This window comes from Runella zeae DSM 19591, assembly GCF_000423565.1.
GTDB lineage: Bacteria > Bacteroidota > Bacteroidia > Cytophagales > Spirosomataceae > Runella > Runella zeae.
Genome location: NZ_AUIF01000034.1, coordinates 57,672 through 115,342, shown reverse-complemented (window position 1 = coordinate 115,342; position 57,671 = coordinate 57,672). Strand labels below are relative to the sequence as shown.

Here is a 57,671-nt window from a genome sequence, read left to right as displayed (position 1 = left end):
CTTCTTCTACTTGAGCACCTACTGGAAAGACAAACTGCTGTTCAATTTGTTTGGCAAATCGTCCTTGCAACAACCAATTGGCAGTTTTTACAAGTACACTACGGGTATTGAGATCATAGTCAACATTTTTGAGTGACAAGAGCTTCGTTGAGGCATCATAAAAAGGCGTACCTTTCAGATAAATCACCCCACTGATACTTCCTTTCAGTCCTGCTTTGATAATCAACTTTTCATTTTGACCATAAATGTCGACGCTGGTCACTTCAATTTTGTATTTTCCTTCTTTAAAATCAAAAGTTTTTCCTACAAACTGCGATGCGGCAAGTTTAGAAGCCTCTTCGTAAGGCAAAGTCCCTATCAACCCTATCTGAAATCCTTGCGGGATATCATTCGTGACAATCAACGGTGGAATATTGAGTGCTGGCTTAGTCACTGGTTTTTCGCCCGTATAAGTTTGAGTAAACCCTTTAATCCCCACGGTAGCACTGATTTTACCATTCTGAATTTTAAAAGGACTCATCAAAATATCAGTAGGCGTGATGAGTAGCCAAGTGCGATACTCTTCCGACAAAAGCCGAGGCTCACGTATCAGATTCCATGCCTGAAGTACATATGGCTTGATAGAAATATTTTGGCGGATATTGTCGTCAATGGCCTGTGAAATTTTTGCGAGGTTTTCATTAATCAATCTACTCACAATACCTGTTATAGGCACCTCAACCCCTGCCACTTTAATACTAGGTTTGCTTACCCAATCAAATCCCGCCGACGCCGTTTGCGTATTGACTTTCCAATCCGCATCTACCCCAAAACGTGTAATAAACTTAAGGTTTATCTGAAATTCGGTGGCTTGTGAGCCACCTATCCCGAGTACCTTGTACCCTTTTTCAGCCCAAATTTTTAGGGGTACAGTATAAAACAATAGTGAATCGCGCGCATCGGCCACTATAGGCCCTCTTTTCCAGACTTTTGCTTTGAAATTATCTTGATTTCCATCTTCAAAACTATTGTCTTCATAGATAAGTCCTTGAACTTGAGCATTCAAATGTTTTGTCACGTCGGCAATTGATATTTCAACGGGTACCTGCACGACAGACCTATGTTTTTCGTTTTGAATTTGCATATTTGTATATTTATATGCCTCTACAGGCGCTTTTGGCTGGGTAGTGACGGAAGATCCCCCACAAGAAATCATCCAAAAACCACCTATCACTATTCCAATTGCACTAGGGAAACCAGACCATTTGGTCTTCAAAAAACCACGGGAGCCCAAAATTTTATTCAGATGCATGGATATTTCATAATAACAAATGAAGGACTCGCAAAGTTATTAAAACAACTCCACAAGTCCTTCTTAAATATTAACGTACAAGTACGATTGCTATTTTTTCAAAGGCCAACGGTACGTAAATTTATTGTTGATAGGAGCACCAAAATAATTTACATTGAGATAGTCAAGGCGTTGTTTGTGTACTTCTAAGCGCTGTTTAAAATCATCGAAGTTTTTGAGGTTTTTAGGGGTCCAGCCTACTTCTGCTAAGGCGATTCCCCTGGGATAGGTCATATATTCTACGTATTCGGCGGTTGGCATATATTCGGTCCATACATTGCCTTGTACTCCCAAAATATGTTTTGCTTCTTGAGCATTAAAGCCCTCAGGGGTAGGGTCATACGAATAAGTTTTGTCAAGGGGCAAAAATCCTCCAATCGCGATAGGCTGGGTTTTGGGATCAGTCTGATAATGATCCAAATAACAAAACTGTGTAGGCGTCATGATAGCATCATGATTTTGTTTGACAGCATCGATTCCTCCTTGGGTGCCGCGCCAGCTCATGATGGTAGCGTTGGGCGAAATTCCTCCTTCCAAAATCTCATCCCATCCAATCATTTTACGACCCTTTGCAGTAATAAACTTATCGATACGACGGATAAAATAGCTTTGTAACTCATGCTCGTCTTTGAGCCCTTCTTTTTTGATTAAATCTTGACAAAAACGACTTTCCTGCCATTGTATCTTTGGACATTCATCCCCACCGATATGGATATAAGGGCTGGGAAACAAATCAATTACTTCGGTCAGAATATCTTCCAAAAAGCGAAATGTTTCTTCTCTAGGAGCAAACACATTTTCGTGCACACCCCACGTAGTGGCCACTTGGTAGATTTTATCGGGATTGTTGCCGTATTGAGGATATGCCGCCAACGCCGCTAAGGCATGACCCGGCATTTCTATTTCAGGAACCACCGTCACAAAACGCTCCTGTGCATATTTGATTACTTCTTTGATTTCTTCTTGCGTATAAAAACCACCGTAAGGTTTTGCATCGTATTTGTGATCATTATAATGTCCAAGCATTGTTTCTTTTCGCTTCGAACCTACCTCTGTCAACTTAGGATATTTTTTGATTTCGATGCGCCATCCTTGATCATCAGTGAGATGCCAGTGAAACGTGTTCATCTTATGAAGTGCCAACAAATCAATGTACTTTTTGATAAAACTCACTGGATAATAATGCCGCGCTACATCTAGCATCAACCCCCGATAAGCATAGCGAGGCTGGTCTTCTATGTAGCAACAAGGTACAGTCCAAGTGACATTGTCGGCCTTTGACGAACCAAAAATAGCCGCAGGCATTAGTTGTTTGAGGGTTTGTAGGCCATAAAAAAAGCCTTTGGGGTTTTCAGCTGTGATGACAATCCGTTTGGGAGATACTTCTAAGAAATAACCTTCTTCTCCTAGCTTGATGTCTTTGCTAACGACAAAATTGATACCGTCTTTAACCCTAAAATTTCCAGCAAATACCTTGGTGTCACGCCCACTGACAAGACCTATCTGCCCCGCTAGACTTTCGGCCATCCGCCGAAGTGCTGGATCGGTACTCGCTACTGCTATAATGGGCTTGGCTCCTAATATAAAAACGCCCGGTTTTGCCTCTAATCGGACGGGTTTGGGCAAAATTGAATAGCTATTTTGTCCCAAAAGGGGTAGAAAACTTGTGAGTAGTAAAAATAAGGAAAGGATTTTTTTCATAAAATTATTCATTAATAAACACAAATATAATAAAATAATTTATTATAAAATTCAAAAGTTAATTAATACTAAACAAAATTATAAATCATGCTAATCGCGTTCCATTGGGTACGGGGCGGTCGGGCTGAGCCAATACCACCTCACCTTCTGGCAAAACAAAGCCTGTCACTAAAACTTCCGATATAAAATCAGCTACTTGTTTGGGGGGAAAGTTAGTGACACAAAGCACCTGTTTTCCCAAAAGTTCTTCTTTTGAATATAGCTTTGTTACTTGTGCTGAAGTTTTTTTGATGCCAAGATGCGTCCCCAAATCTACCCAGATTTTATAGGCGGGTTTTCGCGCTTTCGGAAACTCTTCCACTTGCACGATAGTACCTGCATAAAGTTCTACTTTTTCAAAATCTTGCCAAGTGATAGTGCTCTCAGTCATAGAGTTATTGTTTTAAGTAAAGGAAAAGTCTCAATACGAGGCACTTTTGAGTCTTCTAAGTCTGTTGCTTTTATTAGAAGCCTCAAAATAACACCTTAAGAATCTATGTTTGTCTTCTTTTTCCAGTATTTTTAGGATAGACTGCTTACTTTTTTTATTCTCAGACAACTATCAAACGGCTAACTAATAATTTAAGCTATGAGTAATGTATTTTCTTGGAAAAACCTTATGAAAGACACCCTTTTAGTAACAGCCGGCGTGTTAAGTGCTGGAATGGGGCTCAAAGGATTTTTACTATCAAGTCATTTTATCGATGGTGGCGTGACGGGAATATCAATGCTAATTTCTAGCCTGTTCAACATTCCTTTGGCTATTTTGATTCCTATCATCAATCTCCCCTTCATTGTATTAGGATATCGTCAAATCAGCCTCCTTTTTGCCATAAAAAGCACGATTGCCATTGCAGCCTTAGCGATTTGTTTATCGGTAATTCATTATCCAGATGTCACTCCCGACCCTCTTCTAACCGCTATCTTTGGTGGATTTTTTATTGGGGCTGGTATAGGTCTAGCTATGCGAGGCGGGGCTGTACTGGATGGCACCGAAATTACCGCCGTACTTATTACAAGACGCGTTTCATCATTAAGGGTAGGAGATGTAATCTTACTTTTCAACATCGTTATTTTTACCGCTGCCGCTTATTTTCTAGGCGTCAATGTAGCACTCTATTCTATCCTGACTTACTTTGCTGCCGCCAAAACGATTGATTTTATCATCCATGGATTAGAGGAATATACTGCGGTGATTATTGTCTCAGAACAACATGAGGAGATTCATACAATGATTACCGAAAAGCTCAAGAGAGGAGTCACTGTACTCAACAGCGAAAAAGGCTATGGAAAGCGTGGTTCGACCCAAAAGCAAAACGTGTTGTATTCGGTCGTTACGAGACTTGAGGTAAGTAGGCTAAGAGACGAAATTGCTCATATTGACCCTCAGGCTTTTATTGTACAACATGGAGTAGATGATACCCGAGGAGGAATAGTAAAGCAACGGGCATTTCATTGAAAACCACCATGGCAAGGTGTGAAGCCTTGCCATGGTGACTGACTGGATTGTCTTAGGCATTACGTACATAACTGCCAAGCCACTTGATATAGCTTTTATGTTTTTTGAAAACTTTTTGTACGTTTTCGTTTTTAAAATACCCTTCTAATTCAATAAAAAACCAAAAGTTGAAATCTTCACTTCCTTTGTAAGGTCGGCTTTCGATTTTGGTAAGGTTGATATTAGCTCGTTTAAAATCTTGCAAAAAGCTTGCCAATATTCCTGGTTTGTCGGTGTCAGGAAGGCGGGCGATGATCGTGGTTTTGTCATCTTCACTGGGCTGATTTACAAAGTCTTTTGCCAAAATAAAGAAGCGAGTACGATTGTTACCATTGTCTTCGATATTGTCAAAAAGCGTAGGAAGGCTAAACAAACGAGCAGCAATCACCGAACAAATAGCAGCACTCTCAGGATCTTCGGAGGCCAATTTAGCCGCCTTTGAAGTAGATTCTACTTGAATCTCTTCGGGCTGTGTTTGTTCAAAGTATTTATTCAAAAAACCACGGCATTGTCTAAATGCAATATCTTTTGAGTAAATCCGCTTGATTTTAGAGGGGTTTTCGCACTCAGTCGCAAGCGCAAAGTGTACAGGAATTTTGAGTTCAGCAGCGATATTGACGGAAGTTTCGTTGAGCAAGTCCACCGTTTCATACACGATTCCCTCTTGGTTGTTTTCGATCGGAATCACCCCAAACTTGGCTCGCCCCGTGGCCACTGCCTCAAAAACAGATTTTATGGTGGGAAGCGTCATGTATTCGCTCATCGCCCCAAAACGGCTTTCTGCTGCTTGGTGCGTAAAACTTCCTTCGGGGCCTAAGTAAGCAATACGTTCAGGAAGCTCGATATTGCGCGCTGCGGCAAATATCTCTAAATAGATAGCTTCAATCGCTTCCGAAGAAAGAGGACCTTTGTTGAGTTTTTTGACGCGATCCAGAATAAACTTCTCCCTTTCAGGACGGTAGATGACCGTTTTGGTAGCACGTTTGAGTTCTCCTACTTTATGAACCCATTCCATTCGGCGATTAAGTAAGAGCAACAATTGGTCGTCGAGGGTGTCGATTTCGCGTCTAATATCTTCTAAATTCATGTTTTTTAATAAATGATTGTGCAGCAAAGCCGACGCTCCACTGCACAATATAAGCTACTAATTTTCTTCTTCGGGAGCGGGAGGAATGGTAATTCCCGCAAAGAGCGCGTCCATTTTGGCGGCATACTCAGCAGTATCATCAAGGTAAAAATGCAGCTCTGGCACAATTCTCAACTGATGACGAATACGCTGACCGAGTAATTGACGAATTTGTTTATTGCGTTCTTGGATTTGTTCGAGAAGAAGCCCTTTGTTTTTTGTTACTAAAAAACTCAGGTACACACGTGCAATGGCTAAGTCAGGAGACATCCTGACAATGGTGACAGTAATAAAAGCATTGTCAAACCAAGTTCGCCCTTCTTTTTGAAAAATATCACTCAGGTCTTTTTGGATTTGCCGAGCGACTTTTTGTTGTCTTTTAGATTCCATAGTGAATTCCCATTTTATAGTACACACCCAAAATATCTTGGCTCCCAATATTTTTATGTACTCTTTTATTGGACACAAAGGTACAAAATTCTATTCATCTAATTTGGTACGGTTTTTGGATACAGCATGAAAAGCATTAAATAAGCATAATCTTCTACCATGTACAAAGCCTATCTCTCAACGTTTATGGGTATTTTGGGTAGTGTAAGTGTTGCCATCCAAACCCAAGCCCAGACCTTTGAATCTTCGAATTTGCCCATTGTTGTTATCAATACCCAAGGACAAACTATCATTGATGAATCCAAAGTTAATGTGCATATGGGGGTGATTGACAATGGCCCCGGCAATCGCAACTACTATCGCAACCCTCAAAACAACAACCAACCTGATCCTTTTAATAACTATGACGGCACCGTAGGTATTGAATTTCGAGGCTCTGCTTCCCAATTTTTCCCTAAAAAGCCATATGGTTTTGAAACAAAAGAAAACGCGAGCTCTACCAAAAGTGTCAAGGCGCCTATCCTGGGGATGCCCCCTGAGAGCGATTGGATACTAAACGCTAGCTACACCGACAAGTCGCTCATGCGGGATGTGCTTACGTACCATTTGTCCAACCAAATCGGTATGTATGCCACTCGTACCCGCTACGTAGAATTGGTGGTAGATGACGACTACAAGGGGGTGTATATTGTCATGGAAAAAATCAAACGCGATGCTAACCGTATCAATATCGCCTCTCTCAAAGAAACGGACAATAGCGGCGACGCTGTGACGGGAGGATATATTCTTAAAATCGATAAAAATACTGGCACTGGCAACGCTTCTTGGAAATCACCTTATCCAGGTAATCACAACACGGAAATCAACGTGATGATTGAATATCCCAAACAAACCAATATTACTGAGGCACAGTACAACTATATCAAAAATCATTTCACCGAATTTGAAAATACCCTCAAATCGTCTCAATTTAAAGACCCTGTCAACGGCTATGCCAAATACATTGATGTCAACTCATTTGTTGACTACTTTCTCTTGACCGAACTTACCTACAATATCGACGCCTTCAGGCTCAGTATTTTTATGCATAAAGACCGTGATAGCCGCAATCCCAAAATCAAAATGGGAGCTCCCTGGGATTATGACCACAGTTATGGTAATGCTAATTTTTGTCAAGGTTGGGAAACCAACCACTGGGCCTATGATTTTGTCAGGGAGTTTTGCCCCAACGACGACAAGCAAGTACCTTTTTGGTGGGCTAGGCTGCTAGAAGATAGGGATTTTTGTATCAAAGTAAGAGACCGCTGGAAACAACTCCGTACCAACTATTGGACCAATGACTATATCAATACCTTTATCAGGTACAACGAAGAGCTACTGGCCGAATCACAGGTACGTAATTTTCAGCGTTGGCCCATTTTGGGTGAGTGGGTTTGGCCTAATTATTTTGTCGGCAAGACGTTTGAAGAGGAAGTAGATTGGTTTAAAAACTGGACCGAACAACGCCTCCAATGGCTAGACACCAACATCGACAAAGTCGGGGCTTTAGGTATAGATTGCTCTAACGTCTCAGCTCCTACCATTGCTAATGTCAGCTACTGCCAAGGTCAAAACAGTAATCCACTTACTGCCGTAGGAACTAACCTTAAATGGTACACCTCTGCCGATACCACCCAAGGAAGTACCCTCGCTCCTACTCCTTCTACTGATACTTTGGGGACAACTTCATACTACGTCACCCAAACAACGCCTCAAGGATGTGAAAGCCCAAAAGCAAAATTGGACGTCATCATCAATCCAGTACCTCAAGCACCCACAGTTGCTCATATCGAATACTGCCAAGAACAATCCCCTAATGCTTTAAGTGCCGAAGGGCTTCAACTTAAATGGTATAGTTCGCTTACAAGTAGTAGCGCAGAGACCACCGCCCCTATCCCTGCTACCACTACTGCGGGTGTAGTTTCGTATTTTGTATCACAAACTATAGACGGCTGCGAAAGCAACAAAGCCGAAATCCAAGTCACTATTAAAGAAAAATCTACCCTTCCAACCATTGCTAATATGGCGTATTGTGAAGGAAATACGGCGACACCTCTCACCGCTTCTGGCCAAAACTTACGATGGTATACCTCCATGCTGAGTGAAGACAGTACCACCACTCCACCTGTACCATCCACCGACAAAGCCCAATTGCTTTCTTTTTTTGTAACTCAAAACACCAATGGTTGCGAGAGTAATCGCGCAGAAATATTCGTTAATATAAAAGCCAAGCCTACCCGTCCTGAGGTTTCTGACGTTGGCTATTGCGAAGGTCAAAACCCTAATCCTCTCACAGCTCAAGGCACTGACCTAAAATGGTATGCCCTCGAAACGGGGGGAACGGGTGAAAGTACTACTCCTACTTTTGTGACCTCCTCTAGTACTAAGCTCTCTTATTTTGTAACACAAACTATCGAAGGTTGTGAAAGCGATAGGTCCAAAATCGAGGTTACGATAAGTCCTAAGCCTACTCCACCACAGGTAGAAAATGTGGCGTATTGTCAGCAGCAAAAACCAAGCAGCCTTAGCGCCCAAGGTACCCGATTACGGTGGTATACTTCCGACATTGGTAGTATTGGTGATACTTTAGCTCCTTTGCCTACGACCAATGAAGCTACGACCTTGACCTATTTTGTATCTCAGACAATGGGTGGATGCGAAAGTGAAAAAGCTAAGATAGAAGTTGTTATCAAAGCAAAACCCGACAGACCTACCCTCATTTCTACGATTAGCTATACCAAAGGTGACAACGCAGAACCGATTTCTGCACAAGGAGAAAATCTAAAATGGTATGCTACGGCCAATGCTACCACTAGCAGTCTTATAGCCCCCGTACCTTCTACCTCTACTACTGGCGATGTGTATTATTATGTAACTCAAACCGTCAACGATTGCGAGAGCGATAAAGCTGAGGTAGTCATTAGCGTATTTGAGCCACTTGCCTCTAGTGTATGTTTAGAAATAAAGGCATTTTTGGAAGGTGCCATGAATGGCTCAAGCATGACCAATATACTCAATAAGCAAGGGCTGCTTCCTGGGCAAACCCCTAGCAGCGCTTTTGCCGCTAAAACTCCTACTGGACAACCTTATTCCAAAGGTCTATGGCTATACAATGGTTCCGAAAAAGTAGAATCATATGCCAATGATGTGGTCGATTGGGTACTGGTATCACTCCGCACATCGCCTTTAGATGAGGTTACTACAGTGTTTAAAACAGCCGCTCTCATCCACCAAAATGGTACTATCCGTCCCCAATCTGGCTGCCCTTCTTTTGATGCAAGCCATAAGTTTTATGTAGTGGTAGAGCATCGCAATCACATTGGTGCAGTATCGCACGAAGCTGTGGGTATCACAGGCGGCAAAATATCCTATGATTTTACAAGTCAGCAGTCCTTCATCCCTCCCAATGCCCCCTCATCAGGACAAACCAAGGTGGGAAACTTCTACTGCTTGCTTGCAGGGGATGTGCAAAAAGGAGCTTTTTCTGAAATCAACGCCCGAGACAGTGCCATTTGGCTTGGAGAAAACGGGAAATTTGGGGTATACTCCGCCGCCGACATGAACCTAGACGGTGAAGTCAACGCTAAAGATTATTCGCTATGGCGCCGCAACAATGGTAAGTTTTCGGGCATTGGGTTCTAGCCAGGTTACATCAAACTACCCACGCGCATTTGTTCGACAACCTCTTTGATATGTTGAAGTGCAAAGGTGATTTCTTCGTCGGTCGTAAATCGCCCCAAACTCAAACGCAATGAAGCATAAGCTTGATCGTCGGTAAGGCCAAGTACCTTTAGCACATAAGAAGGTAAAACCGAAGCCGACGTACAAGCTGAGCCGGTCGATACCGCCACATCCTTGAGGCTCAAAAGTAAATTTTCGCCGTCTATATGTTCAAAACAAATATTGGTCAAATGAGGTAAACGAGCCGCTGTATTACCATTGACAAACGTATGCGGGACTTGAGTCAAAACCCCTTGTTCGAGGCGGTCGCGTAAAAGCTTCAATCGCTCCGATTCAGATTTCATCTCCTTTTGTGCTATTTCACAAGCTTTTCCCAAACCTACTATCCCGGGCACATTGAGCGTACCAGAGCGACGCCCCCGCTCGTGTCCACCACCATCTAGCTGCTGACTAAGCTCAATACCCTGTTTTACGATTAGTGCTCCTACGCCTTTGGGGCCGTATAGTTTGTGGGCTGATAAACTCAATAAATCAATTCCATCTGAATGCATATCAATCGCCACTTTGCCCACGGCCTGTGTGGCATCGCTATGAAACACCGCTCCCACCGAATGCGCTAATGCAGCCATCTCACAAATAGGCTGAATCACGCCAATTTCGTTGTTGGCATACATTACAGATACCAATATTGTATCTTTTCGGAGAGCATTAGCCAGTTGCTGAAGACTAACAAGACCGTCAGAAGACGGAACAAGATAAGTGACTTCTGCCCCCCACTCTTCCAAATGATGACAAGTATCGAGTATAGCCTTATGCTCCGTAGCAACGGTGATGATGTGTTTTCCTTGAACCGACTTTTTTTCAAATAAACCTTTGATAGCCAGGTTATTAGCCTCGGTAGCGCCGCTCGTAAAAACCACTTCTTTGGGATTTACATTCAAAAGCTTGGCGACTTGTTTGCGGGCATTTGTTACTGCCTCTTCGGCAGTCCATCCATAGAGATGCGTTCGACTTGCAGCATTTCCAAAATGCTCACTAAACCACGGAAGCATCGTCTCCAACACTCGGCTATCTACCGGAGTAGTAGCGTTGTAATCCAAATACACAGGTAACCGCATAAAAAAGTCGTTATTTTTGAACGAAAATAACGACTCAATTCTACATGTACAAATTCAATTAATTACTTAGTGTTAGTTGATGTAGGTGGAGGTAACTTTGCAAAACTAGACTGAAACCACTTTACATTCATTCCTATCATACCTGCATTGGAAGAAGTCCAAGCAAAATCCAAAGCTTCGTTTTTTCCGTCTTCGTATAGTGCCAGTTTTAGGACTTCAAGGTCTTTACCAAAAATCACTTTAGACAATTCAACCGTGTATTTCGTAGGTTTCTTTTCTGCGTCAATCAACCGCAAACGACCACCTTGGTCGTGTAAATAAACCTGCCGATTGAGGTCAAACTTATCTTCAGTTCCTTCTTTTTTGAGGCGCCACCATCCGACATATACCTCGCAACGTTTGAGTTGATGATACACTTTATCAGTAGGGCCAAACAAACGTTTTCCGGCTTCGTCAAATCCTTCTTCACGAAACCAAAAATCATTTTTAGATAAGAGGAGGCTATCGGTCATGTAGAATTTTTTCTTATCTTTCTTTGACTCCATCAGACAGGCTTTATCTTTCATATACCCCACAAACCTATCACCATTGCGACGCCAATATACCGCACATCCTTTTGTATTTTCGAGTTTGTCAAATGTCAATGTTTTGATTTTATCGGGCTTCTGGTTCAAATTAACATATGCAGAATCAACCTTGAAAGTATACTTATCTAAACGTATTGCTTTTTCAGTAGGATCTTCTTTGAAAATATAAATCCACTGATAAATCTGATTGGGGTTATTGTCATAATAATGCTTTACATAAAATACATTTTCACCAAGTGTAGGGGCTTGAATTGGCGCAAAAACAATATGTGTACGACGATGCCGATTTGGTGCTTTGGTATCAATTTCCCTAACAAATTGTTGAAAATTATCAAATTCGCCTTTAAGCAAAGCGGTCATTGATTTTAAATCATCTTTGAGAGATGCGGCTGCCTGCCCAAAACTTTGAAAACTTAACAACAGTAATAGGACATTAACAAAGGCGTGTTTTTTTGAGTCTTTCATGAGCGTTTTGTAGGATTTAAAGGGTGCAATATTACGCAAAAAGTTCTTTTAATAGTCCAAGGATTTATCAAACGGATTCGTCCATGCAAAAAAACAATGTTTTATATATTTCTTTTCAATCCATAATTTGGGACAATCATTGCTATCTTATCTAAAATCTCCATGATTATTATTGCCGTCTTAATTTATCTTTTTTTACCTATATGCATATTCTGGTGGGGGTGGTTCGAGTGGTGGATAGCGCTACCTTGTACTGCTGTCTTGGGAGGCTTATTGGCCACAACTCTTTCCCCTTTCAAGTTTCCTCGGTCTTGTAGTATCTCCTATTTTAAAAGTCCACAAGGTATATTATTTGTTAAGTCGGTGCTGGTATGTTTGGTACTATCTTTTGGTTGGACATACCTGAGTGGTGTAGGAGGATTCAGGCCCCAACATTTCGATTATTTCAAACACAATTTACTGATAAACAATCTAATCCGCCACTCATGGCCGGTTGTTTATCATGACAAAACATATTTAGCATACTATCATGCCTACTATTTAGTGCCCACACTTCTAGCCAAATGGACGGGTGGTATATCTTGGGCTTCTTATTATTTTTTTGTTTGGACTTGGCTAGGTTTATTTCTTGTTTTCAGGCTTTTACAACAGTTGGGTGGTACGCGTCTGTTACTTTTGTTTTTATTTTTCAATAGTCCTGAAGGGGTTTTGTGGCTAGTAGAAATTTTCAAATCATCGGCTTCCCTTAAATCATCGATTGTAGACTTATGGCGCAATGACCACACCATAGAGCTCATCCAAACGCCAGGGGGGCTGATGTTTCCAAGTCATATAGAATCATTCATAGCCGCACCTCAGCACTCTCTGTTCTCATGGCTTGGTATGGGATTATCATTAAAAATCATACTTTCGGCAGGCCAAAAGATCGCTTCAAACACCGCTTTTTTGATAGCCTGCTTACTACTTATAAGTGGCCTGCATTGGTCTCCTCTAGCCACTTTAGGACTTGTTCCGTTTGTGGGTTTTATGGTAATTTCCTCCAATACATTCTCCCTCAAAACAACCAAACGCTCAGCTTTTGCCCTCCTAAGTATCGCTCTGATGGCGTTGCCGATATTGATTTTTTATGCGGGTCATTTTTCTATTTTCACTCAGCAAGGTTGGTGGTGGAATTTTCTAAAATCCTCTCATGACTATCTTTTACTTTTCGTTTTTTTAGCCTTAGAAGTAGGAGTTTGGGGCTTGATAGGATTTTACCTTTTTAAGAAAAATTTGGTTTCTAAATTAGATACAAAACTTCTATCACTGGCGCTAGTTGTGCTTACTATCTTGGCTTTTTATCGTTACGGTTTTTTCAATGATTTGGCTCGACGTGCTTGCTTAGCTCCTACGTTAGTTATATGCTGGCTCACAGCTAAACACCTCATTCCAAGAGCCTTAAACGGTCTAACATGGGAGCGTCTGTTTTCGATAGGAGTTTTATGTTTTTGTGTACTTATCCCTCTCAAACAACACTTGCGCTGGCTCACCTCACAACCCTACACTACCATTGTCGATAAAAAAATTAGTGATTTTACCCCTTATACCATCCATTATCTCGACCGATACCACAGCGGGCAGTTTGACGTAGTAGCCCAATACTTGGGGCGTCCCCAATCTATCTATATGCACTCCTTTGCCCCGTCCCAACCTACTACGCCTAAAGTACTCTCGAAGGCGTTTTATTACTGGAAATCTACTTTTAAATTATCACCTTTTGAAAAACAAGCATTGTTAAAGCACAAAATCGAGAAACTTTACGTCAAGTTTTTTGATGTGGATTGGGATGGTGTTAGCAAACAAGCCATTCCAAAAGCGGTTATTTCTTTTGCGCAAAGCCCACCAGTTCCAATCGTACCTACGGTGTTTATTACTAATCGTAGCCTCGAAAATCTAACTTGGGGAGGCATCGATGAATTAGGAGAAAACATAGCTACTAAAATCTCCCAAATATGCCATGCTCAAAGGCAAAGCTTTGAGGTGGACGAAATACAAATCGACTGTGACTGGTCGCTTACTACTAGGTCTAAATATTTTAAACTTCTCTTGGTATTGAAGACAAAACTTACTCAATCTGGGCTTTCCACAAAACCTCTTACCTTGTCGGCAACGATTCGTCTACACCAAATTAAGTTTTATCGCACTACAGGTATACCTCCCATTGCAAAAGGCATGTTGATGTACTACAATATGGGCAACTGGAAAACTCCCAATGCTCCCAATTCCATTTTGGACCTCGATGTAGCTCACCGATATGCTGATTATATCTCCGACTATCCATTGCCTTTAGATGTAGTACTTCCTATTTTTCGTTGGGGAATAGTATATCGAAACGGCAAGTTTGTTTCATTCATCAACCATCTCACTACCAAAGAATTAGACAATACTGTTTTCTTAAAAAAATCGCCCTATCCTCACCAGTACATTGCTCTCAAAAACACCCATGCCTGGGGAATGACCATTCGTCAGGGGGATATTGTACGAATTGAAGAATGTCGCCCTGAAGACCTCATAATAAGTAGTAGATTACTTGCGGAAGAAATACAAAATTCTAAAGTTACTTTTGCGTTATACCATTTAGATTCTTTGAACCTTTCTTTTTATGAAAAACAATCGCTTTTTCAAGTTTTTCGAGCCTTCCGCTAAAATCATCGCTATTCTAATCTTACTTGCTTGTGCAGGTGGACCAGCTGATTTAAATGAATTTACGAGCTACTTCATGCCCGAAAGTGCCCAGAGTCCAGCGGGTGATAACCGCTATAATTATACGCAACAGTTCTTGTATTTGTCAGAATACGAAGACACTTTAGAGGTGGCGGCGACGCTCAATTCGCAAGCATGGGCCAAATACGCCAATGTATCGGAAGCCATAGCCTACCAATTTTTTTATGGAGAAAACAAAACCGATGCTTTATCGCAGCGTTTGCTCCTCAGAGGCAACAAGGCCGCCGTCAATTATCTTCAATTGGCCCGAAAAATTGACCAAGCATATACGCCCGCCATCTATTCGTGGGATGAGACCCAGCGGGATTCCCTGGCTTTAGAGCAAGCATATGTGCAAGTCCAAGCGCAAGCTCAAAACGCTCCCGATGATTTTTTAAAAGAAAGGTACGGGTTTCAGGCCGTCAAACTCGCGATGATTTTACAAAAGCCAGAAGAATGCCTCAAGCTCTACGACCGTTTTATAAAACCACTCAAAACCAAAACTTTCATTAGCGATTGGGCTTACAGTCGCAAGGCTGGAGCAAGCTTGGCTTTAGGCGACACAGCTAGAGCGATTTACGAATTTGCGCAGGTGTTTGAGCGCTGTCCTTCACGCCGTAAAGAAGCAGATTTGAGCCTTCGTATCAAAGGGATTACTTTCCAAGAAAAAGCCCTTAGTTATTGTCAAAACGATGCCGAAAAAGCAGCTGTATATGCTCTCTGTGCTATTCAACCCTTAGAAGATGGACTACCATTTTTGAAAAAAATTGTTGAGCTTAATCCTAAAAATAAATTACTAGAACTTATTACAGCGCGTGAAATCAACAAAAACGAATACTATGCCCTCAATTCTATCCCTTATGTAGAAGATACGGCAGCGTACCAAGAACGTCAAAAAGAGAGTAAAACCTATTTTGAACAACTAGGCGATTTTACAGCCCAATGTGCCCAAAATCCAGCTCTTTCATCTTCCGCTTTTTGGAACACTGCCAATTCGTACATTTCCTATATCAATAAGGATTATGACCAAGCCTCCAAAGCTTTGGAAAAAGCCAAATCAATGCAAACTTCCAATGCTATTTTGAAGCAACAAATCGAAGTGCAAACGATGTTGTTGTTGATTGCAAAACAAGACAAAATTACGCCTGAGTTTGAAAATCAAGCCATTGGAATGCTTGAAGGATTTACGAAATCAAATAATTTTAGGGTGGTCAATGCCTACACACGTGCTTGTGATTTACTTGCCAAAATGTACCGAGGGCAACCCCTTGATTCTGAAAAAAAAGCAGGTTGGCTTTCTGGTTGTAGTAGCAAATCAAGCGATATTCCCAAAACATATCTCGCCAAAGCATTTTTGTTTGAGATAGCAGCAAGCTGGCAGGCACGTCCCACAACGCCCGAGGGGTACTCTGTGAGCTTTGCGACAAATACCGACCGCTATGCTATCGAAGATAGTACCTCTATTGAACTGCTTCAAGAAGTGTTGAAGTACATTCAAGCACCCAATTTGACTGATTTTGACAAAAAACTGCTTCAGCTATCGGCGGTGCATCAAGATCAAATCAATCTTCTGATGGGCCGTAAACATTTGGTTTTGCACGAATATACCTTAGCGGCTAGTGCATTTGCAAACATACCTGCTCAAACTTGGCAACAAGAACCTTTTGCAACTTATCTAGACCAAAATCCTTTTTATCTGACTCCTGACAATGGTCAAAAGGCCAATCCTTCAATGACGCCTTACCAATTTGCAAAACGTATGGCTGAACTAGAAGCTCAAATGAAACAAGGAGACGCCCAAGCAGCTTATCTTTTGGGCTGCGGTGCGTATAATATGGGATATTGGGGCAATAGCTGGATTCTGACCAATCGGCAACGCAGCAGTAGTGAGTATCAATACATGTATCCTAAGAGAGATTTGTCACAAGACGATTATTATGTTGCTAGCAAAGCCAAATCTTATTTCGACAAAGCTATAGCCTTATCAAAGTCCTCCGAACTTTCGGCTAAAGCGGCTTATGGTGGAGCCCTTTGCCAACGCAATGCCTTTGCCGTTTATGAAGCAGCAGCAAGCGAAAACATAGGCTACTCTGCCTCAGAACAAGCTGCCTTTACCAAAAAAATGAACCAAGAACTCAGACAGCGTTTGAACAACTACTTCCTAGTTCTCAAACAACAATATCCCGATGCTCAATACACCCGTGAAGTTTTGGAAGAATGTGCCACGTATCGATATTATGCCGGTCGCAAATAAAGTTTTGAGGTTTCTAGTTGATTACTTTAACAAATGACAAAAAAACATAAAAATTAAACCACTGTCTTACAGTGCGATATGCCATTGCAGGTTCTTTCAGCAAATATTTTTTTAAGTTTTTTTGATAAAAAATTTGCGTTTTAAAAAACTAACCTACATTTTTGCACTCCCAAACGACGGGAAATACCGACAAAAAATGGTGATGTAGCTCAGTCGGTAGAGCAAAGGACTGAAAATCCTTGTGTCGGCGGTTCGATTCCGTCCATCACCACTCTCAAAATCAAGCCGTTACGAAGAAATTTCGTATCGGCTTTTTTCTTTGGTACAACCATACTACAACATTTTATTTTGGCTCAAAACCAAAAGTTGGGAACAAAGCAAAATCCCCATGAGCATACTTTATTAAAAGTAGTAAAAGTGAAAGCTCACCAAAGCGACGCTTCGGAAACGGTGGCAGTCCCTTTTAATAACGTTTTTCGTAAAGGGCTGTTTATTGCTATGAGCGACGACCGTACGTTTCATCTCTACCGTTGGGAAGATATTGCGGGAAAAGAATTAAAAAAAAAGTATCAAAGGAAAGTAGAGAAGCTTAGAAGCGAGTTTACTATATTTTGTTTTTCCTGTGTGTTGTTCTGCATTCTTCATAATTAGACAGCAAACATTCCGTTTATGTAAAAAGAGTAGAGCCGAATGTTTTTTTGAAAACATTAAATTATTGATATACAAGCCACTACCATTGTTTACATATCCTTAACAGAGAAAGTTTTTTTACGAAAGGGGCAACCAATAGCTTTGTACATACTATCATTTATTTCCCCTTTCACATGCGAACTTCTACCTTTTTACGAGCCTTTGGTGGTGCATTGTTTCTGAGTGTTGTCATTACCTCCTGTGATGACCACAAATTATCTCCCAATACGTATCCATTGTATGCGGAAGCGTCTAATCCGCAAGTATTGTCGACCGCGCCCAACGGCACAGTGCTTTACAATGGAGGATTTGGTTCGGCGCTTGTAAGAGATCTCAAAGATCCCAGCGTTTTCTATTTAATGACCGACCGTGGCCCCAATGCAGCAGGTGTGGCTGCCAACTCTATTATTTTTGGAAAAACTGATTTTACACCTCAAATCGGCAAATTCCGTTTGGTAGGAAATCAATTGGTATTAGAACAGACTATTTTATTCAAAAACGCAGCTGGTCAATTGCTGAATGGTTTACCCAATCCAAGCGGTCAAGGTAGTACTGGCGAAACAGCTATCGATTTGAACGGGAATCCGATTGCTCCTAGCGCTGACGGAATCGACTCAGAAGGTTTGGTGTTGGCAGCTGACGGCACGTTCTGGGTAAGTGATGAATACGGTCCTCATATTGTCCATTTTGATGCTTCTGGCAAAACCATCGAGCGAATCAATCCCTTCGGTACCGGAACCGGTGGCCGTACATTACCTAAAGTATTGGCACGACGTCGTCCCAATCGGGGTATGGAAGGGCTAACCATTACACCCGATGGAAAAACACTGGTAGGCTTGATGCAATCGCCCCTGTATAATCCGTCTTCTAGCGCAGTTAGTGGCTCAGTGGTTCTTCGGGTGGTTACGTTTGAAATTGCTACTGGTGCTACCAAACAGTACGTTTATCTGATGGAAAATGCCTCCCTGACGGGATGTAGCGAAATAGCCGCCATTACGAATACAACATTCTTGGCGTTGGAAAGAGACGGTGATTATGGCGGTAATACGGCCAAGCCTGCTACCTTTAAACGCATTTATAAATTTGACTTGGCAGGAGCCACCGATATTTCCGATCCCGCCAATGGAGATGGAGGAAAATTGTACAGTGGGTCAACAGTCGAGCAATTGAAAAATATGACTGGCTTAACCAATGCAGGAATTGTCCCAGTAAAGAAGACGTTGGTGTTTGACTTACTGACCGACATATCGCCCATTTATCCTCACGACAAACCAGAGGGACTTGTATTAATTGGGAGTAATACATTGGCCATTTCCAATGATGATGATTTTGGGGTGCTAGACAACGGGCAAAATAGCTTTACAACGAAACTATTACCCGCTACCAACAAAGTAGATGCTAATCGGATTTATTTCGTAACCTTGCCTACTGCTTTAAGATAGTTTTTTTCGGACCTCGTACACGATTTTTGGGAACTCACCTTCTGACGAGGGTGAGTTCTATGATTTGTATACGGATAAAGCAGGAAATACCCTCATTTTTATTTATAACTCAGACTTATTTAGGTAATGATTTGTTTACAGAATCTTAATCTATAGCCGGCTTGGTTTATCGTAAATTCGTAGGATAAATCAATCTTACATGAAATTACTTTATTTGTATTCCGACTCAGAATTTACCCCCTGGCGAGAAAATATTAATGCGGTTACGGTAGCCTCTCTCATTGAAGCTACGCCGAGTCATATACAGTCCTATATTGCTCATTTTGTGGGCTTTACCGAAGAATTTACCCATTTTCTTCGTCGATTTGATTTAGTTTTCAATATTTGCTACGGATTTGACAATGCCGACCAAGTAGAAGTAGCTGGCTGGCTAGATTGGCATGAAATCAAGCATACGGCCAGCTCGTATGCCACCCAGCGAGTGGCAATGGATAAATCGTCATTGCCACAGCTTTGTCAGAAAGTACAGCTGAACACCCCCCGCTTAGTGACCTTTGATGATTTAGCTTCATTTTCAGAAACGACTACCTTTATTGCCAAGTACCGCTACGGTAGTCTGCACCGCGATATGTTATTCTTCACGCAGGACAACGTTCCTTATGAACAACTGATGCTCAATGACAATTACATTATTCAACCCTATCTGCCCGGGCGGGAATTTACGGTGGCGATTATCCCGGACGAGGACGGGAGGGAGTTCATTTGTTTGCCACCCGTTGAAATCATTCCTGATGATGGTCGAAAGATCTATGTAGCTGGACAGGGATACGGTACAACCCTCAAACAATTTCAACCAGAGTTAACACCGTCTCTTTACCAAAAAATCACGGAAGGTATTTTGGCTTTACACCAACTCATCGGTATCAAAGGAATGTCCCGTACCGATATCAGAGTCATGGAGGAAGAGGTATATGTATTAGACATCAATACTATGCCTAATTTAGATCCTAAGCGAAGTTATTTGCCAGCCATTGTGGCGCATCAGGGTATCTCCATGAAGGAATTGATTGAGCGGCTTATTAAATCAGCGACCTATTGGTACGACAAAAAAAGAATCACAGAAACTGCTTAAACTTCATGGCGCAATGAGATTTCGCTCCCTGAATTATTTTTACAAAAAATGGATAACCGTAGTTTCGTTCGGTTTGCTATTGGGAATGATAGCTTGTAGCAGTGATACTGAATTTCTCAGACTGAAAGGCTCCGATACTGAAGTAAATCTTTCGGTGTTGCTGGCGGAAGCATTTTATAAACAAAATCAATCCCTTCAGTTGTCTGTTTCAGGAGGAGGTTCCGGGTTGGGAATTGCGACCCTCATGAATGGGCTAACGGACATCGCCAACTCATCTCGCCCGATGAATTTGGAAGAAGAACGCCTCTTTAAAGAAAAAAAGAAAGAAATTATCCCTTATATATTTGCGCACGATGCTATTGCCATTGTGGTTCACGAGTCGTTACCGTTAGATTCCATTTCAGTAGAAGCATTGAGAACCATATTTAGCGGCAAAATACGGCAATGGACGTTTAAACAACTTCCAATGACGATTTATGGGCGGCAAAGTAATTCGGGAACCCACAGTTATTTAAAGCAAAAATTAGGCATTGACTTCTCTCTGTATGCGAAGGAAATGAATGGCAACGCACAAATCATCGAAGCCGTAAAAGCCGATAAAGGAGGCATTGGCTATGCGGGGGCCGGATACGTCATCAAAAATGGCAAACAGCAGGGAACGGGATTTAAAATCCTGAAAGTGTACGAAAAGAATGCCTTAGCCTACTCGCCGCTTGATTTTGATGCGGTCGTTCATAAAAAATATTACTTTCAACGACCTTTGTATCAATACATTTTAAAAAGCTCATATGCAAAGGCACTGCCACTTTTGACGTTTGAGAAGAGTATAGAAGGACAAAAAATCATCATCAATAATGGCTATTTCCCAGCCGACATTCCCGTCCATGAATAAGACAAAAGCACGCGTCCGAATTAATAAATTATTTCGATTTCTTTTCCAATTTTCGGGATTGTTGTGCATCTCTATTTTGCTGGGAATTTTTGGGATGTTATGTTACAATACTATTGCTTTTTTTACCAAAATCAGTCCCATAGATTTTATCACAGCGACCCAATGGGCCCCTTCCTCCGGAGGAGATACCTCTACGTATGGCTTATTACCCTTGTTGGTAAGTACGTTGTTAGTCACTTCGGGGTCAATGGTGCTGGCGATTCCTTTGGGTATCGGAACAGCCTTGTTCATGTCGGAATACGCAGGTGCTGGAATGAAACAATGGTTGAAACCGACCATAGAAATGCTGGCGGCGATCCCGTCGGTAGTGATTGGTTTTGTAGGTATCACTATAGTCAGCCCTTTGATTTCAGCCCTATTCGGCTTGCCCAATGGACTGAATGCGTTGAACGGATCGGTTTTGTTGGCTATTATGGCATTACCTACCATTATCACCATTTCGGAAGATGCCATTCATGCTGTTCCACAATCACTCAAGGAAGCTTCTTTAGGCTTAGGAGCTACCTATTGGCAGACCCTTCGTGGAGTGGTACTGCCGGCAGCAGCGCCAGGAATCATTGCGGCGGTGATGCTGGGAATGGGAAGAGCAATCGGCGAAACGATGACCGTCCTGATGGCAACCGGCAACACATTGGCTTTCCCGAAAGGTTTTTTTGACTCCATTCGTACTATTACGGCAACCATTGCCATCGAAATGGGAGAAGTTCCCTATCAAACCACGCATTATTATGCCCTTTTTGCGATTGCATTTGTCTTATTTATAATCACTATGCTAGTAAATATATTGGCTGAACATATTGCTAATCGTATTCGACAATTCCAATAAAGATGAAACCAACTGCTTCTCGTCAGGAAAGCCCCGCGCCTTACTTATGGCTTTTGGCAGGTACGCTGCTAGTATGCCTATTTTTATTCAATATTTTATTTTTTATCTTCTACAGAGGATTTCCTGCCTTATCGTTCGATTTTTTGATTCAGTATCCTACGGAAGGAATGACCCAAGGAGGTATCTTACCGGCAATTGTCGGAACAGTGCTTTTAACCTTGATGACGGCCGTAGTTGCTTTACCTTTCGGGATAGGATGTGCCATCTATTTAAATGAATATGCCCAAGACACCTGGCTTACACGCAGTATTCGAGCTGCGATTCGTAATTTAGCGGGAGTTCCTTCTATTATTTTCGGGTTATTCGGCTTGGCTCTGTTTGTACAGGGATTGCAATTTGGAACTTCACTTTTGTCGGCCGGACTGACACTGGGATTACTTTCCTTGCCTTATCTGATTACCACAACGGAAGAAGCTCTCAAAACCGTACCAAACGCCATGCGTGAAGGTGCTTTGGCCTTAGGGGCTACTCAGTTTGAAACGATACGTGACATTGTACTGCCTCAGGCCATTCCCGGTATTGCTACGGGTACTATCTTAAGTTTATCCAGAGCGGCCGGAGAAACAGCCCCCATCTTATTTACTGGGGCGGCCTTTTTTATTACCGATGTACCCAGAAACCCGAAGGAAGAATTCATGGCGCTTCCTTATCATCTTTACATGCTTTCCACTCAGCACCAATCCATTGAATTGGTGCGTCCTTTCGCTTACGGGACGGCGGCGGTACTGATTACTTTGGTGTTTTTGTTGAATTTAACCGCCATCATTATTCGAAAACGTTATCGTACTCATCATCAATAAACGCATTGAGCTACCCAAAATCAATGATTCAAATCAAGCACCTAAACCTTTATTTCGGCACAAAACAGGTGTTGAAAACGATTGACTTGGAGATTGCTGCCCACAAAGTAACAGCACTGATTGGCCCATCGGGTTGTGGAAAATCGACCCTGCTTGGAACCTTGAATCGAATGCATGACTTAACGCCTGATGTACGGATGGAAGGAGAAATAAGGGTCGACCAGATTGATGTGTTGTCGCCCCAAACCAACGTGCACCAGCTCCGAAAAAAAGTAGGCATGGTTTTTCAAAAACCGAATCCTTTTCCTAAAAGTATTTACGAAAATGTAGCCTATGGATTAAAAATCAACGGTGTTGCCAAAGGGGAAATCGACGAAATTGTGGAAGATTCGCTTCGTAAAAGTTATTTGTTTGAGGAAGTTAAAGATAAATTACACGAACCAGCGACTCGCCTTTCGGGCGGACAGCAACAACGTTTGTGTATTGCCCGAACCATTGCAGTACATCCGCAAATTATCCTGATGGACGAACCGTGCTCGGCCTTAGATCCCATAAGCACAGGGAAGATAGAAGAACTAATCGGAGAATTGAGGAAAGATTACACTATCGTCATTGTCACCCACAATATGCAACAGGCCATTCGAGTGTCCGATTATACAGTATTTATGTATCTTGGAGAAGTGGTTGAGTTTTCATCAACGGAGGCCATTTTCCAATCTCCTACAAAGGAGCTAACCAAAAACTACGTAAAAGGTCACTTTGGCTAATAAATCCGTATCTTTTATTAGCGCCGGTACCTTCTCTGTTATCCTGCCACGGCTAGAACCTTCGTTGAAGAGACTTTGGCTTTTTGTTTGCTTGGTTTCACTCCCCGCTCATTCTTCGTGGCGCTTTTTTTCTTCTTTTCGAAAAAGCTTAGTCAGCTTATCGGCCAGTTTTTCGGCTGAATTAGCGATTATTTATGTTTGAAATGAGTAGACTTGTTTTCAATGTATTGATACAATCATCTATTTGTTTTTCATAACTCTCTTTGTTCTTTTGAGCTAATACCGAATCTAAAAAGCATAAAGTAAGAATCAGAGGAAAAGAGGTTTAAAATTTTCAAATGAGTTTATATCGTTTTTTATTTTAAAACTTATTTTTATTTAGGCACCATCATAAAATCGTACTGGGTTTTTGAACCGATTTCTACCTTACAACAGTTACCTGTTCGCTGTCCATTTAGATATGTTTGATAGCCTCGGTATTTAGGAAAGAACTTACGATCCCATAAATTTCCTACAGTAAGTGAATGGAATTCTTTTGGGGCATCAATGACTACATTGTATTTACCGTTGGTATCTGTATATACCGTTTTTAGTTCGCTACTCACAGACCCTAATGTACCTTTTTCGCCATCAATTGCAATTTCAAGATTAGCTACCGGCAATTTGGTATCATTATCGGTAACTGTACCAAAGACGGTAGTTTGACGACTTTGAAAGGGGCTTGACAAACACCCTTCTATCAATAGAAAAATAGTGGCAATACAAAACCAGAATTTGAATAATCGCTTCATATTTTAATCGAAAGTCGAATTATTTATTCACAAAAAAACGAGTTTGTAGCAATGGAATCTGGATCCCATAATGAGCATTCATCGTCTTAATGACTTCGTTGGCAATCACCGCCTGCCCCAAAGCGGTAGGATATACTCCATCTGCCGAGAAGAAATTACCTCCCTTCGGCCAAGCTGGATTAATACTTATTCCGTCGTCAGTTACATATCCGCCTGCTTGTATACGTTTGTAAAGACTATTCAAATCCACGATTGGCCAATTAAGTTCTTTGGCGATTCGCGTCACCTCGTTTTGATTATAACTGTTAGAAATAATATTGGTCACTTCATCATCTCCATCCTCTTTCGACAAGACATCCGTATCTTTTAAATATACCTCGCCTTTCAACTCCCCTTTAAAGAGTTTTTCCACCGTTGCTGTGGGGAGCAATCGATCTATAGAAGGGTCAAAAGGACGAAAATGTTCAGAATGAACACTTATTTGCACAAAAATTTTCACACCTAGCTTAGTGACTTTGTCGGTAGTAATTTGCTTAAAATAAGGAAATTCTGCTACATTTGGCACATTTAGCATCACCCCTTTTGCCTTTTTACTCACCGATCGCATCAATAAAAACTCTCGTGAGGTAGTCACATAACCCGCATCCAACGAGGAAATTCCTCCTCCTCCTGTTAATGACAGATACCGTACAAGGTCACTTAAGCCTAATTCAAAAATAAACAAATCGCCATCTTGGCTGTCAATCCATTCCCAAGGAGTTTTGAATTTGGTCGTGATTTCAGAAGTAACGACCCGATTAAGGTATTTATAACTGCCATCTGTTATTAGTGACAAAGGGCGGAAGTATTGCAATCCTTTGTTGATTTCAGGAAAGGCAAACTGGTCGATGCTGGTATTTTCTTTGAAAGGAGAATAGACCGTTTCCTTTCCTTCTGAGATAACTCCGAGGTTATTGGTTACCATTTTGAAAGAAGCCAAGGGTTCACTCCCACTTATTACTTTATAGCCCGTACCATTGCCTTCAGCTTCCGAAAATAAAGGTTGCGTAAAAGAGACGCCCATTTGTAGGGCAATTAGATGGGGAAAAGCCGTCAATTGCCCCGAACGGTATAGCCCCCCATCTCGAAAACCCGCAGATAAACTTCCTCCTACGGAAACCAAACGAAACTTTCCTTGCTCTTTTTGTAACTTGCTGAGATCAGGTGCTTTGCTCGGCTTTTCGGGTAAAACCTCTTTAGCGGATTGGACTTTAATAATCGTATCCCCAGCATTAAAACGCCCAAGCCAATTACTTTCTGATTTGATTACCTCTATCAGGGTAGGAGAAGACGGAACAATAGAAGGATCTATTTCTTCTTTTACTTCTGTAATAGTAGGAGTACAGGCGATAGTTTGTGATAGTAGTAAATAAATTAATAATAGATGATAGAATATTTTTTTCATGACACATATTCTTTATAATTATTTTAATTAATATTTTATAAAGAGAAATTTGAAGAAAATCAAAATAACAGTGGAGTAGGTTTAAAAAAAAAGTGTGGATATAATGATTATTACAAAGGTAAAAAAACACAACAACTCTTGTCAATACTGGAAATCCAGTATTTTACGGATAAACTTTGAAAATCAATGACTGAGAAAAACTCTGTGGTCTAAACGAGCTTGTGGCTACTAAAGTCTGCTTCAGGGCAAAGCAGAATAGCTTACCAACGCACGGATAGCTAACACGTATATTGTAGTAAGTCTTTCTCAACGGTTCATACGAATATCTTTTGGCAGAATACCATACTGTTTTTTAAAGGCTGCTGTAAAGTGTTGAGGATTTTTAAAACCAACCCTATACGCTATATCAGCAATAGAGTGAGCCGGGTCAATTAACAAGAGTTTTGCTTCTGCCATGCGCAGTTCATTAATATAACCGAAAATTGTGGTTCCAAACAACTCCTTGAATCCCTTCTTAAGTTTGAAGTCATTTAAACCTACCTGTTTAGATAACTCCACGATAGAGTATGGACTGCTAATGTTTTTGGCAACAAGTTCGCGTGCTGCATATAGTTTTTCAATATCAGCCTTACTCCACCGTTTGCCAGTTTGCTCTATTTCCAGCTTCTGGTTTTGTGAAATAAAAACCACCAAAAGCTCCCTTATCTTCGACTCAAGGTATATTTTTTTTAGTAAGCTATGATATTTACAGGTTTGGATATCTACCACTATTTGGAGAATTTGTGGTGATAATCTTACTCCCTGATTACTCTGGAAAATTGGCTCCTGATTGAGTATGGCTTTACCAAATGGCCCAAGCGTCTCCAAATCACCTGAAAATATACTAGTAAAGTATTCTTCTGAGAATTCCACTTCCAATGATTCTCTAGTGTCGTTTTTGGCAAAATTAAGTTGCCCTTCTAATTCGGGCAAGTAAAGAAGTAAGCCACTAGCATGAGGTATGCGAACAGAATCGGCCGTTTTTCCTTTGGGTGAAAAAGATGTGTAACCACTTAATTCGAGGTGAAGTTCTAAGTGAGGAGACTCTTTCCGGACATACACGCTGGTATCTTTCGGCAGTAACACTTTATTGCGCTCAACATACATACCATCAAGAATATACGCTTTTTGCTGTCCATAAATACCCTTTAACCTTGATTCGAGACTTAATTCTATAATACCTTCGGCAGCTGGAACCTTATCAGGGATATCCTTGATAATCATCGCATCCTGAAAATCTAAGTTTGTTAGTATTGTTCTCATTATAAATCCGTATGTCGTTATTATAAATCCCTATGACGGCATTCTCTGCTTTTATTAAGCTATAAATTTGCAGCAATTTACAAAACTATTTAAAATTAGTCTAAATTATCTTTTGTTCATGAAAATATGTAGTGGCCTTCGTGGTTATCTCACCTTATTGGTATTATGTGTTTCAGGTTATTCTACTGCTCAGAGCGTTGTAAAGGGTAGGACGAATGCATTTGCCAATGTACAAATCATCGAACTGCAAAAAGGGGTACAGGCTAATGAAATAGGTGATTATCAGTTAGAAGTTAATCGCTTGGGGCGCTTTACAATAGTGATATCAGCGGTAGGATTCGAAACCTATAAAAAGGAGATAAATTTACAATATAATCAGGTCATTGTAATTGACCATAAGCTTACTGCGGTTTCCAGAGAGCTTCAGGAAGTCCAGATAACCGTAAAATCAGAAGCGCAGGAAATAAGGGAAAAAGGAATAAAAGCTGATGTAATCAGTACCAAGAAAATTCAGAATGAAGCTGGCACACTCAATGAAATTATCAATCGCACGGCAGGCATTCGGGTAAGGCAAGTCGGTGGGTTGGGGTCGGCAGCTAATGTGCTAATCAACGGCTTTCAGGGTAAAGCTGTCAAGTATTTCAAAGATGGAGTCCCTCTGGACTATTTAGGGGCAGGTTTTAACATTAATACCGTACCTGTCAACTTGCTAGATCGTGTGGAGATTTACAAGGGCGTTCTACCTACTCAACTTAGTGCTGATGCTTTAGGGGGAGCCATTAATCTGGTGTCTAGATCGAATACGAAGAAATATCTTGACCTCTCTTATGAAGCCGCATCCTTTAATACTCATCGTATCTCGTTAAATTCTTATTACCAGCATCCGAGAAAAGGCTGGTTTATTGGACTTGATGGCTTCTACAACCATTCTGATAATAACTACAGGGTTACGGTCAAAGTAATTGATGCCTTTACACGAACACGAAAGGATGCCGAAATGACTCGTTTCCACGATGCCTTTTCCAATCTTTACGGCGAGGTATCGATGGGGGTTACTGATAGAAAATGGGCTGATTTGCTTCGGTTCAGTTTAGCCTACTTTGAAGTCGATAAGGAAGAACAACACGGCGCACTGATGACGGAGCCTTTCGGGCAGGTTACTTCACGGCAAACTTCATTTGTACCTACTCTGCGCTATAAAAAAACTATTGGCTCTAAGTGGATAATAGACCAGTTTTTGGTACTCAATACCATTATCGCAAAACGAGTAGATACCTGCCATTGTGTTTATGATTGGTATGGAAATCGATTGGCGAGCGATGCCCGCCAGGGTGAATCCGACGCTGATGGGTCGTTATCAAACGTCAATTTTACAAATTTTACGTCACGAACCTATCTCAGCTATCAGGCCACACCAATTCATAAAATAGACCTGAACGTTACCTACACCACCTACGACCGTCTAGGGGCAGACCCTTTCGGAAACAAATATATCTATTCAGGACGAGACATTCTCGCCGTTCCGGCAGGGTATAAAAAGGCCGTCCTCTCGGCGGGTATGGAGTCTGCTTTCTCCCGACGCTTAACCAACAACTTCATCATCAAGTATTTTGGTTTTACTACGTATGGCACCGACGCTCTATATACCAGTGCCTCCGAAAATCAGACTCGTAATCAAGGAAACAGATTTGGACTTGCCGAAGCACTAAAGCAAACAATCACTGAACATTCTTTTGTTCGTCTTTCTGCTGAATTGGCAACCCGGCTGCCTGAGAATACGGAAGTCTTTGGCGACGGACTATTTGAGATGTCGAACTTCTCTATAAAACCAGAAAAAAGCCTGAATATTAATCTTGGCTACCGACTTCAGAAAATTCAGAGGTACAGCTTAGATGTTAATATGTTTTATCGCAGAGCAACCGATATAATTGTTCAGGTGCCGGCCAACGTTATCTTCTTGCAACATCAGAATGTTGATAAAGTGAAAGGGTTTGGAGTAGAGGCCGATGGTAGCATACAGCTAAATAAATGGCTCAAAACTACCGCCAATATTACGTACCAAAGCTTGCGGCTGTTTGGCATCACCGACCCAAATGTGAAGTTTCTTGAGGGCTCAAGGGTACGTAATACACCTTATTTTTTTGGCGGAGCAAACTTGCACACAAACCATCAGAACATCTTCAAAACAGGCGATACCTTTCAGGCCTACTGGTACTACAACTACGTAAATGAATTTTATCTGGAGCCCATTCCGCGAAGTAAGGAGGCAAAAGGCTTTTTGGGAATCGGCAGTAAAGCCAACATCAATTCTGAGCTGGTTATCCCTGCGCAACATCTGCATTCAGCTGGTATGAATTACTCTATTCGTAATGATAAAGCAAGTCTAGGGTTAGAAGTTAAGAATGTGTTTAACGCGCAGCTTTACGATAATTTTCGGGTACAGCGCGCCGGACGAAGTGTTCATGTAAAATTGAGATTTTCAATTATTTAATCAATCAGTTTATCGTAATGAAACAGTTATTTTTTAGTTTGTCTGCTGTGCTATTGTCAGGTTTGTTTGGGCTAACAGGTTGTGAGAGCAATAAAGAAGAAGTCTCAGCCGAAGAATCTTCAAATTACGTCATAGCTACCTCTGTAACAACCTCTCCCTTTTCAGGGTACTTAACGTCTTTTGGGGCAAATGTCCCTTCTGGTACACAAACCAATGTAAAAAGTTCGTCCAAACAGGCGTCGCAGTTACTCGGTATTCGTCAGTTTGGAAAGCACATTTACCGTTTTTACAATTCGGTTGGCGAAAAAGGAATCACCAAATACAGCATTGATGCTACAATGCAGGCCTTCAAGGAAGAAGGCTTCATTGCGGTTGATAAAAGTATTAGCGGTTCGGGTCAACATGTAATCGTTAATGAAACAACGGGTTTTTACTGGGATCCTTCTCTTGGTCTTTTAAAAATTCAGAAGTTTAATCCGACGACTATGCAGCGCACCGGCGAATTGGATTTTACATCCCGGCTACAGGATGTCACCCAAGGCTACATTAGTCTAGGACAGAATATGCTAATGGTAAAAGAGGGAAAACTCTACGCCAATATTCATTACGGAACTTCGGCCCGTAAAGGTTATCTAGATGCTCTGGATGGAATCATTAGGCTGGCCGTAATTGACATTGCTTCTGGAAATTTGGATAAGATAATTACTTACGATACTGGTACCAAAGCGGCTCAGTGTGGCTGGTTTCTGGAAAATGCCATGTGGGATTTGGCTGACGACGGTAATCTTTATTTCTGCAACCTTGGTGCCTTAGGTAGTGGCGGCTCATCGCTGCACCGCATCAAAAAAGGGGAAACAGAAATTGATGGCAGTTGGTCGGTCAAGATGGACGATATTGTAAAGAATGGATTTTTCCACAACTTGCTGGTCAGAAATGGTAAAATCTATACCCGTATTCCTACAGAAGGTATCAAGCCAGACTTTTCAAATATCGGGGGTGAAATTTGGGAGTACAGCGCCATTGATGTAACTACCAAATCAATTCAGAAGATTTCGGGCGTGCCAATTGTCAGCTTTAATGGGAATGCTAATGCCATAGTCGAAGTGGATAAAGCTATCTACTTTATGGTCGTAAAAGCATCACAGAATATCAATGGATTTTTTAAAGTAAACAACACAACAGCAACGCAGGCTTTCCAGATTTCGGAGGGAGGTAGCGTATGCGGCTACGCAAAACTTTAACCAGATGAAAAAAATCGTCAGAAAGATACATCTGGTTATAGGTCTAACAACAGGCCTTATCTTCTTTTTGGTTAGCTTGTCAGGCGCGTTACTGTCGTTTACCGAAGAAGCCCTCAATATTGTTAACCGAGACTATTTGTACGTTCCTGAGCAGAACTTACCACGGGCTAAAGTAGAAGATGTTGTGGCCAACTATGAGAAAGCCTACCCGAGGGAAAATATCTTCCTAATCAATACGTATACCCAACATAACCGGACGTATGACTTTTTTTCTGCTGTAAAGTCAGGAAAAAAAGATGACAAGGGAAATGATATTTTTGAGGGCTATAAAATGGTTTACGCCAATCCGTACACCTCACAAATTATCAGGGTCGACAAAGGGACGCTGGAGACGATCATTATTCTGGTACAACTCCATGTTAACTTATTTGCGGGCAAAACAGGAAACTATATCATCAAGATTTCAACTATCATTTTTCTCTTTGAGCTTATCGCCGGATTATATCTGTGGTGGCCACGGACTGAAAATGCGCGCCGGACAGCGTTTAAAATCAAACGGGAAGGTGGTCGTAAACGCTTCAATTATGATTTACACCGTACGTTAGGTTTTTATACGTCGGCCGTATTGCTGGTGCTGACCATAACGGGCCTCATCATGGCATGGCCTTTCTTGAAGGGGCCGCTGGTCAATTCATTAGGCGGCAAAGCCGAATTATTGGAGCAGGAGTCACCACCTCAGCCTCCCCGGCAATTTGATAAGTCCGATTATTCTTACAACAAGATTTTTGACCGGCTTTGCGCCGACCGGCCCTCTGCTCGGCAGATTACTTTTTTCCTGCCTGAGTCTGACACCATTACCGTAATAAATGGCTCTACGGGGGTACGGCCCTCCTTTTTGAATTTTGAAACCGGTACATATTTTCAATTTAACCGCTATACAGGAGAGCCAACTGGAGGGGACGACCTCACCTATTACCAGAGAAATGCGGAAGTAAGTGCCAGCCTCTTGCTCATTCACATGGGTTTTTGGGGTGGAATTACAACAAAGATTCTTACGTTTATCTGCGGAATTATTGGGGCTTCATTACCCATTACCGGCTTTCTCATCTGGCAGGGTAGAAGAAAAAAAGAGCGTAGACTATCAAGTACAAACAGTCCTGATTAGCCTATCAAGGCAGCAGTAAGGTTAAAGGTCACCAAAATGTCCTTTAACCTTCTTCTTTATATCCCCTGAAAATACGTTTTGTAAGATCAAATTAAATGCATTTAAATACGCTGAAGAATTTTGGTAAGATATTCAGTGAGTGTAAATCCCTATGAAAGCATAGTACTCGCAAGAGTAAGGCGGTCTCAAAATGGAAAATTTCACCACAGTTTAGGGGGAAAATAAATGACATTGAGGCAGCTTTTTCTCTTTTTATAAACTCCTTCAGAGAAGGCATACATTTTTGACCTTAAGCTCTAAAATGTATAACACATGAAAACGCTTCTATCTTTTTTCTTTTTTGCAGTGGAGCTCGGAGCTCCTACTTTTCTGGTAGCCCAAAAGGGCTTACCGCCTAAGGTATCTACGCGGTCATCATATGGATCATGAATACCAAATTCAATGAACTCGCCGATAGCAATAGCGTCCCTTCTCGAAGTTTACTATCCAACTTGTTGCTTCTAAACCAGTTATTTCGAAGCCATAAGAAAAAGCACGCTCTTATCATGATTTTTTTCATTATCTCTTTATCAGGCATTGCGGGAACAGCCCTCATGACCCTTTTTCTCTATCTTCTGACGCTCGTAACACAGCGGCAACTGAAAGTTGTGAAAATTTTGGGTACCCTCATTACCAATCAAACTACCCCTCAGGGGGGGCTTTCCAATAGCCCCTTGGCAATTTGGACAGGTATAGTGGCTCATTATTTGGTAGGGATTCTTTTTGCTTTTTGTTACTATTTTTTGTGGAATTTGGGAATTGGTGCGCCTACCATCCCGTCAGGAATGGTGTTTGGTTTTGTGAGTGGGCTATTTGGAATTGCTATTTGGACTATGGTTTTTCATTTTCACCCAAATCCTCCCCACAATGTTTCCCTAAAAATTTATCTCCCTACTTTAGTGATTGCTCATATAGTATTTGGGATGGGCGTAAATATAGTATATGCCGCTCTAGGATAGTTTATTTTAGATTATACGTAAAGACTTTTTTCAATTATTTTTTTATCTATTTAACATCAAAACACTATGAAAACGCAAGAAACATCGGAACTCCACCAATTTTTTATTCAGCAACTTATGGATGTCTATAATGCTGAGCAGCAACTCATCGAGGCACTTCCGACTATAGCCGAAGCGGCTACTTCTACCGAGCTAAGAAGAGCCTTCGAAAATCACCTTGAAGAAACCAATATGCACGCTCGACGATTGGAAAAAGCATTTGAATTTATGAATGAGCCCCTTTCTTCCCAAAAATGCCAAGCCATGCAAGGTCTCATAGAAGAAGGAGAAGAGATTATTGATGATACCGAAGACGATACGCTTGTCAGAGATTGTGCGCTTATCGTAGCTGCCCAAAAGGTAGAACATTATGAAATAGCTTCCTATGGCTCCCTACGGACACTCGCCGAAATATTGGGCTATATGGAAGTTGCCACTCTCCTACAGACTACCCTCGATGAAGAATATGCCGCCGACGATAAACTCACCTCTATTGCCACAGGCTACATAAATCAAGGCGCCGAAGAGGAAGGCTAAAAAAACATCTTACTCTAAAAAACTGATTCTTATCGACTGTCTCTTCTCTATTTGGGGGAGACAGTCTTCTTTCTTTTAAGATCATTTCTCTTGGAAATCAGGTCATACAGCGTGATTTTTACTTTCTCAAAATCGGCTTCAGCGAGCCAATTAATCGTTCGATGAAGCTGTATGTCGAGAGGGTCCCAGCGGTGCGGCTCGCCATCCATGCTAACTATTATACTAGGAGTATGAGTAGCTGATGCGATATGAGGGACACCTGTACAATTTGAAATAAGTAAAAAGGCATTTTGAATCAAAAAACCTATTTCTCCTAGCCCTGTGGTCAATCGGACGAATACGCTTCCAATAAGCCACTTGCTGCGTAATTGCTTTTTTTTCTTCTGTACCCGTTAAAATACATCTAAAACCTAAATGAGCGTATATCATGAAAACGAACCTAATTTCTCCAACCGCGCATCATTTGAATGATTATGCGCTATCGGTAGTACTGCTAACAGCACCCCGAATGTTGCACCTCAATAAACGCTCGCAGCTATTTTATCGAGGCCTAGCTCTCAATCTTTTGGGATATGCCGCTTTTTCAGATCATCCTTTTGCTATCAGAAGAATGATTACGAAAGAAGAACACTACAAAATGGATATGGCAAACTTGGCTGGTTTGGCTCTGGCAATAGTGAGTAAGCAAGCCAGAAAAAACAAAAAAACACTTCTTTTTCATTTGGGTATTCTTGCCTTTTCTACCTTCAATGTTCTTTTGACTGATTGGAGTCCCAGTATCGTCAAAAAATAGCCGAGTGTCAGAGCAAGTGAGTCAAAATCAACTGAGCGGCCAATTGGACGGTCTGCTCGATAATCTCTTCGGCCGACCCACTGAAGCGCTCTTTGATTCCAATAGACTTGCCTGACACCAAGAAATGTACAAACATCGTACCGACGGGTTTTTGGGGTGTTTCGCTACCGCCCGAACGAGGCAGGCCAGTTACGGCGAGCTGCACATCCGAAGCAATGAAATCTTTCAAGCAGCGCGCCAAAGCTTCTGTCACTTCGGCTGATTCGGGGGTATATTCCTGAATCAGCGTTGGCGACACCCCCAATATATCTTCTTTTAGACATGCGTCATAGCATACCACCCCACCCTTTAGGATTTTTCCAGCGGAGGGAGTGAGAGAAAACTCAGCCATAAGCCGACCTGCTGTGGCACTTTCGGCAAAAGCAATCGTAAGACCACGATTAGCAAGGCGTTGGGCTGCGTCAGCAACGATTGAATTCATGATAGCCTAAGTTGAATATTGATGAATAGCTTTTGGGGCGAAAAAATAAAAAATTATGCCAATAACGTATATTATATTATTAACACAAAACATATCTAAAACACCTGATAAACAAGTGCGTATAGGTATATTTTGTGTATTTTTGAGAAAACACTTCCCCTTTTTTTGTGAGGATAGCCCACCCCCCAAAAAGAGCTTTAAAAATTAGTTAGAAAACCAAATTGTTTTCTTGGAAAAGCTATTATTAATGTCCATCTTTGTTTTACACTTTTGCGAAGATGGTAGTTTTTCTATGAACAACGGCCGTTGTGCATCTTCGCAATGCACGTGTTTTTTCCTTCCCTACTTCTTTAAAAATTACTTCGCAAAACGATTGCGAGGGATGTCGGATATTAAAATGTTTGGTTATGAAAAAATTTCATGTGCTATTGATTGATGATGACTTGGATGAATTTGAGTTTTTTCTGATGGCTTTAGAAAAAATCCCCTCCCTGTTTGAATGTACCCATGCAGCTTCGGGGCAAGAAGCAATCAAATTGCTGGATGAGCTGCAACCAGATTTTATCTTTGTTGATATGAATATGCCTCGCTGGAATGGCCTAGAATGTATCAAAGAGATAAAAAAACACCTCAATTGGAAAGCTGTGCCTATCATTCTCTACTCCACCTCGATAGATACCGTATTGGCAGGGAAAGCAAAGTCGTTGGGAGTAGTAAAATGTATCATAAAACCTTTAGATCCTAATTTATTGACCAGTATTCTTCAGCAAATGGCAGGAGTAGAATGTGACTTTGTTGAAACATCCATTTAAATAAAAAACGTATGGAAAAAACAGCAAAAGTGTGGATAGACGGCGTAAATTTGTTAAAAGAATTGGTGGCGTATAAAGGAGAGAGTATCATAAGCAACCGCACTATTCCCTTGGAAGTAATCGAAGAAATGGCCCTGTCGTACTATGATATAAAGCGAAGTCCTTCCAATAAATTATACGTATATGTCCAACTCGTAAAGTATTTTAAACAGCGAGGCATGTTTTTGGGAGAGTTGATAAAGATTCCTGAAATCATTTATCAACGTATCCGTCCACATTAAATTCATTTTGTGAGAGGCTTTAGATGAGTCCAACTAAAGCCTCTCACAAAAAATGACGTTTGGGATTGTTATTCAATTTGTGCTTCAAATTGATTATTATCATAAATTTGCTCTTCCGAAATCTCATGAGGACAAATAGCGTTTTGTTCTACCTTTTTGTCTTCACTATAAATCCCATAAGCATTCACCAAAAAACCCTTTAAACCGTTGGTTGTTTCGATGGCATAAATGATACAATTGTCCGAAGGATCCGACATTCCTTCAATGCGATGTACCTCTCGTACAAGGAGCGGAATCGCCTCCGTTTTTTCTGCTAAATTGGAACTGTAATAGTGTTTTTCGGCAATTCCTATTTTGTCTTTAAATTCTGCCGACCACTCAGAGCCAAAATCAAACGTATAACCCTTACTTTGTAGATTTTTCAGGATTTCTACCAATGTTTCTTCTTCTTCAGCATGTTCCATAGCTTTTCCGTCTTATCCTCTTCGAGGCCGTTTTTACTTGTTTTTATGATTTTGCGCCAAGCCTTGCTCCTCAAACGTCCTTTTTTTTAAGCAGGTACTTTAAGTTTTTTCTCACGCTCCCAAAAGCGATGACGAGCAATGGCTTTGATAAACTCGGCCCTCAAGACTTCAGAATCGTCATGTACCAGCACCCCTTCTACCATCTGAGATGATTTTTTATGATTGGCGGGGAGGTATTTGCCAAAATACGTCTCTTTCAATACTGGCAAAGAAAAAGCATCAGCTGCAATAGCTTTGCAATGCTTAAAAGCTTCGTTAAGAAAATGAATTGCATCTGCTTCGGCAACTAGCGTAGCAGTGCTGTTCATTCCGCCCGGAATATACACCGCATCATAAAGCACTGAGGCAGTCGTTAAAAAACTTTTATCTACCTTGATAGATTTGTTATTTTCCGATAAGATATAGCCCAATTTGGGCGCAATCACCTCTACCACTGCCCCTTCGGCCATAAGTCCTTTTTTCATGGCAGTAAGCTGAATCTCCTCTACGCCGTCGGCGGCCAAAATAGCTACTTTGCGAGTGGCTATGGAGTCTTTGGAAGTAGAGTCCATACTTAATGCCTTAGATTTTTCGACTGAAGAGGTGGCCATATTGGGCTGATAAGCCATTTTATCGGCATCTGCTGGATAGCTCTGATTCAGCAAATTTTCTAATTCATCTGGAATCGATAAACCCAAATTGTAAGCTACTTTAGCAGCCAAACTAGCATCTACATAGGAGAGCATCTTGAGCATTCTTTGACGAATCGCTTCGGTTTCTACTTTTCCTAGTTCAAAACTAAGGGCATCTACAATGTGGTTTTGTTCATACTCAGATTGGCTATTGAAAAACAAAGTAGCCTGACTAAAATGATCAAAAAAGCTTTGGCTGCGTCCTCGTATTTTATGGGCTTCTACTCGTTCGGGATAGCTACTAAAACCGCCTTCCTTCATTTTTGCTTGAAAAGGACAACCGCCCCCGAGGGTATTGGGTTCGTAGCTTGTCCTTCCCTGATTGATTGTTTGTCGCATATGACCATCCCGCTGATTGTTGTGTATAGGAGCAATGGAGCGGTTGATGGGGATTTCGTGAAAATTAGGACTTCCTAAGCGCGACAGCTGGGTATCAGTATACGAAAATAACCTTCCTTGCAACAAAGGGTCGTTGGTGAAATCAATTCCTGGCACAATATGCCCTGGGTGAAAAGCGACTTGTTCGGTTTCGGCAAAGAAATTATCAGGGTTTCGATTCAAAACAAGCTTTCCTATACGCTGTACGGGGACTAGTTCTTCGGGGATGATTTTTGTGGGGTCCAGCAAATCAAAATCAAAAGAATGTTCGTCTTCTTCCGATACTATTTGCACTCCTAATTCCCACTCGGGGAAGTGCCCCATTTCGATAGCTTCCCACAAATCACGTCGGTGAAAATCAGGGTCTTTGCCCGAAATTTTCTGCGCTTCGTCCCAGCATACCGAATGCACCCCCAACAAGGGTTTCCAGTGGAATTTCACAAAATGAGATTCGCCGGCCTCATTGATAAAGCGAAAGGTATGTACCCCAAAACCTTCCATCATCCTCAAACTACGCGGGATAGCGCGATCGCTCATGACCCACATAATCATGTGCATACTTTCGGGCATCAAAGAAATAAAATCCCAAAAAGTATCATGCGCCGAAGCTGCTTGAGGCATTTCGTGGTGGGGCTCGGGCTTGACAGCATGAACCAAATCAGGAAACTTAATGGCATCCTGAATAAAAAACACGGGGATATTGTTTCCTACCAAATCATAAATACCTTCTTCGGTATAAAACTTAACCGCAAAACCTCTGACATCTCGCGCCAAATCCGTGGATCCTCTCGAACCTGCTACCGTCGAAAATCGAACAAATACAGGGGTTTTTTGGTCGGGATTTTGAAGAAAAGCGGCTTTGGTGTATTGGGACATCGATTCATACACCTGAAAATACCCATGAGCTCCTTCTCCGCGCGCATGTACCACGCGCTCAGGAATGCGTTCATGATCAAAGTGAGTTATTTTTTCACGTAAAATAAAATCTTCGAGTAGCGACGGTCCTCTTTCCCCTACTTTTAGGGAGTTTTGATTATCATTGATTTTTACCCCTTGATTGGTGGTTAAAAATTCATCTTGACCGTTTTCTTTGTTTCTGTCCAGATCTCGTTGTTTATCATTTATCGGTTTCTTCATTGTGGTGAGAATTGGGGTGAATAGCCTAAGTTAGTTGCTCGCCTCTTCATTGATGGCACTTTCCGCAATGGCTGAGAGTTTTTTGTCGGCTACTTTTTCTTCTTCCAAAGTTTGCTTTAATAAGCGAACCGCTTCCTTCTCGCCTAAGGTTTTGGCAAAAGACACAAGCGTACCATAAGTGGCTATTTCATAATGCTCTACCTTCTGGCTAGAAGCAATAATACCCGCATCCCGCACCACCCCTTCTTTGGTTTTGCTCATCGTCTCTTGTCCTTCTTTAATGAGCCCTTCTATGGCTTCGCATTTTTTGGCTTCGGCCTTCATACCTACTACCTCAAATACTTCTTCAAGGCGCTTCACATGCCCTTCCGTAACCGACAAGTGTTCTTTAATAGCCTCTACCAACACACCCGAAACAGCTTTATCGGCCATTTTAGGAAGGGCTTTGGTGAGGGCTTTTTCGGCATAATAAATGTCTTTTAGACTGTCTTCAAACAATTCGCGCAGTCCTGTGGCGATTTCTGATTTTGAGGAAGTTGCTTTCATGTGTTTAAAAATGTATGGTTGGTTTTGGGTAGTACATTCTAAAATATTGTTCCACCTACCCATGTATTCCTCACCCATTTGGGTATGCCGCCTCATTTATGACTATATAAAGAGGGATTTCTCTAAAGAGAAAGATTTTGCTATCCTCTGTCGAATTTTAGGATTGTAGAAGTGTTGCCACATCGGGCATCTCCCACCCCAAAACACTTCAAATAGTAACCTCATTATCAATGGAATACTTTTTTTAGACATTCCTAAACGTATACTACATCATCTGAATCTATTCGGCAGTTCAATCAATTAAAAAAATGGAAACAGTGAATGTCATTTCTTCTTCCGTAAAGTCAATAGGCTACGAAGGCACTACCTTAGAAATAGAGTTTCATAATGGTTCGCGGTATCGCTATTATCAAGTACCCTTACATGTATATCAAGGATTCTTAAATGCAGATTCTTACGGTCATTTTTTCAATAAATATATCGTAAGTAGCTATCGTTCAAGGAGAATGAGCAACCTCGCTGATAATACAAAATAAGTAAAATAAGATTTTAATCTACAACCACAGCTATGAATACAATCAATCTCTCACAACATCTTGAACCGGGTCTGACAGAAGAAATGCCCGTCACGATTACATATATACGAAAAACTTATGCCGGCTCTCAAAAATTACAGAATAAGGTAGCACTTATTACGGGAGGCGATAGTGGAATCGGCAAAGCCGTAGCCTTGCATTTTGCACGTGAAGGTGCTGATATTGCGATTCTGTATCATCCTCTCGAAGAAAAAGACGCGCAAGCTACTAGCCAACTCATTGAAAAAGAAAACCGCGAATGCTTATTGATTAGCGGCGATTTAATGAACCGCGACACGCCTGCCCAAGCCATTGACACTGTTTTAGAGCATTTTGGTAAAATTGATATCCTTGTCAACAATGCCGCTGTCCAAAAGCCCTGCGACGATTTTACGAAAATACCCGACGAACAATGGGAAGCTACATTTGAAGTCAATGTATTTGCTATTTTTCGCTTGACACGCGAAGCAATCAAATACATGAAACCTGGCAGTAGCATCATCAATACGGCTTCGGTAGTAGCCTATCAGGGCAATGGCTTTCTGATTGATTACTCAGCTACCAAAGGGGCTATTATTAGTTTTACGCGCTCATTATCGGGCAGTATCATAGGCAAAGGGATTCGGGTAAATGCCGTAGCCCCGGGGCCTATTCTGACGCCTTTAGTGGTCTCTACTTTTCCTGATCAAAACCTAGAAGACTTTGGGAAAGATACCCCTATGCAGCGAGGCGGACATCCCTGTGAAGTGGCACCTGCTTATGTGTTTTTGGCTTCCGAAGATAGTTCCTACATGACAGGGCAAGTTTTGCACCCCAACGGAGGCTCTATCATCAATGCCTAATAGCCGGCGTCCGTACTCCTTTTATGACAACCGCTACAAACATAATTTAACGTGTGACCCGCGCTGGAGTTTAAACGTGCTTATTTTTTAACCATTTTCAATAATCCTGCTTTTATGGGCGGAGCAGTGGCCGCTGTCACACCTAGCTTGAGTAGAATTTCTTGGGAAATTTCGAGCGCCTCCGCTCCCGCAAAAAGGACAATAGGCCAGCTATCCTCCGCCCGTAAATCAGACCTAATTATGTAAGCATAGTTGTTTTCGCGAGCATAGTCCGCAATCACTTTTTTTACTTTTTCTTCAATCACCGCAAACTTCTTTTGGTAAGTTAGTTGCAAATCTTTTTCAGAATTTGATTGAAATTCTTGAATCGATTGCTGTAAGTTGACCAATTCGGTTTCCTTGTCTTTCAGGATAAGAGGTGCCACTTGTCCTTTGGGCAACTTCTGATAGGCCTCCAATTTTTGTTGGTATTGAGCATACTTTTCTTTCAACACTTCTTGATACTTCGCAGAACTTCCCTCAATCTCTTTTCTTAAAAGCTGATATTCAGGAAAATTGTCGTAAACAAATTGCTGATCCATATAACCTAGCTTTAGAATTTGCCCAATCACCTGAGTTTGAACACAAATAACTGAAGCCAACAACAAAACGATAAGATTCTTCATTATTATGATTTAGTTTTTTGAGGTACTATTGGCAGGTGGCATGGAGCGCACAGGTGAGGTAGGCAAGGTAGCTGGATATCTGTAATTGCTGTAGGTTTTAGCATCTTGCTTAGGTTGGTCTAGAATAGTATCCAAAGTAGGTCTTAGATGCAAATACGTTTTTCTAAAACTTGACATAGAGGCACTGCTCGGTGCATACGTCTCTTTGAGGGTATCTTGGGGCGTTTCTGTATTTTGTAAAACTAACTCACGTTTTATCCGCTTTCTTTTCTTTTGAGCAGGCTTCTTTACCGCTGAAGGGTTTATATTGTTTTGAATTAGAGGTTCTTTTTGTGGCTCTTTCTCAGGGCTTATAGAGGCAGAAAGGTCTTTTAGTTTGGACAATTGCTCTTTTCCAGAAGTCCTTAACACTACCAGGGCCACTAGAGGGATTATGACCAAATACTTTGGCAATTGCCAAATTGAGGTTCTCTTTTTGTAAAGCATGTGGATTCTGTTTTTGAGAAATGAAGAATGATAGAATGGATTAGCGATGGATTCGACAAAAGCTCCTTGAGCATAAGACACCAAAAAAGCGGCATACGATTCTCTATTAGGAGCCTGCTTGTCGGCCAAATACTCATGCACTTCCTGAATCGAAAACTTGTAGAGCCAAAGCACGGGATTGAACCAAAAGAATGCCTTCAGTATTTCGATAAACAAAATATCAATACTATGCCACTGCTTGATATGGACCGATTCATGATGCAGAATTGTCTCAAAGCAATGCTCATAATCCTGATGCGAAATCACTAACCATTTAAAGAATGAAAAAGAACCAACGCTGGTCTTTTGGTCTCGATTATTTGGCAGCAAGATTAAAGTGTAATTGTCGCAAGGGATAAACTCTCCTTTTTTTATCAGAAAGGCGATATGATAAATACCCTTCAATAACCTTAAGAGCATATAAACGACACTCCCTACATAAATCACTTTGAGCATAAAACCCCAATTTACAGAGTCGGTTTGCGGAGTGGAATCCACGAGTAGGGTAGCTACATTTTGGGTCGTAGCACTCACCACTTCAGGAATAGCGGTAACGGTAGGATTAACCTGAATCGCTGGTAATACTAAAGAGATGACTAACGCTCCTAGTAGATACAGACGATTGAGCTTAAAAAAAGTATGCTGCCGTAACATGAACCAGTAGATGCCATAAAATAAAACCCAATAGAGATTTACCTTAGTAAAGTACAGAAGAGTGTCCATTATTTTTGACCAAGGTTGTTTTTCTTAACAAACTCCATTATTTCATCTAATTCATTGGCATTCAATTTTTTATCATTAAAGAAAAAGGATACCAAATTAGCCGCCGAATTTTCAAAGTAGTTGCCCATTAGCTGCTCTACTTCGTGCCGTTTATACTCCTCTTCAGTGATTAGAGGAAAGTATTGATGCGTACTACCGTAGGTAATATGGCTCACGATATTCTTCTTCTCCAATATTTTGATAAAAGTCGCCACGGTATTGTAAGCGGGTTTTGGGTCAGGCATTTGAGCTAATATTTCCTTGACAAATGCTTTTTGCAGTTTCCATAAGATTTTCATAATCTCTGCTTCTGCACGAGTTAATGACCGAATTTCCATGATATTAGGCTTTCGTAAATAGATTTGTTTTAGATGAAGACAAAGTTACTCCTAATAAATTAGTTGCATAACTAATTTATTAGGAGTAACTTTTAAGAAGTTCGTTTAAATACTTTTAATCCTCAGGAGGAAAATTAAACTATTCTTGATTTTATCTTAATTATCATTATACATCAACCACAACTGACAATCAACGCAGCCTCTCAAAAAACATTTAGCGATTTAGTGGAAATCAACGATTTTTACCATCAAAGAATTGGAGTATTTACTGTGTAGAAGCTAATTGGGAGCTGAACGCCAAGTAAATGAGTACGAACAAAAAAGACTTTGTTGTGACTCTACCCCGAATCTCCTCAAACTCCACGCCTTTAGGCTGGGGGAGAACTTAAGGGCTTTTGCCCTAACTTTTTTAGGTAGGGGGAGACAAGACTAAGCCATCCTGAAGATGGTTTACTACCACGACATCGGGTTTAGAAATACAAAACGATAGCTATCTTTACTCAGTCACTTAACTTCCAACCACCAATAATTCATGAAATTAATCGACTTTATTAAACAGAAATTAGGTTTATCACCTGAGTCAGTTGAGAACAACACTCCGATTATTGATAGAATTGGTTGGACTGGGCAAGATTTTGAATTTCTGATTGTAGGTGAAGTCAATGTATTATCTGATTTTGACCAGTTGATGACACCAAATTCATTTGAGTGGACAAAAACTCATAAAAACGGCTGGGATTATTACCAAGTTGGGCAAGATGAGTTTAGTTATTCTTTTGAAGAACCAGGCATACAAATGACGTTCAATGACGAAATTAGCTTTGATAAAGCCAAGAAAATTGGGGATGAAGTAATTCTAAATATCAATTCAACGGGGCAAAATGCTGAACTACTTATTGTGGATAAGAGAAAAGTTCATGGATTTAATTGACCGCTGAATACTAGGTCGTAACTCACTCTGGCAGTTGTTGTACATTCAGAAAATGACAGAAGCTACACCTCAACTCTCCCAACCCGAACTTGAAGGAGAAATTTACTACTTAAATGTACGTAAAATATCTGTACGCAGTAAGTAATTTGTACAGGTATTTTAGCACATTTACAAAAAGATTTTATTTATGAACACAACAACCAAAGAACAGGCACGATTTGACGTACGGCTTTCAAAAGAACAAAAACTTTTTTTTGAGAAAGCCGCTTACTTAGGTGGTTTTAGAAGTCTGACAGATTTTGTTATTCTGACAGTACAAGAAAAAGCGAAGGAAATCATAAAGGAAAAGGAGCAAATAATCCCTTCTGAAAAGGACAGTCAACTCTTTTTTGATGCAATCACCAACCCAAAGGCCCCCTCAAAAACCCTGAAAAGCGCTTATGAGGATTATAATAGCTATAATAATTTTATACCCCTTTAGGCAGCATCAAGTTTAAAAAGCTCGGTCTCAAAGCTCGTGTGATTATCGTTATAAGAGATTTCTTCAAAGTCATTCTGTGCTTGTTTTTTAAGTTCTTTCACGTTGTCATAAACCCTCACGCGGTCAATCCAACGGCGCTCTTCTGGCTCAAGTCCCGAAAACAGCAAACTGATAATTTTTTGTATTTTATCTGGTTGTTCATCTCCTGCCATTGAAGGAGCGCTTACACCTAGCACAAACGAGTTACTGACCATTCCGCCATAGGCTGGTGCTAAACCAAAGGCATCAATGGTAATTTCTTTTTCTTGCTGAAATAGTACTTTCAATTTTTCTACCAATAAGTCTTTATCCATGACAATAGGGTATTAGTTCCAATTAAAAATTCTTTGGCTGTTTTTTGGCTACATCCCTCTTCATATCTTCTTATTTCATTCCACTGGGATACCAACGACCATGCAGCATCAAAATCTGCATCTAAATTCTTTTTATTACTCAACTCTACTTGCAAGCCAGAAAAAACAACCAAAATAGGTAATTCGTGAATTTGAAGTTACTCCCCTCACTCCCCTCCCTTACTCACTACCATTTTCAAAAAATCTTCCCGAAAATTACTTCCGAGCGGCACTTCGCCTTTTTGGAGTAACAGCACTCGGTACGACTCTATAATACTGATTTTCTGAACATTGACCGCAAACGAACGGTGTACTCGTACAAACTGCGACGCAGGCAGCAGTTCCAACACCGAGCTAAACGTCTGCGTAATGTTGAAAGTGCTATGTTCGGTTACAAATTTCACCTGATTACCCTGTGCCTCCACGTAATACAGTTCATCAAAAAACAGTTTAATCAACTTACTGTCCGACTTTAGAAAAACAAAATTTTCAGGCGTGTTGGGTTGCTGTTTCAGGGCTGCTTTGGCCTTCTCAATGGCTTGGAGAAAACGTTCCATCGAAAACGGCTTCAGCAGGTAGTCGGTGGCAGCGAGGTCAAAAGCCTCGTAAGCGTGCTCTTTGTACGCAGTCGTGAAAATCGTGATAGGCTTGGTATGTAGGCTTTTTAAGAAACTAATCCCACTCATCACGGGCATGTTGATGTCCAAAAACAGCACATCCACCCTGCCCGTCTCCAAAATCGGCCTCGCCATAAACACATCCACCACCGAACCAACCACCTCTATGTCAGGCAAATGCCTACAATACCCCTCAATCAATTGGCGCGCCAGCGGTTCATCATCTACTATGAGTGCTTTCAGTATCATGTCAGCCTTAGTTTAACCATAAAAGTATTGTTTTTCTGCTCAATACTTAAATCGTGACGGTGGGGGTATGCCAGCTCAAGCCGTTTTTTCACATTTTCCAATCCCAAGCCACTGTGTTGTTCCAACGCATTTCGAGTCACGTTGGGGTCAAAACTATTTTGTACCGAAAAAAGGATTGTTTTCCCCCAAATCTGTACATCTATGGCAATTTTTATCGTCGGATTTTGGGTATTTTTTGAATGTTTGAACGCATTTTCCACAAACACAATCAACAGCATAGGAGCAATCGGAGGAGCTTCAGCCAACGATTCGGGCCAATTCGCGGCCAATTCTAAGCGTTCTCCAAGGCGAATTTTTTCAAAGTCAATGTAATTTTTGAGGTAGTTAATTTCGTCGTCGAGGGCTACCATCGTGGCTTTGGTATCATACACCGTATAGCGCAGCAAGTCCGACAATTTGAGCAGCAGCGGAGGCAACTTAGTCGCATCGTGTATCGAAAGCGCATACAGGTTATTGAGCGTATTGAACAAAAAATGGGGACTCAACTGACTTTGCAGCAACTTCAACTCCGCATCGCTCACGTTGGCCTTGGCTTCGGCGGTGGTAATCTTTCGTTCTATTTGGTGTTTGATAATAGTAACGCCCATCGTGGTCACAAACCCGAGCCCCATCAAGGCCAAATTAACGTATAACAATACCACAAAGCTCAAATTGAACCTCAAATAATTGATTGCCAACCCAAAGCCCAGCAAAAAACCTACAAACAATATCCCCAAAATTGTCACGGCGCGGTCTTCATTACGAGCGCTTTTGCTCAAATAATACTCCGCCATAAAACGCCCTGCCGCCGCGCAGCCTATCGTCAACACGCTACTTATCAAGGCTTGGTTCTTTTCACCGTCTAAATCTATGATGTGAAATGTGAAAAGCACCGCAAAAAATAGCCCTACCGAGCCCAAAACCCACAAAAAAAGGGTGATAACAATCTGCTTTGGTTTGCCAAAAATGAGCCAAAGTACAACCACCGAAAGGGTAAAAACGAGAATATTTCCAGCCATTTTGTTTCAATTTTTGGTCAAAAATGGGGGTTCTGTTTCATTATTTTTCTCCTTGACTGACAGAAAGGCTTTTTTGACTGACGAAAACTGTAAAATACGAATTTATACTTTTCATATCTCCCCTCGTCAGTCGATTTTCCCTTTTTATCACAGTAGCTGCCCTTTCTGTCCGTCCCCTTCTCTAAAAGACAGCCTCTTTCCGAGTTTTGTCAAAAAAACCACAAAGCAGCATGAAAAAGTATCTCCTTTTCTTTCTATTCATTGCCTCAACGACTTGGGCGCAAAACACCCTCCGAGGTGAAATCAAAGACCACCACAACGAGGCCGCCGTAGGAGCCAACGTCCTGCTGATTGCGTTGCCAGATAGCCAACAAGTGGCAGGTAACTCGGCAAATGCGCAAGGTAAATTTGAGTTTGCCAACCTCAAACAAGGCAGTTATTTTCTAAAAATTAGCTACCTAGGTTCAAAAAAATACCAAAGCCCCACGATTCGGTTGGGAACAGCGCCTATTTCGCTTCCCACCATTTTTTTACTCCCTGACAAAACGCAACAACTTGCGGAGGTCGTTGTCAAAACGACTCGTCCATTGGTGGTACAAGAAGATGACAAAACCGTGATTAATGTGGAAGCGATGAACGGCGCTGCCACGCTTTCGGCCCAAGAGGTGTTGGAAAGAACGCCCAATGTGCTGGTAGATCAAAACGGAAATGTCCAACTCAATGGTCGCAACAACGTGCTGGTGCTCATCGACGGGCGGCCTACCTACATGAGTGGCAACGACTTATCGACCTACCTCAAATCGCTCCCCGCCCAAATGCTGGACAAGCTGGAACTCATGGATTCACCTCCTGCCAAATACGATGCCGCTGGTTCGGCTATTGTTAATATTGTGCTGAAAAAAAATAGACTGTATGGCCTGACGGGCAACGTAAGTACCAGCCAAAGCGTAGGACACACGTGGCGAAGCTATAACAACCTAAACCTCAACTATCGATTGGGAAAACTGAACTTGTTTGGGGGCGTTGGTTTACCTCGCGACGCCAACCGTACGGTTACAACTTCTACACGTACTATCACCGAAAACACTAACAATCAACAATATAACAGCGAAAACATCGGAACAAATCAGAGTTTGGGAGGCACGCTTCGGCTTGGTTTTGATTACGATAAAAGCAAAAATACGGTTATCGGCGGTCAGCTATTTGTACAAAAGAGCTATCGAAACGACGGGGCGGTGTTTACTAATTTAATCAACAACGAGCCGTATTTCGGCACCAATCGAGGGCAATTTGACTGGAATAGCCTAAGTACCAGTCTCAATTTTACCCACAAACCCAAAAAGCCAGGCAGCGAGTGGAGCGGCGATGTCAGCTATCAACGATTTAAATCGGAAGGGGTGCGAAACTTTCAAAGCAGCCATGACGACAACACCCAGATTTTCAACAATATTTTCTTTACCCCCGCCACCATTTTCACCATTAAAACCGATTATCGACTCCCTATTTCCCAAAAAACAACGGTGGAAGCAGGATTAAAAACTGGTTTTGTCCAAAACACCAACGAAGCCGACGTAGAAAATAAGCTAGAGCAAAGTTTTGTGATAGACCCCACCAAAAGCAATCATTTTGTTTATAACGAAAACATCAACGCCGCTTACTTGAGCTTACGCCATACCCTCAACAAAAAAACGAGCCTACAAATGGGACTACGTGCCGAAAACACCAATATTGAGGGCAATCTGCTGCCTAATATCGCTACGACGGGCGAGCGGTTTTCGCAGCATTTTACGAATCTCTTCCCTACCTTCTTTTTTCGGCGAGCGTTAGACAGTTTGGGAAAACACAACCTAAGTTTCAACTACGGCCGCCGCATCAATCGCCCTAGTTACCAGCAGTTTAATCCTTTCCTAAACTACATCGACGACTATACCTTTACCAGCGGCAATCCTTCCTTGAAGCCTTTTTACCTGCACAATCTCCAGCTTCGTTACCAAAACAGCAGCGGCATAAGTGTAGGTCTAGCGGTGGATTTTGCCGACGGATTGAATGAATATTTGAACATTCGGGAGGGTGATGTATTTGTGCGTAAACCGTTCAATTTGGGGAAAGGCTATCGGTTTGGAATTGTGAGTAATTACAACAAAAAAATCAACAAGTATTGGACAACCAACGTGAGTTTTCAGGGGTTTCGTTTCAACATTCAAGGCACCGTCAATGGCGACCTAGCCGTGACCCGCTACGTTTCGTTTCGCTTCAACACGAACCAGCAGTTTAGTTTTGGCAAAGGGTGGTCGGCAGAATTGTACACCCAAATCTCAGCCCGAGACCAAGTATTTACCATGACGATGAGTAGTTTTTACTCAATTTATGTGAGCGTAGGCAAGAAAATCTTGAAGGACAAAGGCAGCCTTCGTTTGCTGATTGACGACCCGACTTTTGCCAACTACCGCACCGAAACCATGACCAATTACCAAAATACGACCCAATACCGCCAAAGCCAAAGCGACACTCGCCGCATTGGGCTGAATTTTAGCTATCGTTTTGGCAACGAAAAATACACCCGTCGCCGCCAAACCGAAGACGCCGCCGAAGAAGAACGTAGAAGAGTGCAGTAACAAAACATTGATGCAGCATTTTCAAATTGACACATTCGTACCATCTTTATGAAAACATCTGTCTTTAGGGTAGATAGTTCTTGAAATTTCCTTCTGAGTAAGTATTATTTTATGGGCTAAGTAATCTTAAGCCATCAGCTAATTCTTATGAAAAATTTACTCCTCACCTTTCTTTTTTTATGCGTTACCTTTCTGACAAAAGGTCAAAATCAAAGTTTGCTTGAAGACATAGTCATCACCTCCGAAAACAAAAAAACGCAGGTTTCTATTCATGAAAATGGGCAGTTACACCTCAATGTATCGCCCAAAAATGTTGCTAAATACAAAGCCGCAGGATGGGTACGTTATGGAGATTTTGGGGCTAAAGGTGATGGTAAAACCGACGACATAGACGCGATTGCGGCCACTCATGCCTTTGCCAATGTGCATGGTCTTTCGGTAAAAGCCAATGAGGGAGCCACTTATTACATCAGTGGCAAAGAACGCACCGCCGTCATTCGTACTGAGACGGATTTTGGCACAGCGGCGTTTATCATTGACGACACTGAAGTACAAAATCGTAATGCTTCTGTTTTTATGGTGAGTTCGGCACTCAAGCCTTTCAAATTAGAATCCATCACTTCCCTCAAAAGAAATCAGTCTAAGTTAGAGGTATCCTTGCCTAGTACTTGCTTGATTACGGTCACCAATGCCAACGTAAAACAATACATCCGATTTGGGCTGAATCAAAACAACGGCTCGTCGCAAACGGATATTTTTGCGGTCGACAAAAACGGCAACGTAGACATGAAAGCTCCCATCATTTGGGATTTTGACAAAATCACCGAAATCACCGCTTTGCCTATCGACGAAACGCCGCTCAAAATCACGGGTGGGCGTTTTACTACCATCGCCAACCAGGCCGAATCAAAATATACCTACTATAGTCGAAACATCGCCATCAGACGCTCCAATGTGCTTTTGGAAGGGCTGGAGCACCGTATCAAAGGCGAAGAAGACCACGGCGCACCTTATGGAGGCTTTATCAACATCGGCGATTGTGCTTATGTTACCGTCAAAAATACCCTTCTCACGGGCCACAAAACTTACAGCACCATTGGCGCAGCTGGCAAACCCGTCTCTATGGGTACTTATGATTTGTCGGTCAATCGGGCGGTGAATGTGTCTTTTGTAAATTGTACCCAAACCAACGACATCAACGACAATACTTACTGGGGTATCTTAGGTTCTAATTTTTGTAAAAATCTGCTCTACGATCAGTGTATTCTTTCTCGATTTGATGCCCATCAAGGAGTTGCCAATGCCACAATTCGCAATTCTACCCTAGGCCACATGGGCATCAATGCCATCGGTAGCGGCACTTTCCTCGTCGAAAATTCGACTATTTGCGGCCGAAGCATCGTCAATCTTCGTTCCGATTACGGTAGCACTTGGCAGGGCCAACTCGTGATTCGGAATTGTGTATTTGTACCAGCAGGCGGCAAACCCATCAGTGCGGATTTGATAAGCGGCTCTTATTCAGGGCAACATGATTTTGGCTACGTCTGTTATATGCCCGAAAAAATCATCATCGAAAACCTGAGTATCGATGACTCTCATCACCCCGAAAACTACCAAGGCCCGGCGATTTTTGCGAATTTCAACCCACAAATGAAAGATAGCTCTTACCAAGAAAAATTTCCCTACGTCAAAACCAAAGAAGTAGTGCTCAAAAATGTAACTACTACCAGCGGTAAACCCCTTAGAATCAGCGACAATCCTTTTATGTTTCGGGAGGTAAAAATTACGGAAGATAAATGAGTTGGCCTCACTTGTGGCCTACATTACTTTTTTAACAAAAACCTAAAACAACCATTTTTCTATCACTATCACATGTAAGTACATGATTCCTTTTTGCTTTTTATTGGCAAATTTTGTGATAAATAGATAAAAAAATGGACAAAACAAATACAAAAAAGTGGCTCGCAGTAGGTGCGGCATTACTCCTTCTAACAGGAAATAGCTTTTCTCAAAACGTCCAACAACAGGATTTTCAAACGCCCCCAAGCGCTGCCAAACCTCGCGTGTGGTGGCATTGGATGAATGGCAATATTACCAAAGAAGGTATCCAAAAAGACTTAGAATGGATGCAACGGGTAGGAATTGGTGGCTTCCAAAACTTTGATGCCAATTTGTTTACGCCGGTCGTCGTGCCCAAAAAGCTGGTTTTTATGACCCCTGATTGGAAAGAGGCATTTAAGTTCACAACACAACTTGCCGACCAAAAAGGACTTGAAATGGCCATTGCAGGTTCGCCCGGCTGGAGCGTGACGGGCGGACCTTGGGTAAAACCTGAAGACGCCATGAAGAAATATGTGTGGACAGAAACGCATCTCGAAGGAGGAAAAACCTTTGTAGGAAAATTGCCACGCCCTTCTGATATCACCGGAAAATTCCAAAATGTAGGTCTTGGAGCAGGCGGCTTGACAGGCGGATTTGTGGGCCAAAAACCTCATTTTTACCAAGATGCATTGGTCGTAGCGTATCGTTTGCCATCTGCCGAAAAAACATTGGTAGAATTAAACCCTAGCGTTAGTTCCAGTGGAGGAACTTTCACCTTAAAAGACCTCACAGACAACGACTTAGAAAAATCATCCATGCTACCGCCTACTTCCGTAGGCCAAGAAATGTGGATTCAGTATACTTTTGAAACTCCCCAAACCTTCAAAGCATTTTCGGTGGCTGGTGCCAACGAAAGCCCCTTGAGCGAATTTCGCGGTAATCCCGAAAATAGAACCCTCAAAGTAAGTGACGATGGTGTACATTTTCGCGAGATTGCCAAGGTATCGGGTAGCACAGTACCGTACAATACCGTTGCTATTACGCCCACCACATCCAAATATTGGCGCCTGTGTTGGACCACTTTGGCTCCTACTCCCAATGTGTTTGCTGCGATGGCCGGACGCCCCGCTGGAGAAGAAAAGCCTGAAGGCGTAAACGTAGCGGAGTTTGTACTGCATAGCGATAATCGTATCGATCAGCTAGAAGACAAAGCGGGGTTTACGCCTTGGAAAGAAGACGGAAAATTAGGAATGAGGAATGATAATACAGGAAAAACGGACGCAATCCAGGCCGAAGAAGTAGTAGATTTGACCTCCAACATGAGCTCCGACGGCACTCTAAACTGGACAGTTCCGGCGGGAAATTGGGTAGTGATACGACTAGGCTATTCGCTTACGGGGCGGCAAAATCACCCTGCTTCGCCCGAAGCAACGGGCTTAGAAGTAGACAAACTGGACAAAGACGCCGTAAGGCGCTACATCAATACTTACTTGGATATGTATAAAGATGCCACCGGTGGGCTCATGGGCGCCAAAGGCCTCAATTATATGGTATTGGATAGCTACGAAGCGGGGCATATGAATTGGACGAAAAGTTTTCCTGAAGAATTCCAGAAAAGACGCCGCTATGACCTCAAGCATTGGATACCTGTACTGACTGGAAGAATTGTAAAATCGGTGGAAGCGAGTGAGCAGTTTTTGTGGGATTTTCGTAAAACCATTGGAGAGTTGATTGCCGAGAATCATTATGATGTCATTGGAGAAGAACTAAAAAAACGCGGCATGAAGCGTTATACCGAGTCGCATGAAGGAGGCCGTATCTACTTAGCGGATGGTATGGACGTAAAACGGTATTCGGACATTCCTATGTCGGCGATGTGGACACCCGGAAGTTTGGCCGGCGGAAATGATGAAGAAGTACGGAGCGAAGCTGACATTCGAGAATCGGCGTCGGTAGCCAATATTTACGGAAAACCCATTGTAGCCGCCGAATCCATGACCTCCGTAGGAAGACCTTTTCAAGAATATCCCGAACGGCTCAAACGTACCGCCGACTTAGAGATGGCATCAGGTTTGAATCGTTTTGTGATTCATACGTCTGTGCATCAGCCACTAGACGATAAAAAACCGGGTTTTTCATTGGGACCCTTTGGGCAGTATTTTACCCGTCAAGAAACTTGGGCAGAAGCAGGCGGAAAAGCATGGATGACGTACTTGGGGCGTAGTTGTTATTTGTTGCAACAAGGCCGCAACATCGCCGATGTGTTGTATTTATATGGTGAAAACAACAACATTACGTGGATTTGCCGCGAAAAACTTCCGTCGATTCCCGCAGGGTATGAATTTGACTTTGTGAACTCATCCGCCCTTTTAAACGCCATTCAAGTAAAAAATGGGAAGTTAGTCGCACAAAGCGGCAATTCTTACAGTGTACTTGTGTTAGATGAATCGACAAAGTTTATGACATTGCCTGTTTTGAAAAAACTACGTGACTTAGTCAAAGGCGGAGCTAAAGTAATAGGAGCTAAACCCCTAAAATCACCTAGTTTGACAGACAATGCGGCAGAATTCCAGTCGATTGCCAACGAAATTTGGGCACATCCAAATGCCGCTGTAGAGACGTTGCATGCAACGTCTCTACCAACACCCGACGTCATTATCAATAAAACAACCAACAAAATTTTATATCGCCACCGTCAAACAGCCAACCAAGATATTTATTGGTTAAACAACCGAAGCGACGAAGCGACCGATGCTGAAATAAGTTTTCGAGTGGCGGGCAAAGTACCTGAGTTGTGGAATCCTGAAACGGGCAAAATCGAAAAGATTAGCTACCAAATCAAAGACGGCAGAACCATTGTCCCGCTTCGACTTGAATCTTGGGGGGCAATGTTTATTGTATTTGGGAATGCTACATCGCAGCGCTCATTTACCAAACCAACCACTACCGAAACCACTATTGCGACGCTTTCAAATCCTTGGAAAGTGAAGTTTAATGATAAAAATATGGTTTTGGATAAGCTTAGTTCTTGGTCGGAAAGTGCAGATACGGAGGTGAAGTATTTCTCAGGAACTGCAACCTACGAAAATACATTCTCCATTGCCAAACCCTCCGCAGGCGCTTCTATTATTCTTGATTTGGGCGATGTGAAGAATATTGCAGAGGTGATTGTCAATGGCAAAAATGTAGGAACCCTATGGAAAAAACCATTTAAGGTAGACATTACTTCGGCGTTGAAAGCGGGAGAAAACGCCATACAAGTAAACGTGACCAATACCTGGGTCAATCGCTTGGTAGGAGATGCGCAACCCAATGTGAAGCAAAAAACGACATTTACTACCATGCCTTTTTATCGCAAAGACTCACCTTTAGTTCCTTCGGGCCTGCTAGGAGATGTGAAGGTGATTGAGCGCAAATAAATGGGTACAATTACGACATAGTAAGAGGTGGGGAAACCCGCCTTTTATCATATAAATCCTTAACCAAACCAACATTTTCATGAAAACCGTGCGATTATTATTTCTATTGTTTTTAGCCTTACGGTCATACGTCGCTGTTTGTCAAAAACCAAATCCTATGATAAAGTTTTTTCCCGAAGGTACCACGCTCCACGGAAATATCCCTTACAACAACGATACTTTGTCTAAACACTTATTGGATATTTATTTGCCGCCTAATCCCAAAGGAAAAATGCCCTTGGTGGTGTGGGTGCACGGTGGAGGATGGTTGGTCAATGATAAATACGCCGATATGGGCTACATGAAAGGTACGATTTCGGAGATGATCAATAGCGGCTTTGCATTGGCGTCTATTGATTATCGTTTTGCTTCCCAGGCGGTGTTTCCTGCCCTTATTCAAGACTGCAATCGCGCCCTTTCTTTTTTGTATGATAATGCCGACAAATACGGGTTCGATAAAAACCGCATCGCATTGATGGGTTTTTCGGCGGGAGGGCACTTAGCCAACCTGATGGGCTTGTCCAAAAACAATAAAATAGATGCTTTCTTCATGCCCAATACTTCCAAAGCATTCACTTTCAAGGCAGTTGTTGATTTTTATGGCCCTTCTGACCTGGTTTCTCTCAATTCTAGTGAAGATGCCAAGTCGCCAGAAGGTATTCTGATTGGAGCGGCTCCCGTAGAGCGCCCTGATTTAGCTAAAATAGCAAGCCCAGTCACTTATGTTGACAAAAACGACCCTCCTTTTTTGATTATTCACGGCGAAAAAGACGAAAGTGTACCCAATCGTCAGTCAAAACTATTGCATTCGTGGTTGCGTGTATCGGGCGTGCAAAGCGAACTAATCATCGTCAAAGACGCACCTCATTTTGGTGTTATGTTTGACGCCCCCGAGATACGTGCCAAAGTGTTGGTTTTTTTAAAAGATAAACTAAAGTAAAGCGCCAATCCATTAAATAATCACTACCAGACGCTTTACCAGCGTTTTGTCTTGCACTCTGACCTTTACCCAATAACTTCCATCACTATCCCAAACCAACTATTATTTCTTATTTTATTTGGATTTATGATACTATCTTTCACAAAATAGACTTCTGACAATTAGTTTTGTATCTTTCATCAACAAATCACCAAACTAATGAAAGCAGTTGAATTTCACCTTCCTCAGGATGCTGACAAATCCTTTATCGTTTTCAGAGAAGCAGGCGATTTCTTTCCTGCACCTTGGCACTATCACGCTCATTATGAGTTTGTTCTGGTAAACAAAAGCACTGGAAGAAGAATGGTAGGCGACCATATCGGGTACTTTGGCGAACAAGATCTTGTATTTATGGGTTCGCTTTTGCCTCATGTTTGGGTCAATGACCCTATCTATTTGAGCCGCCAATCGAAACAAAAAGCCGATGCTACGGTCATTCACTTTACGAATAATTTTTTAGGTGAAGGCTTTATGAATATACCAGAAATAGAACGATTCAAGAAAGTATTGAAAATTTCGGAGAGGGGGATGGTCATCAAAGGCGCTACCCGTAAGAAGATCAATCAACTTATGAACAAAATGCACGAGATGAACGGTCTTCAACGTTTGTCGGCATTGTTTTCTATTTTTGACATCATGTCGGGCAATGCCGAATATGACCTATTGGCAAGCCCAACCTTTATGCAAAACTTTCACTACGAATCATCGCACCGCTTTCAGAAAATCAATGAATTTATTTTACAGAATTTCAACAAAGATATATCCCTGCCCCAAATCGCCTCGGTGGCGAGTATGGGCGTAACGGCGTTTTGTGGCTTTTTTAAAGAACAGTACCGCATGACATTTGTAGAGTACTTGACCACCGTCAGAATCGGCCACGCCTGTAAGCTTCTTTCTGAAAATGATTATAACATCATTGAAGTGGCTTACGAATGCGGCTATAATAGCTTGGCTAATTTCAACCGCCAATTTAAGCGGGTAAAAAATATGACCCCCAGCGACTATCGCCGCACATTAGATATCAGTTATTAAGGAGCGGAGGGCTGTTCGGGGATTTTGTTAAATGCTGAGTGCTCGATTGCGGGCCGTTACTTGCCAATAGCCCTCTACTTTTCTATTTTGAACCCATGCTACTTTTTCGTAAAGCGCCACGGTGGGACAAATATGAATAGGTAAAGCATATAATACGTCCCCGATTTTCAGGGTATTTTCGGGCAAACTATCTTTTTCTTTTACTACCAAATGCTCCTCGCTGTGGCTTTCGAGGTGGAGATGAGCCGCATTCAAAAAATGAACCCTCGACAAAAGCGGGTTTTCGGAAGCCACGGCCTTATGACCAAGGTCGAGGCAGATTCTGCCTTCAGGTCGCGAAATCACCCGCGTCATCAATACCGCAGCAGGAAGAAACTTCTGTTCAGGACAGTCGTTTAAGTATCCAAAATCCCAAAAGATAAACGTTCCTGGGCTACACTCTACGTTGGGTCTTTTGGCATGAAAAGGAAACGTAGGCGTTCCGCCTATTACGATGTCCAACGTACCGATTGATTCGGCCTTTAATCTATTCACCAGATGCGTCACCAAGTCAAACCCAGCTTCACATTCTATTTCGCGCAAAGCCAAATCTTGAGTATGTATCTGCCCGTCGTAGGCATGTAAGCCTCTTAGTTTCAAGCTGGGCAAAGACACAATCAATTTAGCCAGTTCAAGGGTACTTTCGTCGGGGCTGATGCCCGTCCGGTTCATGCCTATGTTAAGGTCAATAAACACCTCAAGTTCAATACCTTGCTCGGTCGCGACCTGAGCCATCATCAAGGCCGACGTTGGATTGTCTACCAAACAAGAAAAGGTAGTTTGGGGGTATTTTTTTATTAATTCAATCAGGCGATAGAGCTTTACTTGAGTCGGCTGATAAGCCAGCAAAACATCTCTGGCAACGCACTGTCCGAGCATTTCGGCTTCGGCAATAGTGGCGCATTTAAACTTCTCAATGCCCTCTGCGAGTAACATAGCCGTCACCTCCGCCATTTTATGGGTTTTTACGTGCGGCCTCAATCTCCTCGGGTCATCTATCATGCTTTTCAGCATTCGTATAT

At 41.9% G+C, this 57,671-nt stretch carries 50 protein-coding genes and 1 tRNA gene (2 of these 51 cut by a window edge); 29 read left to right on the top strand and 22 right to left on the bottom strand.

Going from position 1 to position 57,671, the window contains the following annotated elements; translation table 11 throughout:
* The 3 genes from G563_RS0109930 to G563_RS0109920 all read right to left on the bottom strand — a co-directional run.
* Window positions 1–1,291 carry the 5' portion of a DUF4403 family protein gene (locus tag G563_RS0109930; protein WP_028665185.1) on the bottom strand. It extends 173 nt beyond the left edge of the window, so the window shows 1,291 of its 1,464 coding nt (coding positions 1–1,291); its start codon is at window positions 1,289–1,291; its stop codon lies off the left edge, out of view.
* Window positions 1,292–1,381: 90 nt separating this feature from the next.
* Entirely contained in the window at window positions 1,382–3,031 is a 1,650-nt protein-coding gene (locus G563_RS0109925; protein ID WP_028665184.1) for a beta-N-acetylhexosaminidase, read from the bottom strand.
* A gap of 85 nt (window positions 3,032–3,116) precedes the next feature.
* The gene (locus tag G563_RS0109920; RefSeq protein ID WP_028665183.1) at window positions 3,117–3,461 is read right to left on the bottom strand and encodes a tRNA-binding protein; all 345 of its coding nucleotides are present in this window, start codon (window positions 3,459–3,461) and stop codon (window positions 3,117–3,119) included.
* 228 nt (window positions 3,462–3,689) lie between these two features.
* Here G563_RS0109920 and G563_RS0109915 point away from each other — a divergent pair, with 228 nt between their 5' ends.
* Window positions 3,690–4,529, top strand: a complete 840-nt coding sequence (locus G563_RS0109915; protein ID WP_229598476.1) for a YitT family protein — start codon at window positions 3,690–3,692, stop codon at window positions 4,527–4,529.
* Between the two features lie 52 nt (window positions 4,530–4,581).
* On the opposite strand, the gene pheA is transcribed toward G563_RS0109915, so the two are convergent.
* Together pheA and rbfA are read right to left on the bottom strand one after the other, a co-directional pair.
* Window positions 4,582–5,655: a prephenate dehydratase gene (gene pheA / locus G563_RS0109910; protein ID WP_028665181.1), complete on the bottom strand. Its 1,074-nt coding sequence runs from the start codon at window positions 5,653–5,655 to the stop codon at window positions 4,582–4,584.
* 57 nt (window positions 5,656–5,712) lie between these two features.
* Complete coding sequence (gene rbfA, locus G563_RS0109905; protein WP_028665180.1) at window positions 5,713–6,084, bottom strand: 30S ribosome-binding factor RbfA; 372 nt, start codon at window positions 6,082–6,084, stop codon at window positions 5,713–5,715.
* A 159-nt stretch (window positions 6,085–6,243) separates the two neighbouring features.
* Here rbfA and G563_RS36880 point away from each other — a divergent pair, with 159 nt between their 5' ends.
* Window positions 6,244–9,765 carry a CotH kinase family protein gene (locus G563_RS36880; protein ID WP_051210875.1) on the top strand — a complete coding sequence of 1,174 codons (3,522 nt, stop codon included), beginning with the start codon at window positions 6,244–6,246 and terminating at the stop codon, window positions 9,763–9,765.
* Between the two features lie 5 nt (window positions 9,766–9,770).
* Here G563_RS36880 and G563_RS0109895 read toward each other — a convergent pair whose 3' ends face one another.
* A complete protein-coding gene (locus tag G563_RS0109895) occupies window positions 9,771–10,922 on the bottom strand; it encodes a cysteine desulfurase family protein (RefSeq protein ID WP_028665179.1) in 1,152 nt (383 codons plus the stop codon).
* 62 nt (window positions 10,923–10,984) lie between these two features.
* Window positions 10,985–11,974, bottom strand: coding sequence for a chromophore lyase CpcT/CpeT (locus G563_RS0109890; RefSeq protein ID WP_028665178.1), 990 nt, complete (start codon window positions 11,972–11,974; stop codon window positions 10,985–10,987).
* 543 nt (window positions 11,975–12,517) lie between these two features.
* Here G563_RS0109890 and G563_RS36875 point away from each other — a divergent pair.
* The 10 genes from G563_RS36875 (at window position 12,518) to pstB (ending at window position 23,639) form a co-directional block, all read left to right on the top strand.
* Complete coding sequence (locus G563_RS36875; protein ID WP_157585214.1) at window positions 12,518–14,659, top strand: hypothetical protein; 2,142 nt, start codon at window positions 12,518–12,520, stop codon at window positions 14,657–14,659.
* The gene (locus tag G563_RS0109880) at window positions 14,616–16,970 is read left to right on the top strand and encodes a hypothetical protein (RefSeq protein ID WP_028665177.1); all 2,355 of its coding nucleotides are present in this window, start codon (window positions 14,616–14,618) and stop codon (window positions 16,968–16,970) included. Before G563_RS36875 ends, G563_RS0109880 begins: the two co-directional genes overlap by 44 nt.
* 198 nt (window positions 16,971–17,168) lie before the next feature.
* A tRNA-Phe gene (locus tag G563_RS0109875) sits at window positions 17,169–17,241 on the top strand.
* A gap of 77 nt (window positions 17,242–17,318) precedes the next feature.
* Window positions 17,319–17,621, top strand: coding sequence for a hypothetical protein (locus G563_RS37475; protein WP_028665176.1), 303 nt, complete (start codon window positions 17,319–17,321; stop codon window positions 17,619–17,621).
* 173 nt (window positions 17,622–17,794) lie between these two features.
* The gene (locus G563_RS0109865; protein ID WP_084650820.1) at window positions 17,795–19,102 is read left to right on the top strand and encodes an esterase-like activity of phytase family protein; all 1,308 of its coding nucleotides are present in this window, start codon (window positions 17,795–17,797) and stop codon (window positions 19,100–19,102) included.
* A 199-nt stretch (window positions 19,103–19,301) separates the two neighbouring features.
* Window positions 19,302–20,234: an ATP-grasp domain-containing protein gene (locus G563_RS0109860; protein ID WP_028665174.1), complete on the top strand. Its 933-nt coding sequence runs from the start codon at window positions 19,302–19,304 to the stop codon at window positions 20,232–20,234.
* 13 nt (window positions 20,235–20,247) lie between these two features.
* Window positions 20,248–21,126 carry a substrate-binding domain-containing protein gene (locus G563_RS0109855; RefSeq protein WP_037326338.1) on the top strand — a complete coding sequence of 293 codons (879 nt, stop codon included), beginning with the start codon at window positions 20,248–20,250 and terminating at the stop codon, window positions 21,124–21,126.
* On the top strand, window positions 21,119–22,012 hold the full coding sequence (gene pstC / locus G563_RS0109850; protein ID WP_037326337.1) for a phosphate ABC transporter permease subunit PstC: 894 nt from the start codon (window positions 21,119–21,121) through the stop codon (window positions 22,010–22,012). The genes G563_RS0109855 and pstC overlap by 8 nt, the downstream gene beginning before the upstream one ends.
* A 2-nt stretch (window positions 22,013–22,014) precedes the next feature.
* Complete coding sequence (gene pstA / locus G563_RS0109845; protein ID WP_028665171.1) at window positions 22,015–22,872, top strand: phosphate ABC transporter permease PstA; 858 nt, start codon at window positions 22,015–22,017, stop codon at window positions 22,870–22,872.
* Window positions 22,873–22,895: 23 nt separating this feature from the next.
* Window positions 22,896–23,639: a phosphate ABC transporter ATP-binding protein PstB gene (pstB, locus tag G563_RS0109840; RefSeq protein WP_028665170.1), complete on the top strand. Its 744-nt coding sequence runs from the start codon at window positions 22,896–22,898 to the stop codon at window positions 23,637–23,639.
* Window positions 23,640–24,013: 374 nt separating this feature from the next.
* On the opposite strand, the gene G563_RS0109835 is transcribed toward pstB, so the two are convergent.
* From G563_RS0109835 to G563_RS34235, 3 genes are all read right to left on the bottom strand, one after another.
* Window positions 24,014–24,430, bottom strand: a complete 417-nt coding sequence (locus G563_RS0109835; protein ID WP_028665169.1) for a hypothetical protein — start codon at window positions 24,428–24,430, stop codon at window positions 24,014–24,016.
* A gap of 19 nt (window positions 24,431–24,449) precedes the next feature.
* Complete coding sequence (locus G563_RS0109830) at window positions 24,450–25,874, bottom strand: SGNH/GDSL hydrolase family protein (protein WP_028665168.1); 1,425 nt, start codon at window positions 25,872–25,874, stop codon at window positions 24,450–24,452.
* A 306-nt stretch (window positions 25,875–26,180) separates the two neighbouring features.
* Window positions 26,181–27,176, bottom strand: coding sequence for a helix-turn-helix transcriptional regulator (locus tag G563_RS34235; RefSeq protein WP_051210873.1), 996 nt, complete (start codon window positions 27,174–27,176; stop codon window positions 26,181–26,183).
* A gap of 118 nt (window positions 27,177–27,294) precedes the next feature.
* On the opposite strand from G563_RS34235, the gene G563_RS0109820 reads away from it, so the two are divergent.
* From G563_RS0109820 to G563_RS0109795, 5 genes are all read left to right on the top strand, one after another.
* Window positions 27,295–29,667, top strand: coding sequence for a TonB-dependent receptor (locus G563_RS0109820; protein WP_051210872.1), 2,373 nt, complete (start codon window positions 27,295–27,297; stop codon window positions 29,665–29,667).
* Between the two features lie 17 nt (window positions 29,668–29,684).
* Window positions 29,685–30,908 carry a DUF4374 domain-containing protein gene (locus G563_RS0109815; protein ID WP_028665166.1) on the top strand — a complete coding sequence of 408 codons (1,224 nt, stop codon included), beginning with the start codon at window positions 29,685–29,687 and terminating at the stop codon, window positions 30,906–30,908.
* Window positions 30,909–30,912: 4 nt separating this feature from the next.
* Window positions 30,913–32,073 carry a PepSY-associated TM helix domain-containing protein gene (locus G563_RS0109810; protein ID WP_084650819.1) on the top strand — a complete coding sequence of 387 codons (1,161 nt, stop codon included), beginning with the start codon at window positions 30,913–30,915 and terminating at the stop codon, window positions 32,071–32,073.
* Window positions 32,074–32,498: 425 nt separating this feature from the next.
* Window positions 32,499–33,071, top strand: coding sequence for a hypothetical protein (locus G563_RS0109800; protein WP_229598475.1), 573 nt, complete (start codon window positions 32,499–32,501; stop codon window positions 33,069–33,071).
* A 66-nt stretch (window positions 33,072–33,137) separates the two neighbouring features.
* Window positions 33,138–33,647, top strand: coding sequence for a YciE/YciF ferroxidase family protein (locus G563_RS0109795; RefSeq protein WP_028665163.1), 510 nt, complete (start codon window positions 33,138–33,140; stop codon window positions 33,645–33,647).
* Window positions 33,648–33,694: 47 nt separating this feature from the next.
* Here the strand turns inward: G563_RS0109795 and G563_RS0109790 are convergent, their stop codons facing one another.
* Window positions 33,695–33,976: a glycosyltransferase family 9 protein gene (locus G563_RS0109790; RefSeq protein ID WP_028665162.1), complete on the bottom strand. Its 282-nt coding sequence runs from the start codon at window positions 33,974–33,976 to the stop codon at window positions 33,695–33,697.
* 98 nt (window positions 33,977–34,074) lie between these two features.
* Here G563_RS0109790 and G563_RS0109785 point away from each other — a divergent pair, with 98 nt between their 5' ends.
* Complete coding sequence (locus tag G563_RS0109785) at window positions 34,075–34,440, top strand: hypothetical protein (RefSeq protein ID WP_157585210.1); 366 nt, start codon at window positions 34,075–34,077, stop codon at window positions 34,438–34,440.
* 7 nt (window positions 34,441–34,447) lie between these two features.
* On the opposite strand, the gene G563_RS0109780 is transcribed toward G563_RS0109785, so the two are convergent.
* Window positions 34,448–34,921 carry a CinA family protein gene (locus tag G563_RS0109780; protein WP_037326335.1) on the bottom strand — a complete coding sequence of 158 codons (474 nt, stop codon included), beginning with the start codon at window positions 34,919–34,921 and terminating at the stop codon, window positions 34,448–34,450.
* A 407-nt stretch (window positions 34,922–35,328) separates the two neighbouring features.
* Between G563_RS0109780 and G563_RS34230 the strand changes: the two genes are divergently transcribed.
* Together G563_RS34230 and G563_RS0109770 are read left to right on the top strand one after the other, a co-directional pair.
* Complete coding sequence (locus G563_RS34230; protein WP_051210871.1) at window positions 35,329–35,733, top strand: response regulator; 405 nt, start codon at window positions 35,329–35,331, stop codon at window positions 35,731–35,733.
* Between the two features lie 11 nt (window positions 35,734–35,744).
* A complete protein-coding gene (locus tag G563_RS0109770) occupies window positions 35,745–36,014 on the top strand; it encodes a DUF4158 domain-containing protein (protein ID WP_028665159.1) in 270 nt (89 codons plus the stop codon).
* A 68-nt stretch (window positions 36,015–36,082) separates the two neighbouring features.
* Here G563_RS0109770 and G563_RS34225 read toward each other — a convergent pair whose 3' ends face one another.
* The 3 genes from G563_RS34225 to G563_RS0109755 form a co-directional block, all read right to left on the bottom strand.
* Window positions 36,083–36,478, bottom strand: a complete 396-nt coding sequence (locus tag G563_RS34225) for a hypothetical protein (protein ID WP_051210870.1) — start codon at window positions 36,476–36,478, stop codon at window positions 36,083–36,085.
* Window positions 36,479–36,564: 86 nt separating this feature from the next.
* Window positions 36,565–38,724 carry a catalase HPII gene (gene katE, locus G563_RS0109760; protein WP_028665158.1) on the bottom strand — a complete coding sequence of 720 codons (2,160 nt, stop codon included), beginning with the start codon at window positions 38,722–38,724 and terminating at the stop codon, window positions 36,565–36,567.
* A gap of 30 nt (window positions 38,725–38,754) precedes the next feature.
* Window positions 38,755–39,270, bottom strand: a complete 516-nt coding sequence (locus G563_RS0109755) for a YciE/YciF ferroxidase family protein (protein ID WP_037326372.1) — start codon at window positions 39,268–39,270, stop codon at window positions 38,755–38,757.
* A gap of 308 nt (window positions 39,271–39,578) precedes the next feature.
* On the opposite strand from G563_RS0109755, the gene G563_RS37635 reads away from it, so the two are divergent.
* Window positions 39,579–39,806, top strand: a complete 228-nt coding sequence (locus G563_RS37635; RefSeq protein WP_084650818.1) for a KTSC domain-containing protein — start codon at window positions 39,579–39,581, stop codon at window positions 39,804–39,806.
* Window positions 39,807–39,838: 32 nt separating this feature from the next.
* The gene (locus G563_RS0109750; RefSeq protein ID WP_028665156.1) at window positions 39,839–40,687 is read left to right on the top strand and encodes an SDR family oxidoreductase; all 849 of its coding nucleotides are present in this window, start codon (window positions 39,839–39,841) and stop codon (window positions 40,685–40,687) included.
* 80 nt (window positions 40,688–40,767) lie between these two features.
* On the opposite strand, the gene G563_RS0109745 is transcribed toward G563_RS0109750, so the two are convergent.
* The 3 genes from G563_RS0109745 to G563_RS0109735 are packed head-to-tail and all read right to left on the bottom strand — an operon-like array spanning window position 40,768 to window position 42,977.
* A complete protein-coding gene (locus tag G563_RS0109745; RefSeq protein ID WP_084650817.1) occupies window positions 40,768–41,352 on the bottom strand; it encodes an OmpH/Skp family outer membrane protein in 585 nt (194 codons plus the stop codon).
* A gap of 9 nt (window positions 41,353–41,361) precedes the next feature.
* Window positions 41,362–42,600, bottom strand: coding sequence for a M56 family metallopeptidase (locus G563_RS34220; RefSeq protein WP_051210869.1), 1,239 nt, complete (start codon window positions 42,598–42,600; stop codon window positions 41,362–41,364).
* Entirely contained in the window at window positions 42,600–42,977 is a 378-nt protein-coding gene (locus tag G563_RS0109735) for a BlaI/MecI/CopY family transcriptional regulator (protein WP_028665154.1), read from the bottom strand. The genes G563_RS34220 and G563_RS0109735 overlap by 1 nt, the downstream gene beginning before the upstream one ends.
* Before the next feature lie 532 nt (window positions 42,978–43,509).
* Here G563_RS0109735 and G563_RS0109730 point away from each other — a divergent pair.
* Together G563_RS0109730 and G563_RS0109725 are read left to right on the top strand one after the other, a co-directional pair.
* Window positions 43,510–43,908, top strand: coding sequence for a hypothetical protein (locus tag G563_RS0109730; protein WP_028665153.1), 399 nt, complete (start codon window positions 43,510–43,512; stop codon window positions 43,906–43,908).
* A gap of 187 nt (window positions 43,909–44,095) precedes the next feature.
* Window positions 44,096–44,389: a type II toxin-antitoxin system TacA family antitoxin gene (locus tag G563_RS0109725; protein ID WP_028665152.1), complete on the top strand. Its 294-nt coding sequence runs from the start codon at window positions 44,096–44,098 to the stop codon at window positions 44,387–44,389.
* Here G563_RS0109725 and G563_RS0109720 read toward each other — a convergent pair.
* The 3 genes from G563_RS0109720 to G563_RS36870 form a co-directional block, all read right to left on the bottom strand.
* Window positions 44,386–44,742, bottom strand: coding sequence for a hypothetical protein (locus G563_RS0109720; protein ID WP_028665151.1), 357 nt, complete (start codon window positions 44,740–44,742; stop codon window positions 44,386–44,388). The genes G563_RS0109725 and G563_RS0109720 overlap by 4 nt on opposite strands.
* Window positions 44,743–44,948: 206 nt before the next feature.
* Window positions 44,949–45,647, bottom strand: coding sequence for a LytR/AlgR family response regulator transcription factor (locus G563_RS0109715; RefSeq protein WP_037326333.1), 699 nt, complete (start codon window positions 45,645–45,647; stop codon window positions 44,949–44,951).
* Entirely contained in the window at window positions 45,644–46,705 is a 1,062-nt protein-coding gene (locus tag G563_RS36870; protein ID WP_051210868.1) for a sensor histidine kinase, read from the bottom strand. Before G563_RS36870 ends, G563_RS0109715 begins: the two co-directional genes overlap by 4 nt.
* 230 nt (window positions 46,706–46,935) lie before the next feature.
* Here G563_RS36870 and G563_RS0109705 point away from each other — a divergent pair, with 230 nt between their 5' ends.
* The 5 genes from G563_RS0109705 to G563_RS0109685 all read left to right on the top strand — a co-directional run bounded on the left by G563_RS0109705 (window position 46,936) and on the right by G563_RS0109685 (window position 56,610).
* Window positions 46,936–49,320, top strand: a complete 2,385-nt coding sequence (locus tag G563_RS0109705; RefSeq protein ID WP_028665149.1) for a TonB-dependent receptor — start codon at window positions 46,936–46,938, stop codon at window positions 49,318–49,320.
* Between the two features lie 147 nt (window positions 49,321–49,467).
* Window positions 49,468–51,120, top strand: coding sequence for a hypothetical protein (locus G563_RS0109700; protein WP_028665148.1), 1,653 nt, complete (start codon window positions 49,468–49,470; stop codon window positions 51,118–51,120).
* A gap of 134 nt (window positions 51,121–51,254) precedes the next feature.
* Complete coding sequence (locus G563_RS0109695) at window positions 51,255–54,560, top strand: glycosyl hydrolase (RefSeq protein WP_028665147.1); 3,306 nt, start codon at window positions 51,255–51,257, stop codon at window positions 54,558–54,560.
* A gap of 157 nt (window positions 54,561–54,717) precedes the next feature.
* Window positions 54,718–55,539 (top strand): alpha/beta hydrolase, encoded by an 822-nt coding sequence (locus G563_RS0109690; protein ID WP_229598474.1) that lies wholly within the window; start codon window positions 54,718–54,720, stop codon window positions 55,537–55,539.
* Window positions 55,540–55,737: 198 nt separating this feature from the next.
* Complete coding sequence (locus G563_RS0109685; RefSeq protein WP_028665145.1) at window positions 55,738–56,610, top strand: AraC family transcriptional regulator; 873 nt, start codon at window positions 55,738–55,740, stop codon at window positions 56,608–56,610.
* Window positions 56,611–56,637: 27 nt separating this feature from the next.
* Here G563_RS0109685 and G563_RS0109680 read toward each other — a convergent pair whose 3' ends face one another.
* Window positions 56,638–57,671, bottom strand: partial view of a D-TA family PLP-dependent enzyme gene (locus tag G563_RS0109680; protein ID WP_028665144.1) — the 3' portion only. The gene runs 82 nt beyond the window's last position; only the last 1,034 of its 1,116 coding nucleotides appear in the window; the start codon falls outside the window, past its right edge — the gene reads right to left on this strand; its stop codon occupies window positions 56,638–56,640.

What these genes read in the sequence shown, in the direction of transcription:
- G563_RS0109925 (WP_028665184.1), bottom strand. Translation starts at nt 3,031, where the DNA reads ATGAAAAAAATCCTTTCCTTATTTTTACTACTCACAAGTTTTCTACCC.
- G563_RS0109920 (WP_028665183.1), bottom strand. Translation starts at nt 3,461, where the DNA reads ATGACTGAGAGCACTATCACTTGGCAAGATTTTGAAAAAGTAGAACTT.
- G563_RS0109915 (WP_229598476.1), top strand. Translation starts at nt 3,690, where the DNA reads ATGAAAGACACCCTTTTAGTAACAGCCGGCGTGTTAAGTGCTGGAATG.
- pheA (WP_028665181.1), bottom strand. Translation starts at nt 5,655, where the DNA reads ATGAATTTAGAAGATATTAGACGCGAAATCGACACCCTCGACGACCAA.
- rbfA (WP_028665180.1), bottom strand. Translation starts at nt 6,084, where the DNA reads ATGGAATCTAAAAGACAACAAAAAGTCGCTCGGCAAATCCAAAAAGAC.
- G563_RS36880 (WP_051210875.1), top strand. Translation starts at nt 6,244, where the DNA reads ATGTACAAAGCCTATCTCTCAACGTTTATGGGTATTTTGGGTAGTGTA.
- G563_RS0109895 (WP_028665179.1), bottom strand. Translation starts at nt 10,922, where the DNA reads ATGCGGTTACCTGTGTATTTGGATTACAACGCTACTACTCCGGTAGAT.
- G563_RS0109890 (WP_028665178.1), bottom strand. Translation starts at nt 11,974, where the DNA reads ATGAAAGACTCAAAAAAACACGCCTTTGTTAATGTCCTATTACTGTTG.
- G563_RS0109880 (WP_028665177.1), top strand. Translation starts at nt 14,616, where the DNA reads ATGAAAAACAATCGCTTTTTCAAGTTTTTCGAGCCTTCCGCTAAAATC.
- G563_RS0109865 (WP_084650820.1), top strand. Translation starts at nt 17,795, where the DNA reads ATGCGAACTTCTACCTTTTTACGAGCCTTTGGTGGTGCATTGTTTCTG.
- G563_RS0109860 (WP_028665174.1), top strand. Translation starts at nt 19,302, where the DNA reads ATGAAATTACTTTATTTGTATTCCGACTCAGAATTTACCCCCTGGCGA.
- G563_RS0109855 (WP_037326338.1), top strand. Translation starts at nt 20,248, where the DNA reads ATGAGATTTCGCTCCCTGAATTATTTTTACAAAAAATGGATAACCGTA.
- pstC (WP_037326337.1), top strand. Translation starts at nt 21,119, where the DNA reads ATGAATAAGACAAAAGCACGCGTCCGAATTAATAAATTATTTCGATTT.
- pstA (WP_028665171.1), top strand. Translation starts at nt 22,015, where the DNA reads ATGAAACCAACTGCTTCTCGTCAGGAAAGCCCCGCGCCTTACTTATGG.
- pstB (WP_028665170.1), top strand. Translation starts at nt 22,896, where the DNA reads ATGATTCAAATCAAGCACCTAAACCTTTATTTCGGCACAAAACAGGTG.
- G563_RS0109835 (WP_028665169.1), bottom strand. Translation starts at nt 24,430, where the DNA reads ATGAAGCGATTATTCAAATTCTGGTTTTGTATTGCCACTATTTTTCTA.
- G563_RS0109830 (WP_028665168.1), bottom strand. Translation starts at nt 25,874, where the DNA reads ATGAAAAAAATATTCTATCATCTATTATTAATTTATTTACTACTATCA.
- G563_RS34235 (WP_051210873.1), bottom strand. Translation starts at nt 27,176, where the DNA reads ATGAGAACAATACTAACAAACTTAGATTTTCAGGATGCGATGATTATC.
- G563_RS0109820 (WP_051210872.1), top strand. Translation starts at nt 27,295, where the DNA reads ATGAAAATATGTAGTGGCCTTCGTGGTTATCTCACCTTATTGGTATTA.
- G563_RS0109815 (WP_028665166.1), top strand. Translation starts at nt 29,685, where the DNA reads ATGAAACAGTTATTTTTTAGTTTGTCTGCTGTGCTATTGTCAGGTTTG.
- G563_RS0109810 (WP_084650819.1), top strand. Translation starts at nt 30,913, where the DNA reads ATGAAAAAAATCGTCAGAAAGATACATCTGGTTATAGGTCTAACAACA.
- G563_RS0109800 (WP_229598475.1), top strand. Translation starts at nt 32,499, where the DNA reads ATGAATACCAAATTCAATGAACTCGCCGATAGCAATAGCGTCCCTTCT.
- G563_RS0109795 (WP_028665163.1), top strand. Translation starts at nt 33,138, where the DNA reads ATGAAAACGCAAGAAACATCGGAACTCCACCAATTTTTTATTCAGCAA.
- G563_RS0109785 (WP_157585210.1), top strand. Translation starts at nt 34,075, where the DNA reads ATGAAAACGAACCTAATTTCTCCAACCGCGCATCATTTGAATGATTAT.
- G563_RS0109780 (WP_037326335.1), bottom strand. Translation starts at nt 34,921, where the DNA reads ATGAATTCAATCGTTGCTGACGCAGCCCAACGCCTTGCTAATCGTGGT.
- G563_RS34230 (WP_051210871.1), top strand. Translation starts at nt 35,329, where the DNA reads ATGAAAAAATTTCATGTGCTATTGATTGATGATGACTTGGATGAATTT.
- G563_RS0109770 (WP_028665159.1), top strand. Translation starts at nt 35,745, where the DNA reads ATGGAAAAAACAGCAAAAGTGTGGATAGACGGCGTAAATTTGTTAAAA.
- G563_RS34225 (WP_051210870.1), bottom strand. Translation starts at nt 36,478, where the DNA reads ATGGAACATGCTGAAGAAGAAGAAACATTGGTAGAAATCCTGAAAAAT.
- katE (WP_028665158.1), bottom strand. Translation starts at nt 38,724, where the DNA reads ATGAAGAAACCGATAAATGATAAACAACGAGATCTGGACAGAAACAAA.
- G563_RS0109755 (WP_037326372.1), bottom strand. Translation starts at nt 39,270, where the DNA reads ATGAAAGCAACTTCCTCAAAATCAGAAATCGCCACAGGACTGCGCGAA.
- G563_RS37635 (WP_084650818.1), top strand. Translation starts at nt 39,579, where the DNA reads ATGGAAACAGTGAATGTCATTTCTTCTTCCGTAAAGTCAATAGGCTAC.
- G563_RS0109750 (WP_028665156.1), top strand. Translation starts at nt 39,839, where the DNA reads ATGAATACAATCAATCTCTCACAACATCTTGAACCGGGTCTGACAGAA.
- G563_RS0109745 (WP_084650817.1), bottom strand. Translation starts at nt 41,352, where the DNA reads ATGAAGAATCTTATCGTTTTGTTGTTGGCTTCAGTTATTTGTGTTCAA.
- G563_RS34220 (WP_051210869.1), bottom strand. Translation starts at nt 42,600, where the DNA reads ATGGACACTCTTCTGTACTTTACTAAGGTAAATCTCTATTGGGTTTTA.
- G563_RS0109735 (WP_028665154.1), bottom strand. Translation starts at nt 42,977, where the DNA reads ATGGAAATTCGGTCATTAACTCGTGCAGAAGCAGAGATTATGAAAATC.
- G563_RS0109730 (WP_028665153.1), top strand. Translation starts at nt 43,510, where the DNA reads ATGAAATTAATCGACTTTATTAAACAGAAATTAGGTTTATCACCTGAG.
- G563_RS0109725 (WP_028665152.1), top strand. Translation starts at nt 44,096, where the DNA reads ATGAACACAACAACCAAAGAACAGGCACGATTTGACGTACGGCTTTCA.
- G563_RS0109720 (WP_028665151.1), bottom strand. Translation starts at nt 44,742, where the DNA reads ATGGATAAAGACTTATTGGTAGAAAAATTGAAAGTACTATTTCAGCAA.
- G563_RS0109715 (WP_037326333.1), bottom strand. Translation starts at nt 45,647, where the DNA reads ATGATACTGAAAGCACTCATAGTAGATGATGAACCGCTGGCGCGCCAA.
- G563_RS36870 (WP_051210868.1), bottom strand. Translation starts at nt 46,705, where the DNA reads ATGGCTGGAAATATTCTCGTTTTTACCCTTTCGGTGGTTGTACTTTGG.
- G563_RS0109705 (WP_028665149.1), top strand. Translation starts at nt 46,936, where the DNA reads ATGAAAAAGTATCTCCTTTTCTTTCTATTCATTGCCTCAACGACTTGG.
- G563_RS0109700 (WP_028665148.1), top strand. Translation starts at nt 49,468, where the DNA reads ATGAAAAATTTACTCCTCACCTTTCTTTTTTTATGCGTTACCTTTCTG.
- G563_RS0109695 (WP_028665147.1), top strand. Translation starts at nt 51,255, where the DNA reads ATGGACAAAACAAATACAAAAAAGTGGCTCGCAGTAGGTGCGGCATTA.
- G563_RS0109690 (WP_229598474.1), top strand. Translation starts at nt 54,718, where the DNA reads ATGATAAAGTTTTTTCCCGAAGGTACCACGCTCCACGGAAATATCCCT.
- G563_RS0109685 (WP_028665145.1), top strand. Translation starts at nt 55,738, where the DNA reads ATGAAAGCAGTTGAATTTCACCTTCCTCAGGATGCTGACAAATCCTTT.